The sequence below is a fragment of the Paenibacillus sp. FSL W8-0187 genome (genome assembly GCF_037969755.1).
GTDB lineage: Bacteria > Bacillota > Bacilli > Paenibacillales > Paenibacillaceae > Paenibacillus_AQ.
Window position 1 is genome coordinate 433,358 of the sequence record NZ_CP150206.1, and the last position, 57,671, is coordinate 491,028.

At 48.0% G+C, this 57,671-nt stretch carries 45 protein-coding genes (2 of these 45 running past the window's edge); 36 read left to right on the forward strand and 9 right to left on the reverse strand.

Annotated features, from left to right (window positions below):
• From MKY48_RS01940 to MKY48_RS02050, 23 genes are all read left to right on the forward strand, one after another.
• Positions 1-1,070 carry the 3' end of a DUF4855 domain-containing protein gene (locus MKY48_RS01940; RefSeq protein ID WP_339292155.1) on the forward strand. It extends 1,786 nt beyond the left edge of the window, so only the last 1,070 of its 2,856 coding nucleotides appear in the window; its start codon lies off the left edge, out of view; its stop codon occupies positions 1,068-1,070.
• Positions 1,071-1,552: 482 nt separating this feature from the next.
• Positions 1,553-2,152 (forward strand): TerD family protein, encoded by a 600-nt coding sequence (locus MKY48_RS01945; RefSeq protein ID WP_339292156.1) that lies wholly within the window; start codon positions 1,553-1,555, stop codon positions 2,150-2,152.
• 24 nt (positions 2,153-2,176) lie between these two features.
• Positions 2,177-2,749, forward strand: a complete 573-nt coding sequence (locus tag MKY48_RS01950; RefSeq protein WP_339269626.1) for a TerD family protein — start codon at positions 2,177-2,179, stop codon at positions 2,747-2,749.
• An 82-nt stretch (positions 2,750-2,831) separates the two neighbouring features.
• Entirely contained in the window at positions 2,832-3,410 is a 579-nt protein-coding gene (locus tag MKY48_RS01955) for a TerD family protein (RefSeq protein ID WP_339269628.1), read from the forward strand.
• 26 nt (positions 3,411-3,436) lie between these two features.
• The gene (locus tag MKY48_RS01960) at positions 3,437-4,018 is read left to right on the forward strand and encodes a TerD family protein (protein WP_339269630.1); all 582 of its coding nucleotides are present in this window, start codon (positions 3,437-3,439) and stop codon (positions 4,016-4,018) included.
• Between the two features lie 60 nt (positions 4,019-4,078).
• The gene (locus tag MKY48_RS01965; protein ID WP_339269632.1) at positions 4,079-5,344 is read left to right on the forward strand and encodes a TerD family protein; all 1,266 of its coding nucleotides are present in this window, start codon (positions 4,079-4,081) and stop codon (positions 5,342-5,344) included.
• A 30-nt stretch (positions 5,345-5,374) separates the two neighbouring features.
• Positions 5,375-6,172: a TerC family protein gene (locus tag MKY48_RS01970; protein ID WP_339269634.1), complete on the forward strand. Its 798-nt coding sequence runs from the start codon at positions 5,375-5,377 to the stop codon at positions 6,170-6,172.
• Between the two features lie 275 nt (positions 6,173-6,447).
• Positions 6,448-7,536 (forward strand): HpcH/HpaI aldolase/citrate lyase family protein, encoded by a 1,089-nt coding sequence (locus MKY48_RS01975; protein WP_339273365.1) that lies wholly within the window; start codon positions 6,448-6,450, stop codon positions 7,534-7,536.
• A complete protein-coding gene (locus MKY48_RS01980) occupies positions 7,472-8,905 on the forward strand; it encodes a phosphoribosyltransferase family protein (RefSeq protein ID WP_339269636.1) in 1,434 nt (477 codons plus the stop codon). Before MKY48_RS01975 ends, MKY48_RS01980 begins: the two co-directional genes overlap by 65 nt.
• On the forward strand, positions 8,902-10,041 hold the full coding sequence (locus tag MKY48_RS01985; protein ID WP_339269638.1) for a cysteine protease StiP family protein: 1,140 nt from the start codon (positions 8,902-8,904) through the stop codon (positions 10,039-10,041). The genes MKY48_RS01980 and MKY48_RS01985 overlap by 4 nt, the downstream gene beginning before the upstream one ends.
• On the forward strand, positions 10,038-10,850 hold the full coding sequence (locus MKY48_RS01990) for an HAD family hydrolase (protein ID WP_339269640.1): 813 nt from the start codon (positions 10,038-10,040) through the stop codon (positions 10,848-10,850). The genes MKY48_RS01985 and MKY48_RS01990 overlap by 4 nt, the downstream gene beginning before the upstream one ends.
• A 27-nt stretch (positions 10,851-10,877) precedes the next feature.
• Complete coding sequence (locus MKY48_RS01995; protein WP_339269642.1) at positions 10,878-11,900, forward strand: ATP-grasp domain-containing protein; 1,023 nt, start codon at positions 10,878-10,880, stop codon at positions 11,898-11,900.
• A 237-nt stretch (positions 11,901-12,137) separates the two neighbouring features.
• Positions 12,138-12,809: a hypothetical protein gene (locus tag MKY48_RS02000; RefSeq protein WP_339269644.1), complete on the forward strand. Its 672-nt coding sequence runs from the start codon at positions 12,138-12,140 to the stop codon at positions 12,807-12,809.
• A gap of 49 nt (positions 12,810-12,858) precedes the next feature.
• Positions 12,859-13,965 carry a toxic anion resistance protein gene (locus tag MKY48_RS02005; RefSeq protein ID WP_339269646.1) on the forward strand — a complete coding sequence of 369 codons (1,107 nt, stop codon included), beginning with the start codon at positions 12,859-12,861 and terminating at the stop codon, positions 13,963-13,965.
• Positions 13,966-14,271: 306 nt separating this feature from the next.
• Positions 14,272-14,841 (forward strand): hypothetical protein, encoded by a 570-nt coding sequence (locus tag MKY48_RS02010; protein WP_339269648.1) that lies wholly within the window; start codon positions 14,272-14,274, stop codon positions 14,839-14,841.
• A gap of 252 nt (positions 14,842-15,093) precedes the next feature.
• A complete protein-coding gene (locus MKY48_RS02015) occupies positions 15,094-15,282 on the forward strand; it encodes a hypothetical protein (RefSeq protein ID WP_076322526.1) in 189 nt (62 codons plus the stop codon).
• Between the two features lie 365 nt (positions 15,283-15,647).
• Positions 15,648-16,754 (forward strand): BMP family ABC transporter substrate-binding protein, encoded by a 1,107-nt coding sequence (locus MKY48_RS02020; protein ID WP_339269650.1) that lies wholly within the window; start codon positions 15,648-15,650, stop codon positions 16,752-16,754.
• A 399-nt stretch (positions 16,755-17,153) separates the two neighbouring features.
• Positions 17,154-18,686, forward strand: coding sequence for an ABC transporter ATP-binding protein (locus MKY48_RS02025; RefSeq protein ID WP_339269652.1), 1,533 nt, complete (start codon positions 17,154-17,156; stop codon positions 18,684-18,686).
• The gene (locus MKY48_RS02030) at positions 18,679-19,734 is read left to right on the forward strand and encodes an ABC transporter permease (RefSeq protein ID WP_076322523.1); all 1,056 of its coding nucleotides are present in this window, start codon (positions 18,679-18,681) and stop codon (positions 19,732-19,734) included. Before MKY48_RS02025 ends, MKY48_RS02030 begins: the two co-directional genes overlap by 8 nt.
• Before the next feature lie 6 nt (positions 19,735-19,740).
• A complete protein-coding gene (locus MKY48_RS02035) occupies positions 19,741-20,694 on the forward strand; it encodes an ABC transporter permease (RefSeq protein WP_076322522.1) in 954 nt (317 codons plus the stop codon).
• 227 nt (positions 20,695-20,921) lie between these two features.
• Positions 20,922-27,149, forward strand: coding sequence for a 5'-nucleotidase C-terminal domain-containing protein (locus tag MKY48_RS02040; protein WP_339292157.1), 6,228 nt, complete (start codon positions 20,922-20,924; stop codon positions 27,147-27,149).
• Between the two features lie 545 nt (positions 27,150-27,694).
• Positions 27,695-28,183, forward strand: a complete 489-nt coding sequence (locus MKY48_RS02045) for a sigma-70 family RNA polymerase sigma factor (RefSeq protein WP_339292158.1) — start codon at positions 27,695-27,697, stop codon at positions 28,181-28,183.
• A gap of 68 nt (positions 28,184-28,251) precedes the next feature.
• A complete protein-coding gene (locus tag MKY48_RS02050; RefSeq protein WP_339292159.1) occupies positions 28,252-29,169 on the forward strand; it encodes a hypothetical protein in 918 nt (305 codons plus the stop codon).
• A 129-nt stretch (positions 29,170-29,298) separates the two neighbouring features.
• Here the strand turns inward: MKY48_RS02050 and MKY48_RS02055 are convergent, their stop codons facing one another.
• Positions 29,299-30,156, reverse strand: coding sequence for an AraC family transcriptional regulator (locus MKY48_RS02055; RefSeq protein ID WP_339292160.1), 858 nt, complete (start codon positions 30,154-30,156; stop codon positions 29,299-29,301).
• Between the two features lie 159 nt (positions 30,157-30,315).
• Between MKY48_RS02055 and MKY48_RS02060 the strand changes: the two genes are divergently transcribed.
• A complete protein-coding gene (locus MKY48_RS02060) occupies positions 30,316-31,635 on the forward strand; it encodes a sulfatase-like hydrolase/transferase (protein ID WP_339292161.1) in 1,320 nt (439 codons plus the stop codon).
• A 117-nt stretch (positions 31,636-31,752) separates the two neighbouring features.
• Here MKY48_RS02060 and MKY48_RS02065 read toward each other — a convergent pair whose 3' ends face one another.
• The gene (locus MKY48_RS02065; RefSeq protein ID WP_339292162.1) at positions 31,753-33,669 is read right to left on the reverse strand and encodes a beta-N-acetylhexosaminidase; all 1,917 of its coding nucleotides are present in this window, start codon (positions 33,667-33,669) and stop codon (positions 31,753-31,755) included.
• Positions 33,670-34,190: 521 nt separating this feature from the next.
• On the opposite strand from MKY48_RS02065, the gene MKY48_RS02070 reads away from it, so the two are divergent.
• The 4 genes from MKY48_RS02070 to MKY48_RS02085 all read left to right on the forward strand — a co-directional run bounded on the left by MKY48_RS02070 (position 34,191) and on the right by MKY48_RS02085 (position 43,409).
• Positions 34,191-39,146, forward strand: coding sequence for a pullulanase (locus tag MKY48_RS02070; RefSeq protein WP_339292163.1), 4,956 nt, complete (start codon positions 34,191-34,193; stop codon positions 39,144-39,146).
• 608 nt (positions 39,147-39,754) lie between these two features.
• Complete coding sequence (locus MKY48_RS02075) at positions 39,755-40,498, forward strand: hypothetical protein (protein ID WP_339292164.1); 744 nt, start codon at positions 39,755-39,757, stop codon at positions 40,496-40,498.
• 15 nt (positions 40,499-40,513) lie between these two features.
• Positions 40,514-42,202: a VWA domain-containing protein gene (locus tag MKY48_RS02080; RefSeq protein WP_076322510.1), complete on the forward strand. Its 1,689-nt coding sequence runs from the start codon at positions 40,514-40,516 to the stop codon at positions 42,200-42,202.
• Positions 42,203-42,269: 67 nt separating this feature from the next.
• A complete protein-coding gene (locus tag MKY48_RS02085; RefSeq protein WP_339292165.1) occupies positions 42,270-43,409 on the forward strand; it encodes a toxic anion resistance protein in 1,140 nt (379 codons plus the stop codon).
• A 57-nt stretch (positions 43,410-43,466) separates the two neighbouring features.
• Here MKY48_RS02085 and MKY48_RS02090 read toward each other — a convergent pair whose 3' ends face one another.
• Genes MKY48_RS02090 through MKY48_RS02100 form a run of 3 tightly spaced genes read right to left on the reverse strand, consistent with a single transcriptional unit; the run spans position 43,467 to position 44,523 of the window.
• Positions 43,467-43,823: a helix-turn-helix domain-containing protein gene (locus MKY48_RS02090; RefSeq protein WP_339292166.1), complete on the reverse strand. Its 357-nt coding sequence runs from the start codon at positions 43,821-43,823 to the stop codon at positions 43,467-43,469.
• A gap of 35 nt (positions 43,824-43,858) precedes the next feature.
• On the reverse strand, positions 43,859-44,263 hold the full coding sequence (locus MKY48_RS02095; protein ID WP_339269670.1) for a type II toxin-antitoxin system death-on-curing family toxin: 405 nt from the start codon (positions 44,261-44,263) through the stop codon (positions 43,859-43,861).
• The gene (locus MKY48_RS02100) at positions 44,260-44,523 is read right to left on the reverse strand and encodes an AbrB family transcriptional regulator (RefSeq protein ID WP_127594012.1); all 264 of its coding nucleotides are present in this window, start codon (positions 44,521-44,523) and stop codon (positions 44,260-44,262) included. Before MKY48_RS02100 ends, MKY48_RS02095 begins: the two co-directional genes overlap by 4 nt.
• Before the next feature lie 173 nt (positions 44,524-44,696).
• On the opposite strand from MKY48_RS02100, the gene MKY48_RS02105 reads away from it, so the two are divergent.
• On the forward strand, positions 44,697-45,650 hold the full coding sequence (locus MKY48_RS02105; RefSeq protein ID WP_339292167.1) for a phosphotransferase: 954 nt from the start codon (positions 44,697-44,699) through the stop codon (positions 45,648-45,650).
• A 346-nt stretch (positions 45,651-45,996) separates the two neighbouring features.
• Here the strand turns inward: MKY48_RS02105 and MKY48_RS02110 are convergent, their stop codons facing one another.
• The 3 genes from MKY48_RS02110 to MKY48_RS02120 all read right to left on the reverse strand — a co-directional run bounded on the left by MKY48_RS02110 (position 45,997) and on the right by MKY48_RS02120 (position 48,091).
• Positions 45,997-46,410: a DUF2500 domain-containing protein gene (locus MKY48_RS02110; protein ID WP_339292168.1), complete on the reverse strand. Its 414-nt coding sequence runs from the start codon at positions 46,408-46,410 to the stop codon at positions 45,997-45,999.
• An 86-nt stretch (positions 46,411-46,496) separates the two neighbouring features.
• On the reverse strand, positions 46,497-47,090 hold the full coding sequence (locus MKY48_RS02115) for an NAD(P)H oxidoreductase (RefSeq protein ID WP_339292169.1): 594 nt from the start codon (positions 47,088-47,090) through the stop codon (positions 46,497-46,499).
• On the reverse strand, positions 47,087-48,091 hold the full coding sequence (locus MKY48_RS02120) for a hypothetical protein (protein WP_339292170.1): 1,005 nt from the start codon (positions 48,089-48,091) through the stop codon (positions 47,087-47,089). Before MKY48_RS02120 ends, MKY48_RS02115 begins: the two co-directional genes overlap by 4 nt.
• Before the next feature lie 178 nt (positions 48,092-48,269).
• On the opposite strand from MKY48_RS02120, the gene MKY48_RS02125 reads away from it, so the two are divergent.
• Both MKY48_RS02125 and MKY48_RS02130 read left to right on the forward strand, forming a co-directional pair.
• Positions 48,270-48,608: a helix-turn-helix domain-containing protein gene (locus tag MKY48_RS02125; RefSeq protein WP_339292171.1), complete on the forward strand. Its 339-nt coding sequence runs from the start codon at positions 48,270-48,272 to the stop codon at positions 48,606-48,608.
• A gap of 374 nt (positions 48,609-48,982) precedes the next feature.
• On the forward strand, positions 48,983-50,998 hold the full coding sequence (locus MKY48_RS02130) for an EAL domain-containing protein (RefSeq protein ID WP_339269681.1): 2,016 nt from the start codon (positions 48,983-48,985) through the stop codon (positions 50,996-50,998).
• A 113-nt stretch (positions 50,999-51,111) separates the two neighbouring features.
• Here the strand turns inward: MKY48_RS02130 and splB are convergent, their stop codons facing one another.
• Positions 51,112-52,137 carry a spore photoproduct lyase gene (gene splB, locus MKY48_RS02135; protein WP_339292172.1) on the reverse strand — a complete coding sequence of 342 codons (1,026 nt, stop codon included), beginning with the start codon at positions 52,135-52,137 and terminating at the stop codon, positions 51,112-51,114.
• A gap of 233 nt (positions 52,138-52,370) precedes the next feature.
• Between splB and MKY48_RS02140 the strand changes: the two genes are divergently transcribed.
• From MKY48_RS02140 to MKY48_RS02160, 5 genes are all read left to right on the forward strand, one after another.
• Positions 52,371-53,123, forward strand: a complete 753-nt coding sequence (locus MKY48_RS02140) for a response regulator (protein WP_339292173.1) — start codon at positions 52,371-52,373, stop codon at positions 53,121-53,123.
• Positions 53,092-54,741 carry a histidine kinase gene (locus MKY48_RS02145; protein WP_339292174.1) on the forward strand — a complete coding sequence of 550 codons (1,650 nt, stop codon included), beginning with the start codon at positions 53,092-53,094 and terminating at the stop codon, positions 54,739-54,741. The genes MKY48_RS02140 and MKY48_RS02145 overlap by 32 nt, the downstream gene beginning before the upstream one ends.
• A gap of 194 nt (positions 54,742-54,935) precedes the next feature.
• Complete coding sequence (locus MKY48_RS02150; protein WP_339292175.1) at positions 54,936-56,573, forward strand: ABC transporter substrate-binding protein; 1,638 nt, start codon at positions 54,936-54,938, stop codon at positions 56,571-56,573.
• A 186-nt stretch (positions 56,574-56,759) separates the two neighbouring features.
• Entirely contained in the window at positions 56,760-57,629 is an 870-nt protein-coding gene (locus MKY48_RS02155; protein WP_339293463.1) for an ABC transporter permease subunit, read from the forward strand.
• A gap of 10 nt (positions 57,630-57,639) precedes the next feature.
• Positions 57,640-57,671: the 5' end (the start) of a carbohydrate ABC transporter permease gene (locus tag MKY48_RS02160; RefSeq protein ID WP_339292176.1), read on the forward strand. 856 nt of this gene lie beyond the right edge of the window; the window shows 32 of its 888 coding nt (coding positions 1-32); its start codon is at positions 57,640-57,642; the stop codon falls past the right edge of the window.

The following is a 57,671-nucleotide window of genomic DNA, read 5'->3' on the forward strand; positions in this document are numbered from 1 at the left end:
GTCCGGCACCGGAGACGATGACGGAGGTTGTACAGCGTTATGTCGCATCGAACGAAATCAAGCCGGCTTTTGGCACAGAGTTGTCGTATCGATTGCAAATCATCAAGCGTCTTTTGGACGAAAATAAGCCGAAGGATGCCGTAACGTATATGCAGGATTTTCTCGCGCACATTCACGACCCGGCCGTCCAAGAGCAAGGGTTGATTTCGGTCCCGGCCGCAACGGTGCTTGATTCCTACGCCCAAGTTCTCATTCAAACCTGGTCTGACGGAGGGGGACTCAGCAATCTGGTTCTTGGCAAAAGCTATACAATTTCACAGCAGCCTAACAGCAACTATCCCGATTCCGGGAACGAACTTACGGACGGCCGATTCGGCGGGACGGATTACCGCACCGAGCAGTGGCAGGCCCATGCGGGAAGCGACTACCCTGACGAACGAAGCCGCACCATCACATTTGATTTGGGCGGTAACAAATCGATCGGGGCAATTAGAGCCCATTTTCTTCAGGATAAAGGGCCTGGCATCCAATTTCCTCAGAATGTCACATTTTCTGTTTCATCTGACGGCCAATCCTGGAGCACGCTGGCAACCGTTTCTCCGCCACCGGCACAGGATGCTGCCTCGGCCGAGTTCGTGGGTTGGAGCGGAATAACAGACGGTGTGCCGGGGAAAGCTGGAGCCGATAAAGTGTCTGCCCGCTACGTTAAAGTCGAATTCCCGGTCAATGTTTGGGTCTTCCTGGATGAAATCGAAGTTCTCGGTACGGATGATCAGGCAGGAGGTGAGACGGGTATCGACGGCGCAAGAGCCGTGGTGGATGCCGCTGCGAAGAAATTGACGATCGACGGTTTGGTCAAGAACGGCAGTTCGTCCCAAGTGAATTTGGAAATACTCGATTCGAAAGGGAAAGTTCGGTACGAAGGCCAGACGACAAGTACGGAAACGGGAAGTTTCGAATTCATGATCAAGCTTACCGGCAATTTAAAGGGAACTTGCGACGCCTATCTGTCTATGGAAGGAATGTCGGATCCCGTTAAGATTTCATTCGAGTACAATAAAAAGGACTGATGAGTTATTTCCAGCACGAGCTCAGGTTCCGATGGCATATGTCCTGATTTCCATGATGTGGCTCGTGGCTTTTGCTTTCGAATCGGTCTTGATGACTACATGAGATATATGTGGCGCATCTCGATATGGCAGGGGAAGAAAACCACCAAATTGACACCATAATTTATTGATTAAGTCTTAGTCCCCATGATGGAAGTCATGGGGATTTTTTTGTTTATACGCAAAAACACTTAAAGATTGACAAAAGATAGTTGATAGTAAACACTTAAGATGACTGAATATCCAAATTGAGGAATGTATTTTGGCAAATATTGACGATTATTCGTGATTTTTATTATTTTTTTACCTAATATCTGAATCTTTTAGAAATCTTTAACGTATTAATACCGATAATATAAATAGATGTCTTTAAATTGGGTTTTAAGTTGGATCATACTCTAAAATCTAGTTATAAAGAACTATTTCGAGAGGAGGTGATAACCGTGACAATTTCTCTGGTAAAAGGTCAAAAAGTTGATTTAACCAAAGGCAACGCTGGACTTTCGAACATCATTGTTGGCTTAGGATGGGATCCAGCCGAGACTAAAGGCAAGGGCTTTTTTGCTCGGAAAAATACAACCGCGAACATCGACTGTGATGCTTCTGCATTGCTGCTCAATGCAAATGGTAAATTGTCGAAAGAGAAAAACGTCATTTGTTTTTATAACACCCAAAGTCCATGCGGTTCCGTTCGACATACAGGAGATAACATTACCGGTGATGGTGACGGAGATGATGAGCAAATTATTGTTGATCTTGCTAAAGTTCCGTCGGACATCGAAAAGATATTAATGGTTGTAAACATATATGATTGTGTATCTCGCAGACAAGATTTTGGGATGATTCAATCAGCATTCATTCGTGTTGTTAACCCTTCGAACAATCAAGAAATCGTACGATTCAATTTAACTGATAGTTATGCCGGGATGACAGCTCTTCTCGTTGGTGAAATTTACCGACACAATGGCGAATGGAAGTTCAACGCCTTAGGTGAAGGAGCACACGCTCCCCACATTAATGATTTAGCCCAGCGGTATACTTAATTTATATCAAGAGGAGTTGTATCTATGTCTATTAGCTTGGAAAAAGGCCAAAAGATCGATCTTACGAAAACTAATCCGGGGCTGACTAAAGTAGTTGTCGGTTTGGGATGGGATACAAATAAATATGATGGAGGCCAAGACTTTGATTTGGATGCCTCTGCATTCTGCCTAAACGCTACGGGAAAAGCTGGTAGCGAAAAAGACTTTATTTTTTATAACAATAAGGAAAACATCAATGGGTCTGTACTACATACCGGTGACAACCTGACTGGTGAAGGCGATGGAGATGATGAACAATTAAAGGTAGACCTTTCTGCTGTTCCGGCTGAAGTCGATAAAATCTCCTTTTGCATCACCATTCATGATGCGACTGGACGTAACCAAAACTTTGGACAAGTATCCAACGCCTTCGTTCGCATTGTTAACGAAGATACGAATGTGGAACTCCTTCGTTATGACCTTGGAGAAGACTTTTCCGTAGAAACCGCGATTGTTGTAGGTGAACTGTACCGTAACAATGGTGAGTGGAAATTTAACGCGGTAGGGAGCGGCTACAAGGACGGTTTGTCCGGGCTTGTTCGTGATTTTGGACTTTAACCATTAAAAGCCTTATAAATGGGCCGTCTATCTGACAGGCGGTCCATTTTTATGGGCAAATCACTTTAAGGGGACGATATTTATGGCAGTTAACTTGGCGAAAGGTCAAAAAGTTGACCTGACAAAATCCAATCCGGGCTTGACTAAAGTTATTGTTGGACTGGGGTGGGATACCAATAAATATGATGGAGGGAAAGATTTCGATCTGGATGCAACTGCTTTTTGCCTTAATGAAAATGGTAAGGTAAGCTCAGACGCAGACTTTATGTTCTATAACAACCCATCTAACAGCAATAATTCTATCGTTCTTTCGGGTGATAATAGGACAGGCGAGGGTGCAGGAGACGATGAAACCGTTAAAATCGACCTTGCCAATATACCAGCTGATATAAATAAAATAGCATTTTGTATTACGATTCATGAGGCCCAAGAGAGAAATCAAAACTTTGGACAAGTTGCTAACTCGTATGTGCGTGTTGTAAGTGAAGCTTCTGGAGAAGAACTCATTCGCTATGACCTCGGTGAAGATTACTCTGTGGAAACTGCGGTTGTAGTTGGTGAGCTGTACCGCCATGGTGCCGAATGGAAATTTAGCGCTGTTGGCAGTGGCTTTCAAGATGGATTAGCGGGCCTTTGCCGGGATTTTGGTGTAAGTATCTAATTAACGAGAAAGGAGAAGCGAATAGCATGACGATAAGTTTATCCAAAGGACAACGTATTGATTTAACCAAGACGAACCCAGGTTTGAAAAAAGTACATATTGGCCTTGGTTGGGATATTAATAAGTACAATACTGGTCAAGACTACGATCTGGATGCATCTGCATTTTTGCTTCATGAAGATGGTAGAGCTAAAAGCGCTGATGATTTTGTGTTCTATAACAATCCTAAGACGGCTAATGGTTCTGTTGTTCATACAGGTGATAATCGGACTGGTGAGGGGGAAGGTGATGACGAGCAAATCATTATCGACTTTTCCTTAATTCCGCAACATATTTACCGCATTGGCATCACGGTAACGATACACGATGCAGCATCTCGAAATCAAAATTTTGGTCATGTATCTAATTCCTTTGTTCGTGTACTAGACGCAGAAACGAATAGGGAAATCGCGCGATATGATCTGGGAGAAGACTTTTCTCTGGAAACTGCTGTCGTCATTTGTGAATTATATCGTCATGGTTCCGATTGGAAATTTCAGGCGATCGGGTCGGGGTTCACAGGTGGATTATCTGCGCTTTGCAAAAACTATGGTTTGGATGCCCAGTAACATAACCATTTAGAGCATTTCTGTGTAATCATATTTTCAAATAATGAAAGGTTGATATCCGTGACGGTCTCCCTTGTAAAAGGTCAAAAAGGTGACCTTACTAAAAACAACCCCAACCTGACTAATGTCATCATAGGAATGGGATGGGGTAACAGAAATAGTTCCCTTGATGTTGATTTCTCGGCATTTTTACTAGCACCAAACTCTAAAGTAACTAAAGATGAGGATCTGATATTTTACGGAAATCCGACCAATCATGGTAATTCCATTTCCGTTATATCAAATAGGCAAACCTATTCAGGAATAACGGATCAAGCTCAAGTATCAGTATCACTAAGAAATATTCCATCCCAATACGATCGCATTTCTTTTGCGTTAACCATCTATGATGGCGAAAAAAGAGGGCAGGATTTTTCCCAGGTTGATGATACTTACATTCGTATTATAGATCCTACGAGCGGGAGCGAAATTATTCGCTTTAACATCGGGAAATCTTTTTCTGTAGAAACAGCAATCGTTGTAGGAGAATTGTATAGATACAATGGCGAGTGGAAGTTTAATGCCATAGGTTCTGGTTACTCAGGTGGGTTGGCCGCTTTATGCAGCAGCTACGGCATTGAGGTCAAAGAGCAGCCATCCAACAATTCTACGGACATATCGTCTGAATCGGGCACTCCAGCACCTACACCGGTACCACCTACACCAGTATCACCCACACCCAAACCACCAGTTAACCTTTCAAAGATAGAACTGAAGAAACGCGGAGATGTAATCAACCTTGAAAAGGGCTCCGGTTCTCTAGGTGAAATTCTTGTTAATTTAAATTGGAACCAAAAGAAACAGAAGGGGTTTTTCGGAAATAAGGGGGTAGACCTTGACTTAGGCTGCTTATTCGAGCTTAAGGATGGTAGCAAGAGTGTAATTCAGGCATTAGGGAATCGCTTTGGTTCTCTGAATCGCTCGCCCTACATTTCCCTTGATGGGGACGATCGAACGGGAACGGTTGTCGGAGGTGAGAACCTTAGAATTAACGGCCATCATATTTCCGAAATTAAAAGGGTCCTTGTGTTTGCCTTTATATACGAGGGTGTAACGAACTGGTCAGAAGCCGATGGAGTCGTAACGATAACGCAAAAAGGCGGACCAGATATCGTTGTTCGTATGGACGAGCATAACAACCGAAAGGGTATGTGCGCAATTGCGATGATTCGTAACGTGAAAGACCAAACTTTCAGCATTGAAAGACTTGTGGAGTATTTCTCTGGGCATCAAGAGTTAGATCGGGCATATGGTTGGGGAATGAGATGGACTACAGGGTCTAAATAATTTTAATTTCTATGGGGGAATCTCAAGCACATGTCCGACTTCATTAGTAGTTTTGTTGATAACTTTATGGCCTTTTTTGATTGGAATAACCTCACCAGTCTCCTATCAGATCCAGTCACATGGGGAATTATTGCTTCGCTCGTTCTTCTTGAAGGGCTATTATCAGCAGATAATGCGCTAGTACTTGCGGTACTGGTCAAGCACTTGCCTAAAGAACAACAGAAGAAAGCATTACTTTACGGTATCATTGGTGCCTATGTATTTCGCTTTATAGCTATCGGTGTGGGTACTTTTCTTGTCAAGATTACCTGGGTTAAAGTTGCCGGAGGTTTATATCTCCTGTGGATCGCCTGCAGCAATTTGTTTGATCTGCAGGTGAAGTGGATCCGTGCAGGCAAAATTCCTGTAATCCCCTACATTGGTAAAAAGGTAGATGACGAGGGTGAAATAGAAGGAAAAGGTTTGAGTTTCTGGCGTACGGTTATTACCGTTGAGTTGATGGACATTGCGTTTAGTATCGACTCTGTCATCGCAGCATTTGGTGTAAGCGAACAAGTATGGGTCCTGTTCCTGGGAGGTATCCTCGGGGTTCTCATGATGAGGGGAGTCGCGCAAGTTTTCCTAAAACTTATTGACCGTTTTCCTGAACTTGAGAAGGCAGCATTTATTCTAATTATTATTATCGGAGGAAAAATGCTTGCTGCTGTAGTTGGATTCCATATGAGTCATGTCCTATTCTTTGGACTATTAATTGCAGTTTTTGTTGGGACGATGATTCTCAGTTCTATTCGCAAAAAATCAGAAAAATCGAACGTGGAGTCCATGTAATAACACATGAGAAATGTATTTGGATTTAAGTGCCTTAGCCTAAAAATAAATATCCCTCCTCATATATCAAGGGAGGGATATTTTTTAACCTTCGAAAATTAGCAGATGAATAATTTGCTCAATCATAGATTTATAGGCTTATGAAGGAGGTAAATGTGGTGCGCTATTTCAATTATTTACAGGGTAACGAAGACTTTTTCTTTCAAAGTCCACAGCCATTTACCAACAAGTCTAGTAAAGAAATTATTGCTCATGCTGTAGGCGCAGCACTATACATGCCTGCAACAAGACCGAACATCGCAAACGAACTGGTGTCGGGTAAGATTCAGGGGTTAGTTACGGCTGTTATTGATCTGGAAGATGCAGTGGGCGATAACCAGCTGGAAGTAGCCGAGAAAAACCTATGCGTTCAATTGTACAGGATCTCTACGTTAAAGAAACAGGGGGTGGTCACAGAGGAAGACATCCCTCTTATTTTCGTCAGGGTCCGTACCCCAGAACAAATGAAGAGGATTATAACTGTTTTGGAAGAGACAATTGAAGTCATAACGGGATTTACTCTTCCTAAGTTTTCGTTAGCTAATGGACAGCAATTCTTGAATTTATTACACGAGTATAACCAGAGTAAGAGTGACTGCGCCCCAACTGTATACGCAATGCCAATCTTGGAGACGAGTGATGTCATTTATCGCGAATCTCGAATGCGGACGCTACTGGACATCAAAGACCTGCTGAACTGTTATAAAGAATACGTTTTGAACGTTCGAATTGGGGCTACGGATTTTTCCAGTCTATTTGGACTAAGGCGAAACCCGGACATGACCATATACGATATTGGAGTTATACGTGACTGTATTGCAGACATTATAAACGTTTTCGGAAGATTTGATGATCCGTATGTGATCTCAGGGCCTGTATGGGAGTATTTTAAGAGCGACCGTGTGCTTAAACCCCAGTTAAGACAGACGCCTTTTGAAGAAGCAGCAGGTAAGCAAGGACGCCTTATTCGAATGGATTATATAAATATGTATGTAGATGGACTGATTCGCGAAACTGTTCTGGACAAGGAAAATGGGATCATAGGAAAAACGATTATTCATCCGTCTCATTTGTTACCAGTTCAGTCTATGTACGTGGTTACGCATGAAGAATATATAGACGCTACGAATATCATTGCCAATAACAATGGTTCTTTCGGGGTTTTAAAGAGCCAATATGAGAATAAAATGATCGAAATCAAACCACATTTGAACTGGGCAAAACGGATTATATTACGATCTCAAATTTATGGGGTGTTACATGAAAACCAAAACTATACAACACTACTCATCGAAACTAGAGGTATCGAACAGGTACACGTATAAAGTCCTCGGCGACCTGGAGGTTCATATTGAAGTCTTGGATAATCCCTTCGGATTACCGCTCGAGTCATTATTTCGGATGGCTGCCAGAATCAACAAAAAAAGAAGCTTTTTGTTTGTAAGCAAATTGTTGGGAAAGCATATTCCTGTCATTCCGGAGGTCTCTTTGCTTGGCGGAGCTGCATTGGCACTGCTTTATCAGATGCATGCTAATGGAAAGTTAACGCTCGATATTCATGACATTATGCGTGCCCTTGTAGATCTTAACTCTGCAGGTGAAACATATAAGTATATGAAGTCCAACCTGCTTGAACTATCGGAGCCAACGTTATTTATAGGCTTTGCTGAAACTGCAACAGCCTTAGGGCATAGTATGTATGATGTTTTTAATGGACCAACGAAGTACATTCACACTACAAGGGATGAAATTGTCGGAACCAAGCCGCTTCTTACTTTTGAGGAAGAGCATTCACATGCTACTGCACATCGGTGTTATTCGTCTGATCCGGAGTTTTTTCATGGAGATACACCGGTAGTATTAGTTGATGATGAGATTACAACAGGGAGAACAGCGTTAAACATCATAAGGGACCTACAGCAAAAACATCCAAGAACTCGTTATGTTGTTGCCAGTCTATTGGATTGGCGTTCTAATGAAGATATTAATCGCTTTGCTGCGATGGAAAGGGAGCTGGGTATCTCCATACACTGTTTGTCTCTTCTAAAGGGTCGAATAAAAGTGGAGGGTGCTGCTCCGGAAGTTCACGGGGTAGACAGTTTATCTTTGATTCCGACACACAAGGTACAGGTGCAGCATCACTATATAGGACATGCTTTCAGTGATATTCCAATGTCTTCCATTAACTCATTGAGAGAACAGAATGATAAGCCTTACTTGGAACTAACCGGTAGATTTGGTTTGCGGAGTTCAGACAATAAAGTACTGGATCACATGATTTCTTCAGCGGCTTCATTATTAAAGAACCACAGAGTAGGAAAAAGAACCTTGTGTATGGGTACAGGTGAATTTATGTACATACCGATGAGGATCGCGTCTGAAATGGGACAAGGAATTCTCTATCAGTCGAGCACGAGAAGCCCTATACATCCCAGTAGAGAAGCAACTTATGGAATCCAGAATGCTTATTCTTTTCATTCCCCTGAGGATCGTAATGTAGATTACTACTTCTACAACATAGCTGATGGGCAGTATGATGAAATTTTTGTATTCGTAGAGCGGTCAGACGAATCAAGCCTAGATACTTACTTAAATGCCATAAGACTGACCGAAATTCCTGTTATCCATGTTGTGCATTTTAATGTTAATAACCAGGATGCTGCCCATAATGTTCTTCTGGAGGTTGAAACATGACTGTTATAAACAGGATAATTCCAGCTCCTGCTCCTCTTGGCAGTTATAAGAATGAAGATGTTGTATTTCTATTAAAGGATTTAAGCGATATCCCCCTTGAAAAAGGGAATGAGGACCGTGAGGTGGCGATTCAATCGGGCACTCATTATTCGGAGATGTTACCTGTAGAATATCAGCCGACTGATGAATATATACAGCTGTTTCACTCTACATTAGCTGCGTCAGCCCAAAAAGTAGCTGCAGCAGCAGCTGTCACAGCCGAGCTGATCGTCCGAAAAAGAGGGTTCAATACAATTATCGCTTCATTAGCAAGAGCAGGAACACCAGTTGGAATCCTCATTAAACGATATATTAAGATGGTATATAACCATGATCTTCCGCACTACAGCATATCTATCATTCGAGGTCGAGGAATTGATGAGAATGCGTTGTTGTTCATGCTTCAGAACCATTCCGGTTTAGATATTCAATTTGTAGACGGGTGGACCGGAAAAGGAGCAATCCGAAACGTACTGATTGAAGCTTGCAACTTATTTGAAGACAAGTATGGAATCACACTTAGTGATGATCTGGCTGTCTTGGCAGATCCGGGCTGCTGTTCGACTACCTTTGGCACGCGTGAAGATTTCCTTATTCCCAGCGCGTGTCTGAATTCTACCGTATCCGGATTAATGAGCAGAACGGTGCTTCACAAAGATCTTATAGGTCCGAATGAATTTCATGGAGCAAAATATTATAAAGAATGGTTGCCAAACGACGTATCTAATTTGTTTGTAGACCATATCTCCAATCAATTTAAGAACGTCATCGCACAGGCAAAAGCAGAAGCAGATACCCTGATTAGAAACCCTTCTCATAATATAGCCACCTGGCAAGGTATGAAGGATATCCGAAGAATACAGGAGGAGTTTGGTATTGAGAATGTTGATCTGGTGAAGCCGGGGATTGGTGAAACAACCAGAGTTCTTTTGCGTCGAGTTCCCTGGAAGATTCTTGTGAACCGTTTAGACAATCCTAACCTTAAACATATTCTACTTTTAGCCAAAGAACGCAATGTTCCTGTTGAGATGTATCCTGAACTTACTTATTCTTGCTGCGGAATTATTAAGCCGTTAAAAGGCGGTGAACCAGTATGATATTTGCCAGTGATTTAGACCATACCCTCATTTATTCCAAGAGATCTATGGGGGATGAGCATAGAAATTCAGAGCTTATTCCTGTGGAACTTCACAATAATGAATATAGATCGTTTATGACCCAAAATACCTTATCGCTGCTGCAACAGGTAATGCAAGTTTCAACATTCGTACCGGTCACGACTCGAACCGTAGAACAATATAAACGGGTGTTCCATATTTCTGAAAATTTGAAAACTAAATATGCTGTGACAAGTAACGGCGGTAACATTTTGATAGATGGTATGCCAGATCCAATATGGGCCAAGAGGATAAAGGCAGCATCGGACCGTTGTCTTGATCCTGCTGAAATCAATAAATTGTTTGAAGAAATTTCATCGCCGGAGTGGGTACTTCGGGGGTATCTTGCAGATGGCTTGTTCTTCACCTATATGATCGATCAAACGAAAATTCCAGTTGATATAGTAGAAAATTTCAGGATTAAACTGGCTTGCCTAGGATGGAGTCTTTCAATTCAAGGTCGAAAGCTGTATCTTATCCCAACAGAAATAAACAAAGGGAACGCTGTTAAATATCTTAAAGAAGTGTTATCGTGCTCATTCGTGGCTGCCTCGGGAGACTCTTTACTGGATGAGAGCCTATTAATGGCTGCTGATTTTGCGGTGGCCCCCTCTCATGGTGAATTGTTCAGTACGTATAAAAATAGCGGAGCGTATAACTTCACAAAGGCAGTGGGTATAGTGGCAGCCGAAGAAATTCTGAAATCGGTTTTGGATGCTTTTAAATTACGACAAGTCACGTCAGCTTAAATCATATTCGTGAAAGAGGGAAGATATGTGATCAAGAATATATGGTTTAATCGGACATTCTCAACAGCGAGTCATTATGTTGAAATGATTCGTAACAATCCAGATCGAAATGACTTCAACATTTTCGCTACTCATCCAAAACGTCACTCATTAATGCTTCAAGTTGCTGACTATGCTGAACTTGAGCCGATATTACAACTCGATGAATACCCTGCTTACTGTTTAGATTTCTGTAAAAGGCATAAAATCGATATTTTCATTCCTCATTACGGATTGAATGAGATTGTAAAATTTAGAACACAGTTCGAGGAAATCGGGACAAAAGTAATGCTAGCTGGGGATGAGAATCTATTATCACTTGTTGATGATAAAGGCATGCTGTTTGAAACCTTGAAAAATGTTTCGGGCCTTCATATTCCAGATTATTACGTTGTACAAACATTGAATGAATTTATGGAAGCATACACAAGTTTAGCTGACAAAGGTCACCGGGTCTGTATTAAGCCTGTTTCAGGGGAAGGAGGAGCAGGCTTCAGGATTGTGACGGAGGATCGGAAATCAATTTCCAGCTTATACCGATCTGTAGATTCTTCGATACATCTTGATGAAATCATTAGGTTGCTTGGCAGTGAACCGAGATTTCAAAGATTAATGGTGATGGAGTATATGCAAGGGAACGAGTATAGCGTCGATTGTTTAGGAACCCCTAACGGAATTGCGGCCGCAATTCCACGTAAAAAAGTAGAGGGGCGTATACGGGCCTTGGAATGTAATGACGAGTTAATATCCATGGCTCATTCTATTCATAAGGAATTGCCACTGCAGTATAATTTCAATATACAATTTATCTATCAAGGAAGTACACCGAAACTATTAGAAATTAATCCTCGTACATCCGGAGGGTTATATACAACATGCCTATCGGGAATAAATTTTCCGTATCTTGCCGTTAAACTTATACTTGATCAGGAGATCGAAATACCTGTTCCAAAGTATAATATTTATGCAACTCACATAGAAAAAGAAGTGCTGTTAAGCCGGCAATTTTAATAGTTTCATCTTGTATCTTTATATTGGGACGCTCCATTGAGAGCGTTTTTTCTATAGTTCTCCAAGAATTGACAGGCTGTTGCTTAGGACTTAAGATACATATATTGATAGGCGAAGAAAAGTAAGGAAGTGTAAGGAGTGTTGTGAATGTAAGGGCTCCTTGTCCTGAAAACACTGCTTGTCTACTAACTATGATCTATCCATATGTTAATGCTAACAGATTGGAGGTTTACCCACATGACTCGATATAAAGCTGCTGCAGGGATATCTCTGCTTGGATTCATCGTATCTTTGTTTACATCCAAATTTTTACCGGAGTTAATCAACTTACTAATACCCACATTATTTGCAATGGCAGCAATTGCCCTTTTAAGCCGGTTTTCTACTCCAAAGATAAAGGGCCCTGTTGTTCCTCAGACAGAGTCTATGGAGCAATCTAGGGCTGTTCCTGACCGTTTAGAAGAGAAAGTGCAAGTACAGCCTGATGTTGAGGAGAAAGGTTCCGAGATAAACGATCCTTTTTGGGGACCTGTTATCGAATATATTCAGGTTACCGAAGATATGGTTATATCAGAAGGACAAAAAAATAATCTTGATGATGAGATTGTCGAAAAAACACTAAGTGTACTAGCGAGAGTAAACCGATTAATACCTCAGTTGAAGACATTACAGGATGGTAATATTAATCACAATATTCAAAGACTCATTTTCAAGGATTTAAATGGAGCTATAAACCCATTCTTAAACTTAAGCGGTGAAGCCAAGCGTCAAAACCGCAGATTATTGTTGAACGGCTTGAAGGATATTAACACAAAACTCTCGATGTATGTAGAAACTATTGAACATAAAGATCTTATCGAATTACAGACCAGAGTGGATCTGATTCAACAAAGATATCGTTCTGTTTAATTAAGAAACCGTGAAGAATAACAATATACTATAATGGGAGGACATATTCATGTCTACAATACAAATGGTGCAATTAAAAGAGACGGACATCACCAAAGTAGAGCAAGAAGCACAGCAGCTCATCCAACGTGTTGCGTCTACGGATTCGATGGAACTTGAAACTTTAATGGACAACATCGGACGAATGGGACAAAAGACCATGGAACAGGCGAGCCAATCACTCGGCATGTTACAGCGTCCGGTAAATGAAATGATGTCGGGTAAAAGATCCGAAGTTTCCAATAATATATTAAAACTTAGATCAGAGATCGACTCACTCAGCAAAAGCAAGCAACTCGGTTTTTTTGATAAGCTGTTGAAGAAAACGCCACTAAAAAATTACATATATAAGTACCAATCTGTTAAAACAAATGTCGATGCGATTGTTCAGTCTTTAAGAAATGGTAAAGAAACATTAGAAGAAAATATTGTTTATATGAAAAATCTCAAACGTTCATCTCTGGAATCTGTATATAATTTGCAAATCCGTATTGCAATGGGGCATAAACTAAAAGAGCTATTTGAGCTTGAAATTGCAAAGCCGGATAATGCAAATCGGAAAACCCATTTGGAGCGTGGTTTGCGAAAAGTGGTAACCCGAATACAGTCCTTTGAAGAAATGGTTATGCTCTATCAACAAGCAATCGCTGGAACAGATATTATTAACGATAACAATGATAAGCTTATTGACTCGGTTGAATCGACAATTGATAAGACCCAGCATTTAATTTCCGTATCGGCAATGATAACTATGGCTCTTCAGGATCAGTTAGACACGATCGATGCGGTAAACTCTGCAAATTCGACACTTCAGAATATGTTTGAAGAGAATTCACGCATGCTGAAGGAGACAACCCAGAAAACCAATGACCTGCTAGGAAAACCTGCTATTCAATTGGAATCAATTGATCGAGCAATGACGGATTTATTCACCGCAATTGATCTGTATGAACAATCCAATCGCTCTATCATTCAATCAGCGTCAGAGCATACAAAGCGTTTAAGCGAGATTAACGGCAAGATGCACGATCGTTTGGGTTTAATGCCTGGAAATAAGCCGAATCAACAACTGGAGCCGAAAACAAGCGAAGCAGTGAGCAGCAGTTTTCTGGATTAATTGTTCATGAGAGGTGCCTTTGGGCACTTCTTTTTTGCAAGACTCAGGCTGTAAAAGTATTTATATTAACATAACGGAACAGCCCTCTTCATACACTATTAAAAAAATGAAGAGAGGCTCAAATATGTGGGGACCCATCGTTTGCGGAATATTAATCGTTGTGTTTATCATTGTGGCCAGTTTAAATAAGGCTGAGGGCATAGATGACCACACGAAGTAGTTTAAACAGCAACTGATGACCGGCACTGATCAATTTGGTTAGGAAACAATTATCAGTTAATCCCATAGCCAAGGAGCGCGTTCTAAATGGAGGATTTTAGTTATTCTCAACCAACTGAAACCAGCTATAATATAAAGTTTATGTATGGAGGGGAACCCTTCAATTTCAATCTTTTTCTAAAAAACGGATCTTGGATTCTACATCCGTTTGACGGGATTTTACTTGGTAATCAACAGATGTGCTCTTTAGTAATGAATGAGCTTTTTAAATATAAACCCTTTCAGGTGATGCTTGCCAAACAGCGTATTTCTTTTTCCGAGATCAGGAGCTCTATTGAACTGGAAAGTGTGGACGAGCCGATTTCCATTTTTAGAGATCAGGATCAATTTAAGTCGAATAGTCAGAGAGACGAAATCATGGATTTTGTTGAACAGAATACTGTCGAAGAGGTCATTCAAATAGAGTGCGATTTCATTCGGGAACGAAGAGACTTCCACCAGAAAATTCTGGAACGAATGTTTATGGACAACCTGAGCCCTTCTGATCATGAGTTTGTTATTATTCAGAAGATCGCTAAAATATACAATCAAGCTGAAATGCAAATGTCAGACCTCCTTGGTCCTCCATTTAATTTCGAAGACAAGAGACGGTGGTAATATAGCAGCAAATTCAATTCGTTAGGCAGGGCTTTCTGCCTATTCGTGTTATTTTCTATTAAATAATAATGTTTATGTTTTCGGTATGCTAAGTGATGCTCATCTTGGCTTGTATGGTATCCAAAGTTTTATTTTTACCGTCACTAAAATGTAAACGCATACTTATTCATGGTATAATGTTTCTAATAGATTAAGCGATTTTAGTCATTTGGGATTATAATGCTGCAAATCTGGCCTGGGGGTGTTGCGAGGATGAGAAGGTACAGCGTGTGGCGTCCGATTATGTTGATTGCGGTGGCGCTGCTTACGAACAGCTTGGTTACGAATTTGGCGGGGGTATTTGGTATGACGCCAGAGTCGGCAAGCAGCTTGGGCGTAGTCGCCATGATTATTGCCGGATTAATTACGTATAATCGCATGATGAAGTCCCGCCGCAAATGAATAATCATTCAAAACATTCATTGAAATGAACACCATGTTTGTAAGCACCTTGCCGGGTGCTTTCTTTCATAAGGGGCTATTATTTTTTTCCAAATTGCAGGGTCTGATCACTTGCAAGTTTTCGTAACACACCAATTGTAACCCCCCGTGTTATCTATAAAAACCGTGATATCAACACCGCGTTAACTACGGCTTCCTATCTCTACTAGAATTGGAATAAAACATGTCTTAAACGTTTCACCGCGACACAGATGCAGCTTGACAGATTCACCCAAATTTATGTTGAAAAGGGTCTGTTTTATTAATATATTGTAAATAGCACGAATCTAGTATTCGGGCATATATACCTAGGAGGGTTATCCTTAATGAAAAAAGGGGTCATATCTTTAATCAGTTTGGCGTTATCTGTCACAATGCTGGCAGGTTGCGGCGACAAACCGGCGTCAGAACCAAGCGGCGGCGCAGGCGGCGATGCACCTAAGGCAAACTTCAAGGTAGGGATGGTTACGGACGCGGGAACCATCGATGACAAGTCGTTTAACCAGGGAACGTACGAAGGTATCGAGAAGGCGAATAAGGACTTCAACATGGAGTATAAATACCTGAAGCCGGCCGGAACGACAGAAGCCGACTACTCGAAAGAGATCGGAAACCTGTATGATGCCGGATTTAAGTTCATTGTAACTCCAGGCTTCAAATTTGAAACAGCCGTGTTCAAAGCACAGGACAAGTATAAAGATGCTAAATTCGTTATTATCGATGGAACACCTCATTCCGGCGACAGCAATCCGGTAGTTAAGGAAAATACAGTATCCATCTTCTTCGCTGAGCAAGAGTCCGGTTTCCTGGCTGGCGTAGCGACTGCGCTTCATGTGAAGGATGGACAAGCTGGATTTATCGGCGGAATGGAAATCCCTCCTGTACAGAAGTTCAACTGGGGCTTCCAGCAGGGTGTAGCTTACGCCAACGAGAATCTCGGCACGAAACTGGTAATTAACAAAGAAAACGTTGTTTACCAAGGATCCTTTGATGATGTTGCAGCAGGCAGCCAATTGGCGGCTCAAATGTATGACCGTGGCGTAAACGTGATCTTCGCAGCAGCAGGCGGCGTTGGCGTTGGTGCGATTAACGAAGCGAAGACTCGCGTACAGAACGGATCCGAAGTATGGATCGTTGGCGTAGACGTTGACCAGTATCAAGATGGCGTTTACGAAGGCGACAAATCCGTTGTCCTGACTTCGGCCGTGAAGAAAATCGACCATGCAGCTTACGATATGATCAAAGCTGAAACCGAAGGTAAATTCCCAGGCGGACAGACGCTTACGCTGGATGCGACCAATGATGGTGTCGGCCTTCCTGAGAAGAATCCGAACCTGAGCGATGACGTCCTTAAGCAAGTTGACGAAGTGTTTGGCAAGATCAAAGCCGGCGAAGTTAAAGTAACGGCAGAGCAAGGCGATTTGATTAAGTAATCCAAGACAACCAGGTCATCTTCAGAAGCGTGGATAGACTTACTTGAAAAGCAGTGATACCGCATGAAAAAAGACGGATTCCCTCCGTCTTTTTTTAAGGTATCAGAATTTATAAGTTATTTCAGCGAAGCGTAAGCAATTCTGTAATTGCATTTATATGTTTTGGGGCCCCCCGCAAAGTATTTGGAACAAGCATCGAAGCATAGGCTCCACTTTGTGGGGCTATTTTAGGTATCAGACCGTATCACCAGCGCAAGCGATTGCATCCTGATATTGAATGTAGAATGATCTCTATGAAACTGCGTTCGGGCGGTTTGGAAGTGAGTCGATCCGCGTTTTTTAGCGGTTAATAATGAACAGGAAGATATCCAACAAAAAAGAAGGAGAGGACCCAAAACCATGGACTATGTTGTCGAGATGGTGGGCATCCGCAAGGAATTTCCGGGGATCGTGGCCAATGACGATATCACGATTAGACTGAAGAAGGGCGAGATTCATGCGCTGCTCGGCGAGAACGGCGCGGGCAAGTCGACCCTGATGAGCATCCTGTTTGGCATGTACCAGCCTGACCGTGGCGTGATCAAAGTCAACGGCAAGGACGTGCGGATCTCGAATCCGAACGTCGCGAACAAACTTGGAATCGGGATGGTGCATCAGCATTTTAAATTGGTCGAGCCGTTTACCGTAACCGAGAATATTATTCTGGGCAGCGAGACGCGCAAGTTCTTTTTCGGCTTGGACGTGAGATCGGCTGCCAAACGGGTTGAGGAGCTGTCCAAACGATACGGCCTCAACGTGGACCCTTATGCCAAAATCGAGGATATATCGGTTGGAATGCAGCAGAGAGTGGAAATTCTCAAAATGCTGTATCGCGACGCGGAAGTGCTCATATTCGACGAGCCGACCGCTGTGTTGACCCCTCAGGAAATCGAAGATTTGCAGGGCATTATGAAAAACCTGGTCAATGAAGGCAAATCCATCATTCTGATCACCCACAAATTGAAAGAAATTAAAGCGGTTGCGGACCGATGCACGGTCATTCGCCGCGGCAAGACGATTGGCACCGTAGAAGTGGCAGACACGAGCCGCGAGGCAATGGCCGAAATGATGGTGGGCCGCAGCGTTTCCTTTAAGGTGGACAAGCAGGAGAGTCACCCGGGCAAGACCGTTCTTGAGATTAAATCGCTTACGGTAAAGAACAGCAAGAAAGTTGATGCGCTCAAAGGCTTTAGTCTGGACCTGCATGCCGGGGAGATTGTGGGCATTGCAGGCGTGGATGGTAACGGTCAATCGGAACTGATAGAAGCCATTACCGGACTTCGGCAGGCGGAGAGCGGAACGGTGAGCTTGAATGGAAAAACGCTCAACGGTCTATCTGTCCGTCAACGAAATGAAAGCGGAATCGGCCACATTCCGGAGGACCGCCAAAAGAGGGGCCTCGTACTGGATTATACGATTGAAGAGAATTTGATCCTCGAGGTGTATAACCGCCCACCGTATTCCAAGAACGGGCTGCTGCAGCCAGCAGCGATTCGCAAGCATGCGGAGCATATCATTCAGAGTTTTGATGTGCGTTCCGGAACGGGCGGCCGGTCGATCGTGCGTTCGATGTCCGGCGGTAACCAGCAAAAAGCGATCATCGGCCGCGAGGTAGAGCGCGATCCGGATCTGCTTATTGCCGTCCAGCCGACTCGGGGCCTTGACGTAGGCTCGATTGAATATATTCACCGGCGTCTGATCGAACAGCGCGACAAGGGGAAAGCCGTTCTGCTGGTTTCCCTGGAGCTTGATGAAGTGCTGAACTTGTCGGACCGCATTGCCGTTATCAATAACGGTGAACTGGTAGGTATCGTTAAAACCTCCGAAACGAACGAAAGAGAGCTCGGACTGATGATGGCCGGGTATCAAAAAGAGGAGGCACCACATGAATAACAGCGTAAAATCGTTGCTTGCCGTCCTGTTCGGACTCATTGCGGGGGCACTGCTTATGGCGCTGACCGGACATAATCCGGTAGAAGGGTATAAGTATCTCATCCAGGGTGGACTCAAGAACCCGGAGAGGATCGGAAATACGCTGGCGACGGCGACTCCGCTTATTTTGACCGGTTTGTCCGTGGCCTTTGCCTTCCGTACCGGACTGTTTAATATCGGTGCTGCAGGCCAGATGCTGTTCGGTGGCTTTTGCGCGACGGCTGTCGGCCTCTCGCTGGATCTGCCGCGGGCTCTGCTCCTGTTGGTTATGGTACTGGTCGGGTTTATCGGAGGTGCGCTATGGGCGGTTGTCCCAGGTTTCCTGAAGGCTAAATATAATGTGCACGAGGTCGTATCCACGATCATGATGAACTGGACGGCCTACTGGACCGTTTATTATGTTATTCCGGGTTACTTCAAAGGGGCGAGCCTGGAGACGGAATCGCGCCAGCTTCCGCCGGAAGCGATGCTGCATCAGCAGTGGCTCAGCGATATGTTCCAAGGTTCTTATGTCAATCTGGGCTTTTTTATCGCGGTCATTGCTGTTCTGGTCGTCGCTTTCCTTATTAACAAAACAACGCTCGGGTATGAATTGAAGGCGGTCGGATTCAACCGGCACGCTTCCGAATATGCGGGTATCGCTGTCAAACGCAGTATCGTACTGTCCATGTTCATCTCCGGCGGCCTCGCGGGCCTCGCCGGTGTTGCACAGTATACGGGGAATGCCTCCAGCATGCAGATCGGCATTCTGCCGAGCCAGGGATTTGACGGGATTGCCGTAGCTCTGCTCGGAATCAATGCACCTATCGGTGTATTGGTGTCGGCCTTGTTCTTCGGAATTCTCTATTCGGGCAGAGGGTTTATGAATGCGATGACGGAGATTCCGCCGGAAATCGCCGATTCGATTATCGCCATCATTATCTATTTTGCGGCAACCAGCATCTTGATCGAACGACTATACCGTAAAATGAAGCTGCGTCGCGCGGCTAATAAAAAGCAGGGGGAGTAAGGACATATGTGGACAACGATTGAACAGATTTTTCCGTATGCCATCGCTTACACGATCCCGCTTTTGATTACCGCCTTGGGCGCGCTGTTCAGTGAACGAAGCGGGGTCGTCAATATCGGCCTTGACGGCTTGATGATTGTTGGTTCTTTCATCGGAGCCTTTGTCATATTCAAAATGCAGGCCCAATGGCCCGGCCAATCGTGGGTACTTTGGGTAGGATTATTGGCAGCAGCGGCAGCGAGTGCACTATTCTCGCTATTACATGCCTTTGCCAGTATCAACCTCAGTGCCAACCAGATCATAAGCGGTACGGCGATCAATATGATCGCGGGTGCCCTGACGATTTTCCTTGCCCGTAACATTACGGGGAGCGGTAAGATCAGCATTACGAATGGTTTTGCACCGTTTGATGTGCCTGTGCTGTCTAAGATACCGGTTATTGGGGATTTGTTTTTTACCAAAACCTATGCAACAACCTGGCTTGTTCTATTAGTGTTAGTGCTCAGCGCACTAATATTGTACAGAACGCCGTTCGGTCTGCGACTCCGGTCCTGCGGCGAGCATCCGCACGCAGCGGAAGCAGCAGGTATTAAGGTACAGTCCATGCGGTATGTCGGCGTCATGATCTCGGGTGCTTTTTCCGGACTTGGGGGGGCTGTCATTCTGTTGACGTATTCCGGTGAATTTACGGGGAACGTAGCGGGACTAGGGTTCCTGGCGCTGGCGTCCCTCATCTTCGGACAATGGAAGCCGCTCGGCATCCTGCTGGCCACCTTGTTCTTCGGATTTGCCACGACGGTAGCCAACGTATCGCAGGTGATCCCGTCATTGGCGGTGATCCCGCCGGTCATTCTCAAGATTTTCCCTTATGTTGTCACGCTGATCGCACTCGTGATTTTCTCCAAATCCTCGAATGCGCCGAAAGCCGTAGGGGAGCCGTTCGATTCAGGTAAACGGTAACGGATTGCGCAAGTCGATGTAAGACATCTAGAACCTCTGATATGCCTATGCCCACTTAGGGTTAGGTCTATTGGAGGTTTTTTTACATTTAGCATACTTTAGGTTAGAACTCCCAAAACATCTCTGGTATATATAGTAAATAAGGCTACAGAATTTAATAGAATAGAGGAGTGAAAACCTGAATGCGCATTCGGTTACATAGGTGCCAAAAGCAGCTAAGTATGTTTATGGCTATTGTAATGCTTCTGAGTCTCATCGTTCCTTTCAGTCCCGTGAAGGTGGCGGAGGCTGCTCCCCAACATGATCAGGTTGTAATCAGCCAAGTGTATGGCGGCGGCGGGAATGGCGGGGCAGTGTATACGCATGATTTTATCGAATTGTTCAATCCGACCGGCAGTCCGGTTGACCTTACAGGCTGGAAGGTACGTTATGCAAGCGCAGCAGGCAGTTTTAACGGCACGACCTCTTTAACTGGTATTATAGAGCCTTATTCTTATTATTTAATCCAACAACAGAGTAGTGGCTCGGTAGGTGCTACTTTGCCGACAGCTGATGCTGCAGGAACACTGAACTTAAGCGGCTCTAACGGCAAAGTAGATCTGGTAAACGCCGCGGGCGATCGTATCGACCTCATTGGCTATGGATCGGCTTCGGAATCTGAGACGAGTCCGACCGCAGCTTTATCTAACAGTACGGCTGCGGTCCGCAAGGAATTGACCGTTGGTCAAAATGACCGCGGCCACGACAGGGATAACAATGCAGCGGATTTTGCGGTTACGACACCGGATCCCCGGAACAGCTCGAGCCCCGCTACGCCGGTCACTCCGGGCACGGGCTTGGGAATGGTAACGGCTAATCCGGAGCCTAACGCCTGGCCTGCCGGTACGAAGATTACGCTGAATCCGCCTACGGTAGGGGCTTCAGTCTATGCGGATGTGTATCTGTCCGGCGGAAACGGCTCCGGCTTCCAGCTCGTCAACGGCCCGATCACCATAAACGAGCCTACGAGAGTGGATGCCTATGCAGTCCAGGATGGCCAGCCGGATGGTCCGGTATCCTCTTTCCAATATGATATTTTAACGCAAACGTCTGTCGCTGAAGCCCGCAGCAAGGCAAAAGGCGAGCATGTGTGGACGGAAGGCATCATTACGCATATCGAAGGCAGAGAAACCTACATTCAAGACGACGCGGCAGGTATTGTTCTCTATGACTATCCCCTCAATGCCAGCGTTGGCGATCGGGTGAGCGTGGCCGGCGTGATGGAGATTTACAACAATCTTCAGGAAATCAAACCGCACGCCTTGCTGCCGCATGACGTGACGGGGAACCAAGTCGGAGTGCCGCAGGCTCTCCCAATTACCGGAGCTGATCTATCTGCAGCTGCAGGGGAGAATTATGAGGCAAGACTAGTCTCCCTGAATGATGTCACCATCAAGTCCGAGAATAGACCTGGGGAATACACAGCCGAGCAAGGCGGGCATGAATTCATCATCTATTCCGGCTTGTCCAAGCTGAAGACGGTGAAAACCTTTAGCCGCATCACGGGCGTGGTGAAGCAGTTCGGCAACATCTATGAGCTGATTCCTCTCGGCGAGCATGCCTTAATCGAGGAGATGTTCTCCGTGATTGCCAGTCCGGGTGCGGGACCGATCATCATCGGGGGAACGGTGACGCTGTCCAGCCCTACGCAAGGGGCGAGCATTTATTATACGCTCGATGGGTCAGACCCGACGCAAGCTAGTACACAGTACAGCTCGCCGATTCAAATAGACCGTGACACAACCATCAAAGCGGTTGTTGTCTCGGGTGCAGATGTGAGCAAGGTATACGAATTTGCTTATAAAGCTACTCAGCAGCCGCGCATCGCGGATATTCAAGGCGAGGACCATACTTCGCCGTATACAGGACAGACGGTAACCGATATTGAAGGTGTTGTAACCCAATATGGTTATACGTTCTCTAACGGCAATATCAAGGGATTCTATATCCAGGATTCGAAGCCGGATTCCAATCCGAATACCTCGGATGCGATTTTTGTGTATTCCACAGATCCAATCCGGCCTCAAATCGGAGATCTGGTGAGCGTAACCGGAAAAGTGGCCGAGTTTAACGAGGGAAGCTCCAGCAACTTGACCTCCACCCAAATCGAGCTGCAATCCATCAAGAAGCTTGATCAGGCTCAGCAGCTGCCCGAACCGGTTACCTTAGGTAAAGGCGGGCGCCCGATACCTGCCGCCATTATCGATAATGACAGCATGACAACGTTCGATCCGGGCGAAGATGCCATCGACTTCTACGAATCTCTGGAGGGCATGCTGGTCAGACTTCCGCAGCCAACGATCATTAGTCCGTATTGGACAAGCAGCGGAACCTACAACATTGCGACCCGGGTCGAGAATGATACCGCGGATGTCATTACGCCTGCGGGCGGTCTCGTTCTGAAAGAACAAGGCAATTTCAACCCGCAGCGTCTTATCATTGCTTACGGCAATCCGGGGCAAGAAGTAAGCACCGGCGATACGTTTGCCGATGATGTGATCGGCGTAATCGGTTATAACAGTGGCAATTTCAAGGTGATTCCGGCTAAAGGCGAGTTGCCTGCAATCCACAGCAGCTCTTTTAAGCAAGAGGTATCCACTATCGACGTGAATGATGAACAGCTCAGAGTGGCGACGTATAATATCGAGAATTTCTATCCGGGTGTTAGCTCCGCTAAAATCAACAAGCTGGCGGAGTCGATCGTAAACAACATCAAGTCTCCGGATATTATCGGTCTCGTAGAAGTACAGGATAACAACGGAGAGCAGAACAATGGAACTACCGCGGCAGACCAAAGCTACCAGACCTTGATTAACGCCATCAAGGCAGCGGGAGGACCCACGTACAGCTTTACCGATATTGATCCGGTGAATAATAACGATGGGGGAGCGCCGGGAGCGAACATTCGGGTCGGATTCCTCTATAACGCCGATCGTGTCCAGTTATCGGACAGTGTAAAAGGCAAGAAGGGGTTGCCGACGGAATCGGTTGCGTATGATGCGGCAGAGGATCAGTTAACCCTGAATCCGGGCCGGATTGATCCGCTGAATTCAGCATTCAACGCATCGCGTAAGCCTCTGGCCGCACAGTTCGAATTCCAGGGCGAGAAAGTGATCGTCATCGCGAATCATTTTAACTCGAAATCCGGGGACCAAGGACCATTCGGCAATACCCAGCCGCCGGTTCTCTCCAGCGAAACGCAGCGCCATCAGATTGCAGCGGTCGTGAACGGGTTCGTGAAAGACGTTGTGTCCGCTAATCCTGATGCGAACGTCGTTGTTTTGGGAGATTTGAATGATTTCCAATTTACCGAGACGGCGAACATTTTGAAAGGCAATGAATTAGACAATCTGATCGATAGGCTTCCGCCTGAGGAGCGGTATACCTACACGTATGACGGGAACTCGCAGGTGCTGGATCATATTCTCGTCAGTAAGAATCTGATCCGTTCTACGCAAGCCGATGTCGTGCATCTGAACGCCGACTTCCCGGCTTCCAAGGGCCGCGTATCGGATCATGATCCGGTTGTCGCGCAGATCGACGTGAAGGGAGAAGCCGTGAACGGCTTCCCGCTGACGATTTTGCATACCAATGACACGCATGCCAATCTGGACACCGTAAACTCGCCGGATAACATTGCGCGCCGGGTGACGGCGATCAAGGAAGCCAGAGCAAACACGGTCAATCCTCTGCTCGTGGATGCAGGGGACGTATTCTCCGGCACGCTGTATTTTAATCAATATTTGGGACTGGCCGATCTGGAGTTCATGAACCTGGTTCAATATGATGCCATGACCTTCGGTAACCATGAGTTCGATAAAGGATCTGAGGTGCTGAACGATTTCATTGAGCATGCGGAATTCCCGTTTGTTTCCTCGAACGTGAATTTTTCGGCCGATGCTATATTGACCCAGAAATTCAAGAATGAAGTGACCCGGGATGCCAAGGATGCAACCATCTACCCGGCCATCATCATGGAGGTAGACGGGGAGCAGGTTGGCCTCATTGGACTTACAACCGAAGACACGGCGAACATCGCTTCGCCTGGAGACGTCACCTTCGATGATGCGGTGCAAAAGACAAGAGACACCGTGGCGATGCTGCAGAAGGAAAGCATTAACAAAATCGTCGTGCTGTCGCACCTCGGTTATGACGTGGACGTTAACCTTGCTAAGGAAGTTGAAGGCATCGACATCATCGTGGGCGGTCACAGTCATACCAAGCTGGATCAAGCAGTCGTGGACAGGTCGGACAGTGAACCGAAGCTGATCGTGCAGACAGGGGAAAAAGGACAATTCTTAGGTCGGCTTGAGGTCGTATTTGACGACGAGGGTGTTCTGCAGGAGTGGAACAGTAACCTCATTTCCGTTGACGAGAAAGATAGTGCCGGCCAATACGTGGTACAGCCGGATCCCGAAGCCTTGCAAATTCTGAACACCAAATATAAGCCGGGCGTGGAGGAACTAAAACAAACGGAAGTCGGTTTGACCGAAGTGAAGCTGAACGGCGTTCGTGCCGACGTGCGGACGAAGGAAACGAATCTTGGCAACCTGATTGCCGATGGCATGCTGGATGCGGCGCAAGCGGCCGGCACGAATGCGGTCATCGCCTTGCAGAACGGCGGCGGCATACGCGAATCTATTGAGGCAGGCAAAGTCACAATGGGTGACGTGATGACGGTGCTTCCGTTTAACAATGATCTGGTCACGATTACGTTAACGGGCGCCGAGATTAAAGAAGCCATGGAGAACGGGGTTTCCAAGACGCCGGCACAGGACGGGCGCTTCCCGCATATCGCGGGCATGAAGTTTATCTATGACTCCACCAAGCCGGTTGGATCACGCGTCCTGCGTATCGAGGTCAAAGGCAAGAACGGATACGAGCCGATCGATATGAATAAATCCTACGAGGTAGCGACGAACGCGTTTACCGCTAAAGGCGGCGACTTCTATGCTTCGCTCGAGAAGGCTTATCTGGAAGGACGTGTGAACCTGCTCTATAAGCCTGACTATGAAGTATTCTCGAACTATGTGAAAAAAGTAGGCACCATCACAGCCAAAACCTCCGCCGTCGAAGGACGGATTACGGACTTGAAGGGAGCGCCGCTTCCAGGAGGACCTGATCCGGGCGGACCGGGAGAACCTGGACCGGGGAACCCTGGGAACCCGGGCACCCCTGGAACTCCAGGACCGACGACGCCTCCCGTGAATCCTTCGAATCCTGGCACGACCCCGCCGGTCGAACCAGGCAAGGTAAAGGTTCCGGTTAAGGTGGAGAATGGTGTGGCAACAGGCAGCGTCACTGGGGCTGCCATGAAGGAAGCCCTGAAACAGCCTGTTGGCGGAAAAATTACCGCAGAGGTAACAAGCACGCAGCCAATCACTTCTTCATCCGTTACCATCGAGAATGAAGCGCTCCAGGCCTGGCTTGATCAAACAAGCGCACAGGTGCTGGTGGTAGCGACGCTTTACGGAAGCTATGAGCTTCCGAAGAAGGAGATCAATCTCCAAGCTCTGGCTGCGCAAACCGGCTCGGATATTAGCGGCCTTCACTTGGTCATTCAGCTTGCAGTGGATTCGGATGCTCTTAAATCAGCAGCTTCCAAAGGATATCATGCGCTGCAGGCTGTGAGCTACACCGTGACAGCGAAGTCCAGTAATGGCAAGACCATCACGCTCGGTTCATTCCAATCGTATGTGAAGCGGTCCCTGAATGTCGACAAAGCGCATGCTTTGACCGATATTGCGGTTGTTCGAGTGGGCGGAAACGGCAATGAATATACGCCGGTACCATTCAAGGTGAATGGTCAACGAATCGATATCTATAGCCGTACCAACAGCACGTACCTGGTGCTGCAGAACCCGGTAACGTTCCAGGATATTGCTACGCATTGGTCCAAGGCAGACGTTGAATCGCTTGCGGCCAAAATGATCGTAACCGGACGCACAGAGCAGACCTTTGTTCCGAACGCATCGGTCACTCGAGCCGAGTTCGCAGCGCTTGTCGTCCGGGCATTGGGCCTTTCTGCAGACGCTGCGTCAGGCAGCTTCCAGGACGTGGTGTCATCCGATTGGTATGCCGGAGCTGTCCAGGCAGCGGTCGATTCCGGTATCATTACTGGCTACACGGACGGCACCTTTAAGCCGAACCGGACGATCACGCGCGAAGAGATGGCCGTGATGGCCTACAACGCGCTGGAGTATGCCGGATACAACCAAGCCGACGCGGCAAAAGCCCATTTTGCCGATGCGACCTCGATCGGTGGTTGGTCCAAGACAGCGGTGTATGAATTGGCGGCTCTTGGTATTCTGAACGGAGACCAGAATCAGCGCTTCAACCCTAAATCGAGTGCCACCCGCGGCGAAAGCGCCGCTGTGCTCCATCGTTTGATGCAGGATTTGACGTACGCAAAATGAACATGTTGCATAGCGGCAGGATGTATATTGGATTTGCATCTGCATCTTTGTAGTATACGGGGGGGGCAACAGCAAATCTGCTGAAGATCGCTCCAATTGATCAAAAAGTGGAAAATAGAAATGGCGGTGCTAGGGATGATTCCTAGCACCGCCATTTCTTGCTTCTTGGTACGTTGCCACCGTTCCGTCCCTTTCGTAAATGGGTGGTGGATCGCACATCCATTTTGTGAACATGTGGTTTCTCTTCTTATGTCTAAAGGATGTGCTTGCTCATGGTAGGGGAGAGGACGAAACGATTCCGGACAAGCGGGAGCGGTCGCCTTTGTCCCCGAATTTCTCCTTTGCTTAAAATCATTCCAAGAAATTTGGGGACAACTGCGATGGGAGGAACGATTCGTACACGGAGCGTCTCCTATCAGAAAGAAGGGCACGCCAGATCTAAGATCTTTTGGGACATTCTCTTTTTTATGCCGAAAAAACTATAAACAAAATGTGACCGATTCGCGTCCATAACTGTGTTAAGGGTAAAAGGAGGTCTAAAGGCGATGCAGATCGATTCGCTCCGGCCGGGCGGAGATATTACGGAAACCTACGAATTATATGACGACATGCTTTTCAAAATAGCGATGGTGTACCTTGGAAACAAACAGGATGTAGAAGAAGCTATTCAGGAGACGTTTATGAAGCTGATATATAAATCACCTGAATTCAGCAACCAGGAGCATAAGAAAGCTTGGCTCATTCGGGTGATTACGAACCATTGCAAGAACATGCAAGGAAGCCTGTGGCGCAAGCGGGTAACCAAGATGGAGCATATGAACGATTATTTTGTCGAACCGTCGGAACGGACCCTGATGGATAGCGTCATGAGTTTGCCGTTCAAGTATAAGTCGGTGATCCATCTGTTTTATTACGAGGATTATTCCGTTAAGGAAATCGCCGGGATCTTGCAGATTAACGAGTCTGCGGTCAAGATGCGTCTTCAGCGCGGCAGGAAGCTGCTGCGCATGGACTTGGAAGGAGAGGACGATTGATGAATCGGAATGACTACAAATCATTGATAGATCGAATAGAACCTGACAAGGGATTGGAGGAGCGGATCATGAAAGGAATGAAACAAAATCAGCGTCAAACGACAAGAAGGAATCGATGGGGTATGGTAGGCGTTAGCGCGGCCATCATGCTGGGGCTGGTGGTGGTGGCTTCGCTGGTATTGAATCTTGAGAACGAGCCAGCGGTTAGCGATATCCCGGTTGCTCAACAAGGGACTGGAGAGCATACCCCGCCAACCGCCCAGGCCGGTCATGACCCGGTAACCATCCCGAAAATCGAGCTTCCGGGCGAGAGCAACGTCAAAGCCGACATGATCGGTTTGGTTGTATACCAGGGCAATATTTACACCCAAACCGGTACGCAAATATCGCCGGAAATTGCCAAGCAGCTGCGGGGCGACAAGCTCGGTCGGTCGAAATCAGGGATTACGGAGTGGAGCTCCTCCGATGATTACACGGAGCTTGCTTCAACGATCGGCGAAATGGACATTTTCTCGGTTAAGGGATATGACGCCGATTTTAGAATCATGTCCTACATGGAGCACGACGGAGAAGTCTATGCTGAATTGTATGAGCATCTAAACGGGATTACGGTGGCCAAGGGCGAGGATATCATAGGCAAGCTGAATCTGATGGGGAACATGACGTCTGTCAAATGGCAGGATTTCGACAGCTGGAACATGGGCGAGAATAAGCAACACGAGCTTTCCGGTGATGCGGCGGTGCAAGCTTTCGTCGAGGCGTTATACGAGGCGAAGCCGGTAGCGGCCGAACCTTTGTTTGAGCAAGGGATCTACGAGACCGGGTCGGGCGAGCAGAAGTTTCTATATATTCAGTTGCAGGACGGGACGGAGGTCCAGTTAAGATTGTTTAAAGGCGGCCAATATGTGCGATATGCCAACGCGCCTGTGTTCTTTCAATTGGAGGACGAGGCGTTCACCACGCTGTGGAAGCTGATGGAGGAGTAGGTCGTCCTACCGTTTATACAACGAAAAAAAGGTAATGTAAAAAACTAGAGGCTATCCCTAATCGGATGGCCTCTAATCATTGATGTAGGGTCGCTAATGGCGCCCCCTTTATCGCATGGCGGTCCCTTGCTATTCGCGTTCCGTCGATGATGGGCGGTTCGCTTTCACGAATGCACTCGGCGTCATTCCGAAATACCGGGTAAAGGCGCGGGAAAACGTGAACAAATCCGAATAACCCAGGGATAAAGCGGTCTGCGTGATGCTGATGCCCTCGGCATATAATAGGCGGGTCGCTTTCTCCATGATCAACTGCTGCATGTAGCCGGACGGAGAGATGCCGTATCGGCGGGTAAACGCGCGGGTGAAGTGACTGCGATGCACGCCGGCCCACGTGGCAAGCTCCTCCACGGACAGGTTCTCGGTACAGTGAAGCTGCATATACCTGGGGATGGATCCGAGCCAGTCGGATGCAGCAGAAGAAGGAGATTGGTGCCGGTTCGAATTGATGCTGTGGATCAATTGGAATCCCAATGACATCAGCTGAAGACTGTGGTCTAGCTGGGGCTGCCGGAGCAATCTCTGAATCTCCTTGATGATCGCCAGGGTATCGTCCCCGAAGGCGTTTTGTCGATAGGGCCGCTCCGGACATAAATCGATATGCTTCAATATGGATGGCATCAACTCGCCCATAAAAGCCGTCCAGGTGATCGTGGTAGACGGCTGCTCGCAGTTCTTGACATAGGTATAGACCGAGCCGGGAAAGAGGCAGAACAAGTCGCCTTCCGAGAGAGAGACGCTACTGCCGTCCCATCCGAATTGCACCTTGCCGCTGGCAACGAAATGTATACTATAAAATCCGACGGACCGGGGACCGACTTTTTCGGTGAAACAGGGGTGCGTACCGGACTTGTATATCCACAATCCCATTTTTGTCTCAAATGAAACCGGATTGTTAAAGTATTCTTCTCTGGATAGTCTTGGGTTCACTGTCAAGCCTCCTCCTGCCAGCTGTTCCTGATCATTTTCTTGTTGTTGCTACTATGCAACATATTGTATAACGATTGCAAGGATTGAGCATTCCTTGTGGGCCTGTCAAAGGGTACGATGATGAGGAACAAGTCGAACATAGTAGAGGTGAATTAAGATATGAAACAACCGAATTTTATCGTCGTATATTGCGATGATCTAGGGTATGGGGACCTTGGGTGTTACGGTTCGGAAACCGTGAAAACCCCACACCTGGACGGATTGGCTGATGAAGGCATTCGTTTTACGAATTGGTATTCTAACTCTCCGGTCTGCTCTCCGTCACGAGCCTCTTTATTGACAGGCAAGTATCCGGTCAGAGCGGGAGTCGGTGAAATCCTGGGGGCGAAGCGCGGCTCGCATGGCCTGCCTGCCGCCGAGGTAACATTGGCGAAGGCGCTTAAACCCGCCGGCTACAGAACGGCATTGTATGGAAAATGGCATCTGGGTCTGTCAGAGGAAACCAGTCCGAACGCGCATGGGTTTGATGAGTTTTTCGGATTTAAGGCGGGCTGCGTCGATTTTTACTCGCACATCTTTTATTGGGGCCAAGCCCATGGCGTCAATCCCCTTCATGATCTATGGGAAAACGAAACGGAGGTTTGGGAGAACGGCCGGTATATGACCGAACTGATTACGGAACGATCCGTTGATTTCATTAAGCGGTCTCGGGAGCAGAAAGCTCCGTTCTTCTTGTTTACGTCATACAATGCGCCGCATTATCCGATGCATGCACCACAGGAATACATAAACCGGTTTGCGCATTTGCCTTGGGATCGGCAGGTCATGTCCGCCATGATTGCAGCGGTGGATGACGGCGTCGGGGAGATCGTGAAGGCGCTGAAGGAAGCGGGTTGTTATGAGGATACGGTCATCTTTTTCTCAAGCGATAACGGACCGTCCTCCGAGAGCCGGAACTGGCTGGACGGGACAGAAGACGTTTATTACGGCGGGAGCGCGGGGATCTTTCGCGGGCATAAAGCAAGTCTGTTTGAAGGCGGAATCCGCGAACCTGCCATACTAAGCTGGCCGAACGGATTGGAGGGCGGACAAGTACGCGATGAGGTGGCGGCCATGATGGACATCGTACCGACCTTTCTGGATCTGGCGGGCGTCGATAAGGCGGCGGCACCGCTTCAAGGCGTTGCACTGGATGGAAGCAGCCTGAAGGGGATGCTGCGAATGGGCGAGCCGTCGCCGCATAAGCAATTGTTCTGGGAGTATCAAGGCCAACTGGCTGTCCGGGAAGGGAAATGGAAGCTGTTGCTGAACGGGAAACTCGATTTCGACCGCGTGGTTCCGGATCAGGTTCATCTGTCCGATCTGTCCAAGGATCCCGGGGAGCGCTCCAACCTGGCGGACCATTACCCCGAGATCGTGGAACGGCTTAGCCGGGATGTGCGAGCCTGGTACGAGGAAGTGCAAAGTAACGGATCATAAGCGTGGATTAGAGCGAATCATATAAACCTTAGCGATTATGCAAAAAAAAGCCCCGGCATCGGGGCTTTTTCATATATGTTGGTGACAGGTATCAGCAGATTCCGGTAGCTGGGACCCTTAAAAAGGATTCAGCACATGGTAGAACACGTTCGGCGAAGCCATGCGATAATAATGACTGCACCAGCCGACCCCTTTGTGGTTGTCGCGGTTGGTCGTGCTGAACACCAGCCGTTCCTGCTCAAGCTCTTCAATGCTTGCCGTCTGTCCCTCAACGTATTCCAAAATGCGGAACGATGCGGTGTCCAGGCGAGTAATGACGCCGCCATAGCGGATGTCGATGACTTCCCAGCCGAAGGGCTTAAACATCCGGTGCCACTGCGTGCGGTGGACAATGCGCAGCTCTTGAACGGCTTTGGAAATGGCAGGGAGCACGACCTTGGCCATATGCCTTAAGGTATCGGTGTCCTTGGTGTCATAGGCTTTCTTCAGCAAAATGCCAATCTCGCTTTTGCGTTTGAGGACGGCGCTCAACTTCTCCGGCATATCGAACAGATAGTCCAGCTCGGCTCTGCTATCGCGCTTCGCTCGCAGGTTTTGCTCCAGTTCGGCATAGTGGTTCGAGAGGTCCAGGCCTTCGATCTGTTTGTCGAACATCCCGAGGAGCACGTCCTGATACAGCAAAAATTTCGACGGGTTGCTCTGCTTGGCGTTGTTCGGCTCCTGGCCGGGGATTTCGTCCAGATCCTTAAGCAGGAGGAATGTATCCATATCGATGCCCGTACAGAATTTCACCCGTTCCGCCAACTGAACCGGGGACGGCTTCTGTTCCGAGTAGGCATGCTCGGCATAGAGCTGCAGACCGAGCAGCGCCGCGAACGGATTTCCTTCGTTGCCGTCATCGCCCCACATCGTGGCGTATACCTCGCGGATTCCCTCCTGCTTGCACACTTGAAGCGCAACATCCGAAGCGTTCAGGGACAAACCGTAGTTGACGCCGAAGGTGTTGAAAATCCAGACGGCTCCCGCAAACACGAGGTTGCACCCCAGCGGACGGTGATTGGCGATCAGCTTCTTATAGTCCTCCGGCTCCATGTGGGTATAGTCCCAGTACACCATGTCCACGTCCTTCGGGATGCGGCGGGCCATATCCTCTGGAATCGACGTTTCCTTATCGTAATATGCCGCATCGCCGCCTCCGCCGGCAGCGAGCTTCAGAAACATGTCGCTCCACATCATCGGCTTCAGGCCGCGTTTGCGAACGGCAGCCAGGACTTTGTCCAGATGGGTGATCATGATGTCGAAACGGCTCACATAACCGTTGTGATCCAAATATTTTCCCCGACCAAGCTCCTCCGCTTCGTCCATCCCGATATGAATCTTGCTGCTGCGGAACGGAGCGCTGGCTGCCTCGATCATCCGTTCAATCAGGGAATCTGTCTGCTCGCTGCCGACAAGAAGGGCCCCCTTCGTATCACGGTAATGTTTGATGGGCTCCCACTTCAGAAACTCCTCCAGGTGCGCCAAGGTTTGGATGCTCGGGAAAGCCTCGATGCCGAATTGATCGGCATAATCGTCAATGGCTTTCAGTTCCGCCTGCGTGTAGCGGCCGCGCATATAACCGAAATACGGCTCGCCTTCGATCTGGTAGGTATCCTCCATGTATAACATCACGCTGTTCATCCCCATCAGGGCCATCTTGTTCAGCATGAGCTTGAAGCTGTCCACGGTAAGCACGGCGTTGCGGGACAGGTCGAACATCGGGCCGATCCGGTCAAATTGCTGACGTTCGTGAAGGTGGAACGTATCGCTTTGGCGGCAATGTTGAACCAGCAAGCCGAGTCCCCGGAAAAATTGATGTTTTCGTCCGTAACGAATATAGGCGTGAGTCCGGTCCCTGCCGACCTCCAGATCTCCATCCGACAAGGCTACCTCTACGGGGACTCCGTCCTCCCCAAGCTCTACGCCAAGCTCATCCAGCAGCAGCTGAATGCCGGGCATGACATCCGTAACAGCGCCCTCAAAACGAAATTTCATATGAAATCCCCCTGCATCCATGATTTTGCGAACATTAAACATTATATCATTATAATGTTTAATGTTATGGGAATCGTCGTGGGAAATCAATCATTAGTTTGCGAAAGTATGCTTCCAATTCATTTTACTAGAAACAACAATCAGTAACACCTTAAACGGATGAAACGCGCGTGGAAGGGAATCAGTCATTCCGATGGTTGATTCCCTTTATTTGTTAGAGCTAGATCTGCTGGAGAGAGTCTCACTTGAGCCGCAAAATAGTTCTTGAAAACAGGCCAAAATGTGGTTGACGGCAAGGAACCTCGATACTACAATAAAGAATGCAAACGTTTCCATTGTAATCGCTTTCATCCATCTTTGTTTCATTCTATATTTCGAACCATTTCTCTAACCATTGTCAGTTATTGTCGTGCTTTACTTGATGGAAGCTCAAACCTATTTATGCAAGCGTTTGCGCAATAATTGGCATTAAAATAGCATCAACTGCACCTAATCCAAGAACCGAAGGAGGTTATTTGTTCATGAGAATGACTGTTTTAAGCAAACGAACGTGGTCCATCATCATGATTTTTTCGTTGATTTTCTCCATGCTCGGCATTCTGCCATCAACGGCCGATGCCAATAACGTGCCAAGCCAGGTTACGCTGGTAGGGACTCTGCAATCCGAACTAGGCCATAGCGGAGATTGGGATCCGGCCGCCGCCGCGACAACCATGAAGAATATGGGGAACGGAGAATACAGCTTTACCGGCCACTTGCCCGCGGGATCGTACGAGTACAAGATCGCGATTGACGGTAAGTGGGATGAGAATTACGGTTCCGCCAATTATTCCAATCCAAGCGGAGCGAGCAAGGATGGCAACATTCTAATAACGCTCGCTCAGGACTCTCAGGTTACTTTTTATTACAACCACGGGATCCACCGGATTGCGGATTCTACATACTACGTTCCGATTGAAGCGGATAAGCTTCCAAGAGTGATCGGCAGCTTCCAGTCGGGCATCGGCGAAGCAGCCGACTGGTCGCCTGCGGATGCAAGATTAATTATGCAGGATTCCGATTATGACAATGTATACACGGTGACAGCCGACGTGTACGAAGGGGATCATGAGTATCAAATCGCTTTGGGCAGCGATGCGGCAAGCGCGGTTCACCCCGCTAATCGGGAAGCGCTTCAGCTGCCGCAAGATGTGAAGGTTACATTCAGCTATAATGCGAACGATCATGGTGTTGCCGCTCGTTTCACGGTGCCTGCAGATCCGGGAACGCCGGTTCCCGCTAACCATCTGCGCGTCCATTACAACCGGGCAGACGTGAATTACGGCAGCATTGGTCTGTGGATTTTTGATGACGTTGCAGTTCCGTCAGCCAACTGGCCGACAGGCGCAACGCCATTCCCGAGCGGTCAGCAGGACAGCTACGGCACCTTCGTCGACATTCCGCTCAAGGACGGCGCCCAAAAAGTCGGGATCGTCGTTGTCGACCGCATTAGCGGCAACAAAGACGGCGGCGACAAAAAATTTGCCTTAACCTCGCCGGGCATGAACGAAGTATGGCTCAAGGAAGGCTCCGATACGGTATATAGCTTTGAGCCTGTTGAGCTGCCGGCAGATACCGTGCGTATCCACTATCAAAGACAGGATCAGAACTACGATCCGTACGGTTTGTGGATATGGGGTGATGATGTCGCTGCGCCTTCGAAAGACTGGCCGACAGGAGCCACCATGTTCCCGGCAGATCAAACCGACCGTTACGGCGCTTACGTGGACGTGCCGATGAAGCCGGGGGCCCAGAAGATTAATTTCCTCGTGCTGGATCCGTCCAAGGGAGATGCCGGGAAAGACGGCGGCGACAAGGGTTTTACCCTGATAGACCGATACCAGCATTTGTTTATTAAAGAAGGCGACAATACCGTCTACACATCTCCGCATGGGGAGGTGCCTACGGGGTTAGTCTCGGCAGAGGTATTGGCTCCCGGAAAACTCCAGCTCGGATTTACGATGACCGATGGCTTGGAAGCGGATATGCTGAAGAATGAGCTGCAGATCAAGGATAAGGACGACAACACGGTTACCATTCAAGACGTGAAGATTGTCGGAAAAACCACCATCGAAGTGTCGGCATTATTCCAGTTGGATCAGACTCCGCTTAAGGTAACCTACGCCGGAAAAACCGTATCGGCTTCGACCGGCTGGAGAATGCTGGATGAGATACACGCGTACGACGGCGATGATCTCGGGGCGACTTATCAGTCCGGTGGGGCCGAACTCAAGCTGTGGGCACCGACGGCAACCGAGGTCACCGCGAATGTGTACAGCAAGGATAATGAAACGCAGTTGATCGGCAATGTAACCCTGCAAAAAGGCGATAAAGGGGTATGGTCGGTTCAATTGAAGCCGGGGGACCTAGGGATCCAAGATTTTAGAGGATATTTTTATCAATACGAAGTGACCAACAACGGTGTGACGAAAGCCGTGCTGGATCCATATGCCAAATCCATGGCGCAATTCAGAGTGAACACCAAAGGTGAAGCAGGACCGGACGGTGATACCGTCGGCAAAGCGGCTATCGTCGACTTGAGTCAAACGGATCCTGCCGGCTTCGGTTTTGCGGACATTCCTGGTTATGAGCAGCGGGAAGACGCCATCATCTGGGAGATTCACGTCCGGGATTTTACGTCGGATCCGACGATTGAGAACGATCTGCATAACGCGACTTGGGGATCCTACGACGCATTCAAAGAGAAGCTCGAATACATCAAGTCCCTTGGCGTTACCCATGTTCAGCTGCTGCCCGTGATGGCGTGGTATTACGGGGACGAAGCTGCCATGAAGAACAGGGAGCTGGAATATTCGGCAAAAGACAATGAGTACAACTGGGGATATGATCCGCACAGTTATTTCTCGCCTGATGGTGCTTACTCCGAGGATCCTACGGATCCGGAATTGCGAATCAAGGAACTGAAAGCGATGATTAACGCCATCCACGAGGCGGACATGGGCGTCGTATTGGACGTGGTATACACCCATATGGCCAAGGCAGACTTCCTGAATGATATCGTGCCAAACTATTATGCCTTCCAGGACGCCAACGGCAATTTCATCGGCGGCTTCGGCAACAACCTGGCAACCAACCATAAGATGGCCGAGAAGCTGATGGTAGACTCCGTGAAATACTGGTTCGACGAATACAAAATCGACGGCATGCGCTGGGACATGATGGGCGACGCCACGTATGAGGCTGTACAGAACGCCTATGATGCCGCAGCCTCCATTAACCCGAACGCTCTGTTTATCGGCGAGGGCTGGGTCACCTTCGGCGGACATCTGTCGGATCCTTCCCTGGCAGGCAAGGGGGCAGACCAGAATTGGATGGATAAGACGGACGACGTCGGCGTCTTCTCGGATGAGTTCCGCAACGAGCTGAAATCCGGCTTCGGCAATGAAGGTGAGCCTAGATTCATTACGGGCGGCGCACGCGACATCCAAACGATTTTCAACAATATCAAGGCCCAGCCTAGCAACACGAAGGAAGATGACCCGGGCGACATCGTTCAATACATTGAAGCCCATGACAATCTGCCGCTGTACGACATCATTGCGCAGTCTATCAAGAAGGACCCTTCGATAGCAACGAATGATCTGGAGATTCATAAACGCATTCGTCTGGGCAACCTGATTACTTTGACTTCGCAAGGAACGGCTTTCCTCCATGCAGGACAGGAATACGGACGGACTAAGCAATGGCTGGGTCAGGGTGTGCCCGAGCAAAAATATCACGAATTAGAGGACGAGGCGGGAAACCGTTTCGGTTATTTCATCCACGACTCCTACGACTCCTCTGATGCCATCAACATGTTTGATTGGGAAAAGACAACGGATGAAACCAAGTATCCGGAGAACAACAAGACGAAGGAATATACGACCGGATTGATCGAGTTAAGAAAATCGTCCGACGCCTTCCGCCTGGGCGATCAGTCCATAGTGAATTCGAATGTGACCCTGCTGCAGATTCCCGAGGTGAAAGCGCAGGATCTGGTCATTGCGTATAAAAATAAAGCCACGGACGGAACCGGCACTTATTATGTATTCGTTAATGCCGATAACCAGTCGAGATCGTTGACGCTTAGCGAGGATCTAACCTCCGGCACGGTGGTGGTTGATAACGACGAAGCGGGCACGACCGGCGTTAAGGCGAAGTCCGGATTTACGTTAACCTCCGGCTCGATTACGCTTGAGCCTCTGACGGCCGTTGTAATTAAAATGAAAGCTAAGATCGATGACGGTGGCAACGGCAGCAACCCTGGCAGTGGAAATGGAAATGGAAACGGGGGAGCAGGCGGCAATCCGTCGACCGATCCGGGAACGAAGCCAAATCAGGGTCAGCGGATCGTCAACGAAGAGTCGCTGCGCAGCGGGCAAGAGAAAGTGACGATTCAACTGGGTGCCGAGGATATCGAGGTTCTCTTGCCGCTGACGGCAGGGGACATCATGGGAGAGAAGCCGCTGGAGCTGAAGTGGGACGGCGTGATGGTACAGCTTCCATCCGCGCTGCTCAAAGCGCTGCGCCAGCTCGTACCGGCCGATCAGGCTAAGGATGCGGTTATCTCGTTTAAGCTGGAAGAGGTTGGATCGCAGACGGCTGCCTCTCTTATAGCCAAAGCAGCTGCTTCCGAGAAGGCTAAACTGAAGCAGGGCAGCAAGCTGTATGATTTCCAGCTTTCCGTCCGCACGAAAGACGGCAAGGAATATAAACTGGAGCGTTTCATAGCACCCGTAACGATTGGATTTGCAGTCGACAGCGCCATTCACGGCAAACTGGCCGGTATCTACCATATCTCGGATCAAGGCCAACTGAAATATGCTGGCGGCAAGCTGGTAAACGGGCTGCTGACGGCCGAAGTCAGCCAATTCAGCACATATGCTGCATTGGAATATGATAAATCGTTTGTGGACCTTACCGGCCATTGGGCCGAGCAAGCGGTAAAAGAGCTTTCCGCGAAGCATATTGTAAATGGCACCGGCGATACGAAATTCAGCCCGAATCAGTCGCTGACACGCGCGCAGTTCGCTGCAATGCTCGTTCGTGCCCTGAGTCTTGAAAGTACGCAAGGCACGGCCTTCACCGATGTGGACGGCGAAGCGTGGTATGCTTCGGCGATTGCGGCAGCTTATCAGCATGGACTGGTGAATGGCAGAGGCAAGGACACCTTCTCGCCGAACGCGGCCATCACCCGCGAGGAGCTGGCTGTGATGCTTTATCGTGCATACCGGACCAGGGGGAACGCCTCTTCTTTAGCAGAAGCACCGGACCTGAAGGATAAGCAGCAAATTTCTCCATGGGCACTCCAAGAGGTGAATGAAGCCTTGTCCCTTGGCTTGATGAAGGGGCATGCCAATGGCATGTTTACGCCTCACGCCGAGACTACCCGTGCGGAAAGCGCGCAAGCCATGCTGAATCTGTTGGACCGACTCTGAAGTAGCACCAGATATTCTTAAGCAAGAATATTAAATCAGGAAAAGAGCCCTGGATGATTCAGCGGCTCTTTTTACCGTCATATGACAGTGTTTTCTTTTTTCTACTCATCCGCCTTATAAATAGTAAGTATGCACTCCTTGCCTACCGTCAACTCTAGTACGCAGAGTTATATGAGTGGCCTTGGTTGGTTCGTTCGTCATTTATATTTTAGAAGTCCTTCAGGCAATCCCTGAAGGACTTTTTTTTGTGTCTTTTGTCGCAGAACCATTGGATTATTTATGTAATTTTGATATAGTTACCCTACCTCTATGATCTTGCTTGCCTCGGCTTGGCGCCTCTATTCTTACAACAATTCTCTGCGTTCCACCATGGCTTTCCAGACACGGGACGATCATGCCCGTATCATATTAGCAAGGCGAGTTATCTGATACCAAATGGAATGAATTGTGAATCGGCAGGCCTATCGCGTGAGGAAAATGCATCTAACTTCGAAATGAGACGTAGTATGTGTTATATCCTTCATTTACCTATGTTTTACGGATATTTTAAAAGGCGGTTATAAGTCGAATCAGTCATCGCTCTATAGGAGTAAGGGAGGTGTTAATTCTTGAATGGCTCGAAATCCGTGAAGCTGCTCCTGCTTATGGCGGTTATCGCGATCGTAAATATTGTGCTGGTTTCGCCCGGGTTGCTCGGATTCCACATCGGTAGCGATAGCGCCTTCCAGTCGGCATCGGTCATTACCGTATGGATTGTTAGTGTTCTTGCACTCTTTTATGGCAGTTATGTTTTGTTATTCAAGCCTCCGGCTGTGAAGGCGATCCAAACGATTCAGACCCGTGAGGATTACATAGACGCGCTTCATCATTATCGCAACGTGAAAGTGCTGAAGAATGATATCGCCCTTGCCCTGGACCAATTGGAACGAATCGAGAAAAAGAGAAACGCGCTGCTGGATGTCCTGGGTCAGCGTTTTGAGCAAACGGAGCTCAGTTACAAGAAATTCATTGCGGTCATCGATGAGGTTGAGAAGCTGTTCTATCTCAATATCCGAGGGATTCTGAACAAGCTGGGCGTCTTCGCCGCATCCGATTTCAACCGCATGGCCGATCAGCCCAAAGCATCCCAGCTATCCAGCAAGGTGGCGCAGAAAAAAACAGCCTTATACCAAGAGTATCTGGCTTACGTGACCGGTTATCTGGAAGCGAATGAAGAAATCATGCTCAAGCTCGATAAACTGCTGCTGGAGATTTCCTTGCTTGGCAGTACCGATTACCGGGATGTGGAGGAGATGCCATGCATGAAGGAAATCGATACGTTAATCAAGCAAACCAAACTATATAAGCAATAAGAGAGGGAGATGATTATGCGAAGCAAAGGGAGTGCCTTTGTCGTATTAGTGGCCATTGCAGTGGTCGTGTTTGTTCTGGTGTATGCGGGGATCACGTTAACCTCCAATCTGGGCAAGAGCCAGTCTGAGGTCGATTCGGAAGGCGCGGCTAAGAAAATCAACAAAATCTACAAGGACATTGTGGTCACGACGGCGGATCCCATAAAAGGCCAAGTCGATCTGGACCCGGTTGCCGTAGCCGACTCTCTGCCCGATATATCCAAGTTTCCGATCTCGGTCGAGAATACGACGGACTTGTATGTTGAGATCTTCTCCTCGCCCGAGAAGGCAGGGCCTGGTATTGACGGTTGGTTGAATGAAGTGGCAGCGGAGTTCAACAACTCCAAGCCGGTGGTGAACGGCAAGCCGGTATCGGTTAAAATCCGTAATATCGCGTCGGGAACCGCAACCGATTACATAACATCCGGAAAGTACGTGCCGGACGCTTTTACGCCTTCTAATGAACTGTGGGGGGAGATGGTTAAGGAATATGGCGTCAAGGCCGAGCTTGTATCCAAGCGCCTCACGGGGAACGTGACCGGCGTTGTCACTCGGAAGGCCAAATACGATGAATTGGTGGAGAAGTACGGCTCCTTGAACGTCAAGACGCTGACGGATGCGATATCGAATAACGAATTGGCGATGGGTTACACAGATCCTTTTGCGAGCTCCACGGGTCTAAACTTCCTGATCACGGCCCTTGAAACGTTTGACAGCTCCGATCTGCTTAGTGAAAAAGCGGTACAGGGCTTCGAGAAATTCCAGGCGAACGTCCCTTTCACGGCTTCGACCACGATCCAGATGCGCGATGCGGCGAAGTCCGGCATGCTGGATGCCTTTGTCCTGGAGTATCAGACCTATGTCAACGCGGCGGACATGAAGAGCGGTTACGTCTTTACCCCGTTTGGCGTAAGGCACGACAGTCCCTTGTATGCGCTCGGGAAAGTGCCGAAGGAGAAGCTGGACATCATTAAGAAATTCGCGGCGTTTGTTGAGCAGGACAAATACCAGAAGTTAGCCGACAAAAAAGGGTTCAATGGTCTTAACGATTATCAATCCGAGCTTGAAGTTGTCGACAGCAGTCTGCTGCCTTCTGCGCAGAAGCTGTGGAAAGAGAAAAAAGATGGCAACAAACCGGTTGCGGCTGTGTTTGTAGCGGACGTGTCGGGAAGCATGGACGGCGAGCCGTTAAACCGCCTCAAGGAATCGCTGTTGACCGGGCAGAAATATTTGGGCCGGGACAACAGTATCGGCTTTGTATCGTATTCCACGGATGTCACGATTAATCTTCCGATCGGCAAGTACGACTTGAATCAGCAGTCGATGTTTGTCGGGGCGATCAACAGCCTTGAAGCCAGCGGGAATACCGCCACCTTTGACGGCATTGTGGTGGCAATGAAGATGCTTCAGGACGAGATGGCGGCGAATCCGGACGTGAAACCTCTGATTTTTGTGCTGAGTGACGGGGAGACGAACGTTGGGCACTCCCTGGATGACATCCGGGAACTGATCAAAGCGTATAAAATCCCAGTATACACGATCGGCTATAATGCCAACATTCAGGCGCTCCAGAGCATATCTAGCATCAATGAAGCAGCCAGCATCAACGCGGATACCGACGATGTCGTATACAAAATCGGCCAGCTGCTGAATGTGCAGATGTAGCAGCATTACAAGCGTTTTTCACATATAACGAAATGGTTCACACAAAAAACTTGTAGGAGGGGTTATATTGTCATTTACGATGGAAGTCATTAGTCCCGAAGAGATTAAGACGGCGATTGAAGAGCAGGTGAAGCCTGAGCCGGAAGAAGTCACGCAGCTGAAGGAGCTGGCGGCTAACAATGTGCAGGCCATCATGGAGCTGGATATCGAATCGCTCGAGAAGCGAAGACAAGTGCTGCAATCCATCGAGAGCTTTGGCATCAGCTCGATGAGATCCTCCTCGGAGAAGAATGCGCTTCTGCAGGTTCAGGTGGGAAGATTATCGAAAACCGGGGATGAAGGCGGTCAAGTGGCCAAAGGGTTAACGGAGCTGCAGCTGCAGCTGAAGGATTTGGACCCGAGCGTTGTGGATTTTGCGAAGAGCGGGCTGCTGGGCATGGTGTTTAACCCGCTGCGCCGATATTTTGCCAAGTTTCAAAAGGCGGATGCCGTCATTTCAGATATCATCATTTCTCTTGATAAAGGCAAAACCGTATTAAAGAACGACAACACCACGCTGGAGATTGAACAGCAAACCCTCCGTGAGCTCACCAAAAAGCTGCAAAAGGAAATTCAGCTGGGGATGCTTATGGACGCAGAGATCGAATCCCAGGTCGAGGCGGCCAAAATACGGCAGGAGTCGGAGGATAAAATCCGGTTTATTACCGAAGAAGTGCTGTTCCCGCTGCGCCAGCGCGTGATGGACCTGCAGCAGATGCTGGTCGTGAACCAGCAGGGGATTATGGCGATTGAAGTGGTCATTCGGAACAACAAAGAATTAATTCGCGGCGTAGATCGGGCGAGAAACGTGACGGTAACGGCGCTGAAAATCTCGGTCACGGTGGCTAGTGCCCTGTACAACCAGAAGATTGTCCTGAAGAAAATCGAGCTGCTGAACGAAACCACGAACAATCTGATCAGCGCTACCTCCAAAATGCTGAAGGATCAAGGTGTGGCAATCCACAAGCAGTCGCTGGAAACGAGTATCTCCGTCGATACCTTGAAGCAAGCGTTCACGGATGTGCTGTCGGCGCTCGATTCCATCAGCACTTACAAGCAGGAGGCGCTCCCGCGGATGCGTGAGACGATCCATCAATTCAGTGAGCTGGCGGTAACAGGCGAGCAGCAGATCCAGCGCTTGGAGCGGGGGCAGAAGCTGGGACTGTAGGACAGGACGGGACATATTTTAAAAAAGAGTGTGTAGGTACGAGACTGCGCACTCTTTTTATTTGGCCAAAGCCTTAGGCCCGCAAATAATTGAGCAGGATCTGCTTGAGGATGCCAGCTGTTTCTCGGGCGCGAGGTCCGGCTCGACCACCAGGATTTTTTTGGGGGAGGGACAGCTTTCTGGCGAAAATGCCGAACGTAGCCGTTCCGCGATGGAACGGAAGGTTTCGAGAACGGTTTCCAGCTTTTTCGTAGCGATGGCAACGACGAGTTTTTCCTTACGCGGAAAAAACCGAAAAATGGTGGCAATGCCCATTTTGGCCTCGGTGGCGACATCCTGCATGGTGGCTGTTTCAATGCCTTTATGGGTAAATACGCACTCTGCCACTTTTGACCACAACAACAGCGTATACATTGGCGGAAACAGCGGCCCGCAAAAGGACCGCTGTTTTATGGCGTTATTTCAATGGAATATTCCTTAATGAGGGACGTAAGTTCTTGGAAGGTGAATTTATGATTTACCATATCGACCGTAAAATCCTCTGCTTGTTTTTGTTCCATGATAAATCGATAACCGTTATAACGTAGAAACAGGAGAAGAGCCGTGAAGGCTGTTCTTTTGTTGGCATTTTGAAATGGGTGATTTTGTCCCAGTGATTCAAATAATGCAGCTGACTTTTCCCAGATGGATAAATAAGCGTCTTCTCCAAAAGCTGATGATTGAGGCCGATGGAGGGCGGACTCCAGTAAATGTGAATTTTTCACGCCGATATGCTCGCCAATACTATATTTCTGTATCATCGCAACGTTTATGGCGATAACCTCTTGAGAGGTTAGATAACGTATAGGGCTCATCGATCTTTTAACCCTTTTAAGGTCTGGTCGTATTCACTCATGATCTCAGACAAAGTATCTAAGAAATCAGGGCTGAGGCCATCAGGAAGGGAGACCTTATTAGCTTTTTTAATGATGATCTCTCCATTTGTTTGATTAACATCAATTTGTACCGTATCGCCTAGTTCTAGACCAATCTGTTTGAGGGCATCAGTCATTGTAATTCCCAGGCTGTTGCCGAACTTAGTGACTTTCCGTTCCATTTCGTTCACCCTGCTCATATAAAGTTTGCCTCCTTTATTATATTATTCAACTGTTATAACAATTATACATTGATTGAGAAATAAGATAAATCTCGATTCTTATAGTAGTGGTTAAATGCAGGAGCCGGCTATCCATATGCAGAAATCAATGCTCAGTGAATGCTTGATCATCCGGATGGTGAAGGGAGGCGATGCAATTGGAACGAAGAAGGGAACTTATGGCCGCCGCTGTAAGCAGGTTCGGACTCTTGGAGAGGGATAGACTCCAGACGCATTTTTCCGAACACAGCCTTGTCTGTTCTTATCGGCTTGGTGCCAGGACCGTTTATGTGCGCATAACGGATGAGTCCCACAAACCGTATGTGAAAATTGAGGGCGAGGTGCAGTGGGCCGAGTTTCTTGGAAGTAAGGGAGTGTGCGTTTCGAGACCGCTTTATTCAGTGGAAGGGAATCTGGTGGAACGTATCCGGATGGAGGACCGTGAATATACGGCGGTGTGTTACGAGGAGGCCAAGGGGCGTCCGGTCGGAGAGAACGATGCCAATGAGCGATTATACAAGCGAATGGGCCAATTCATGGGCTCCATGCACCGTATCACCAAAGGGTACACCCATCTGGATCCCGTTACAAGACGCCCTGATTGGTCGGATGAGGCGGAAAAGGTTCGGTATATCGATTTACCGCTAACCGAGAAAGGCGTCACCCGTCGTTACGAGGTTTTGCTCCATTATATTTCGGAGCTTCCGATTGCTGCGGACGCTTATGGACTGATCCATGCGGATTTTCATTACGGCAATTTTTTTGTAAATGGGGATACGTTGTGTCTGATTGATTTTGATGCAAGCCGGTATTCATGGTTCATTGATGATATTGCGGTCGCCGCGTTTTTCTCGAGTTTAACCGAAGGGGCAGATGCGGAGCCGGATCAGTTTCTGACCCCGTTTCTAGAAGGATACCGTCTGGAGCATCATCTGGAGGATAAGTGGTTTCGAGAAATTCCGTATTTCATGAAGCTGCGAGAAATGGGGCGTTATATCAAGCTATTCCATGCTTGTAGCGGGAAGCTTGATAAACTCCATCCGTGGGGGCAATGGTATATGAGGGGACGTAAGGAAAAGATTTTGCGAAGTTTTCCGGCCATTTAATAAACGCAGCCTTGGTTTGAAAGACGGAGCCAAGGCTTTTTTATTTTGTAAAAACCCGCCGCGGTTGATTCCAACGTGAAGGCGAATGTAAGAAGGAACTATGTGCATGCATGATCGGCAATACGCTGAAGAGTGAGGCCGTTGTTGAACTGATCGAAGTGAATGAACCCATCGAAACGAGCAGCAATGCGTAATGGGCACGCTTTTATGTTAACCTTTCAAGCCAATCCAACAACAGCCTTAGTCCAGGATTCATCGCGGACTAAGGCTGTTCTTAAGGGACCATACAATGCAATATTATGAGTACGTGCTGCATCTATTTTCGCCGTATGCTTATAACGTTTAGTTACGACTGCGGCTGCACATCCCGCTCAAAAGCGACGATCCACTCGCCCTGAATGGCGGCATAGCCGGTGTCTCCCTCCACAACAAGACCGTACAGATTCTTGACATCGAGATATTCCTTCCGCTCCCCATTATCAAATTCGAGGGTGATGTAGTAATATGTTCGGGATGAATTGCTGGAATGGATCATGCTGTTATCCCCGTTGTGATGATTGGTGTGGTGACGGACGTCCATACGTTTGGAGACAACCCGGGCAAACTCGGACGTGCGAGGTGACTTGGCGTTCTTAACATAACGGGCGCCATTAGAGATGAAGCCCACAATCACAATCACGAATACAATTCCAATCAGAATGGGAACCAGCGTAAACATAAAATCAAATCCTCCGCCAAAAGATGTTCCTTGCGGCATCATCGACTGCACTCCTCTCTGTCCGTTATTTTTTCATTGTATATATGTACGGTAAAATGGATTGAAATGTTTCAATCTTAAAGAATCAGTCATTTCACGCTTACTCCAGAGTCAGCATAATGCAATCCCAGCTGATAAGCACGCTCGAGCAAACTCTCCATATGCTCCGGTCTACCCTCCAACGTATCATAGAAGAATTCCACACAGGAATTCTTGATTCCGGAGTAGTCGGCCATTCCAATATTGAGGGAAAGGGATAACATCTGATCATAGCCCCGCTTGGCAAAATGATCTTCCGAAGCTCCCGCGAGCGCCAGCCATAATACCTGTTGGTGATGAAGCTTTGAGCCGCCGCCGTAAGCGAAGCCATGATTCCAGACACGGTCGATATACCCTTTCAGCATGGCCGGGATTCCGTACCACCACACCGGGAAGATATAGGCCAGCGCGTCGTGTTCCTTCATTCGTGCAATTTCGGCTTCTACTTCAGGAGAATAGATCTTGGTAGGATTAGACCAATCAGGTTCGTCTGCCTCCCACAGGACCGGATCGAAACCGTTGCGGTGGAGGTCCAGAATCTCCGCTTCATGCCCGGAGTCCCGAAGCCCTTGTACAAACTTCTCGGTAATTGCAAATGTAAAGGAATTTTCGCGTGGATGCGTAACAACCGTTAATACCTTCATGAGGGTTCACCGTCTCTTTCTTCTCTTCGAATTTGAATGCCAAATTGTTCAATACGTGTCATTGCAGTTACAAGAGGAACCAGCGTTTCAGGTAGATAGAAGCCTCCGGGAGCAGAAGGTGAGCCATCCCAGCCCAGAATACGCTCAATGGAAAGGAGGATGCCGAGGGCCGTAAAATGCGCCTGTCCCTTCGGATCGGTCAACGTGATTCTCCGTTTCGCGGAACGGCCGTCAAGAAGAACACCTTCAAGATCAATGTAGAGGTCTTGAGAGGCCGTGCCTCCAGCCCGTGTCCCTATAGAGTCATGAATGGCGAAATCGAATCGAATATTAGGCGCTCCCGTAACTGCAGCGAGGCTTGGAACATCCAATAAACTCATGGGATGGCCCTCTACCCGGGAACCGTTTGAAAGACTTATGCTTCTCGGATACTTCGTAGCCTCAACCCATTTCCATATCCCGTTTTCCCGGATGAGGGCACGGTTGATAAATCCCTCGGTTTCCTCAAGCGTCATAGGCCCCATTGGATCGCGTTCATCATAGTGACCCGCCAAGCCGATCGATTGGATGCTTCGGAAAGACTTCGCCTCCTGATACGCGACCAAGGTCAGGATTCCCGCTTGCGAATGTCCCAGAGGTACAATCGGTGCTTGAGGAGGATGGCTTTGCATGGCGAATAGAATAGGTGTCAATTCGTCGGCAAGCTTGGTGATCCCGATATGCGCAATTCCTTTTGCAAGGGCCTCTTGCATGAGGAGGTCGGCCGGATCCTGGATGGTAGAAACGATAAGGTCGGCTTGATCCAGCTCTGTTGGAGACAGACCCTGGCGGATATCTAAAAAAGCGGTACGGGCGTTTCCTAGCTCTTGTACTAGAAAGCTCCCCTTCTCGGGATGCCTTCCGGCGAGTATAATCTCGGCATCTTGATTGATCGTTCGGATATGCCGGGCAACGGCACTCCCGATTACGCCATAACCTCCGGCAATGTATATACGCTGCATGCCATTTCACCTCCAATTTTTATGCTTAAGCACTGGTATAAGGGGATTATGTATCATATAATGGCTGGAAGGAAGTACGCACTTAATTGTTCTATAGGTACCTAAAAGTATCATTAGTACCCCAAGGTGCCTGTTATCCGTCCTATGCGACTTACGTTCGAAAAGGAGAGAAGACCTTATGAATGGGGAGCGACAATACAATATTCCGTCTGAGGCGACCATGGATGTAATCGGCGGCAAGTGGAAGGTCATTGTGCTGTGCCACTTAAGTTATGGCCCCAAGCGAACGAGTGAAATTAAGAAGCAGATGCCGGATATTACGCAGAAAATGTTAACCCAGACGCTGCGGGAGCTGGAGGAGGATGGGATTATCACGCGAACGGTCTTTAATCAAGTGCCGCCTAAGGTCGTGTACGAGCTGAGTGAAGTGGGCGTTTCGCTACAACCGATCCTTGATCAAATCTGTGAATGGGGCGAGAAGTACTTGAATGGGAAATCGAAGGTAATTACACCTTGAGGACAGACAAAATAAAAGCTGCTGACCTAATAAGGGTCCGTAGCTTTTTTATTTTTAAACATAGAGTGTTGTGACTCATCATTTCCATAGGGTAGAGGAAAACCCCAGATATCCGCAGAATATTAGTTCTTTAGACTCATTAAAATCCGGGTGATTTGAGCAATTTCTATGTTTGTCGAGAAATTGAATAGTTACTATAGATATAATAATGGATAGGGTGTAGGGCTGGGGAGGCCGTGAATATAAGGATTATCAATTTCTGATATGCAGCGGGACGAGTCACCCATGAATTAATAGAAACGTTTGTCCATTAGGAAACGTATGATCTTCATAGGACCTAAGGATTACTCACAAAAGGAGTGTGTACAGCTCAGATGGAAGGCAATTATAACTTATATATTGTTGGGCTTTCAATTGCGATTGCTATACTTGCTTCATACTCGGCTTTGAATATTACCTCTAAAATTTCGGATGCGAACGGCAAATCCAAGTTTTTTTGGCTTTGCGGTGGCGCCATGGTCATGGGAAGCGGCATTTGGTCCATGCATTTTGTCGGCATGCTGGCCATGCACATGAATATGAATGTGAGGTACGATGTCTTTCTGACCATCATGTCGATGCTCGTCAGCGTGGTTTCCTCCTTCATTGCGTTTTATATCACGATGCCCAAAAACATTAACTGGTCCAAAATCGCCATTGGCGGTTTCATTATGGGAAGCGGCATCGTCACCATGCATTACATGGGAATGGAAGCCATGGTCATCCATGCCGAAATTAGTTATGATCCCGGCATTTGGGTTCTGTCCGCCATCATTGCATTGGTTGCTTCCTATGCGGCTTTATTATTGTTTCTCCGTTTTCGGAATCATCCCAAGTCCAGCTTTCTTAAGTGGGGCTCGGCGGTTGTCATGGGATTTGCCGTATGCGGGATGCATTATACAGGCATGAAAGCTGCACGGTTTGAGGCGCATGCCGGTATGATCACACAGCCGCCGCAGTCTGTCGATTTTCTTCTTCTGTATGGTGTGACGGTCACGATTTTTGCTATCCTACTGGTTTCTTGGGGGGCGATGTTCTTTGATCGGCATGTGCTGGAAAAGCTGGCCTATCAGGATACGATCACGGGATTGCCTAACCGCAATGAAATGAACCGATTCTTTGAGACGAATGCCGAGACAGAGAAGATTACGATCCTGTTTCTGGATTTGGACCAATTCAAGGCTATCAACGATACGCTGGGCCATAATGTCGGGGATTTGCTGGTCCAGGAAGTGGGTAAGCGACTGCGTCAATTCATTCGAGGCGGCCAGCAGGTATTCCGGATCGGCGGGGACGAATTTCTGGTTATTTTGAAGCAAAGCGACCCGAATTATGCCCAGCGCTTAGCCGACGATATACTTCAACAAATAAAAAACGTGTACCATATCGACGGCAACGAATTGTACGTGACGGCAAGCATCGGAATCAGCATCGGTTCCGTCCATAGCTCTGACCGTACGACGCTGCTGAAGAATGCGGATACCGCAATGTATAAAGCGAAGGGACTGGGCAAGAACCAGCAATGCCTCTATGACGAGGAGATGGGTCTTCAAGAGGTTCGCAAAATGGAATTGGAGAAGGACCTGCAACGAGCGTTTGAGCTGAAGGAGTTCTTCATTGTATATCAGCCGAAATGGAATGTGCAAAGTGATCGCTTGGTCGGATTCGAGGCGCTGCTTCGCTGGAAGCATCCCAGATTAGGCGTGATATCGCCACTTGAATTCATTCCGATTGCCGAAGAGACGGGGCTGATTATACCAATGACCCGATGGACGCTTGAGGAAGCATGCAAACAGTGCAGAATTTGGCAGGAGAGAGGAATTGTCCAGCCGGTTTCGGTAAATTTATCGATTCGTTTATTTCATGGTGACAATCTGCTTGAGCTTATTCAAAACGTTCTGGATCAGGCGAATTTGGAGCCTCGCTTGTTAGAACTGGAAATAGCAGAGTCCATGGTGCTGCATGATGTGAATGATATTATTCGCCAGCTTGGGAATATCAGGTCCTTGGGGGTTAAGGTCTCCATGGATGATTTCGGAACCGGTTATTCCTCGATTGGTCTATTGGACCGGATTCCGATTGATGCTTTAAAGCTGGACCGCCAGTTCACCAATGATTTGGACACGCCCAGCAAACGCGCCATTGTCAACGCCATCGTTCTTATGGCAGAGAATTTGAATCTGGATGTAATCGCGGAAGGTGTCGAGAACAAGGAGCATATCGACTTTTTGACCGGACTTGGCTGCCACGTCATGCAAGGTTATTATTACGGAAAGCCGATGGATATCGATGAGATTAAGGTCTGGATGTACGAACATAATCACAAAACAGAAGAGATCGAGATCCTCTGATGAAAAGTAAATGGAATAGATACAGAGCATACGAATAACGGGCACCGTGAGGTGTCCGTTATGCTGTTAGTGGAGACATATAATAACCGCCTGGGCCCCTCAAGTCTCTGCAATTAAACAAAATAGGCAATTTTCGCGCGAGGGAAATATTCTTGGATCCCCTTCTCGAACAACTGCTGGAACTCCTCGACGGTTTCAGCCTTATAGACATATTTAAACTTTCCGTACCTTCCCCATTTTAACTGCCGATCTTCCTCGTCCATATTCAGTTTGGTTTTGGGGTAACGCTTTAAAATGGTGCTTTTGGCCGTTTTGGTAAAACGGTGTTGAATGAGCTCGAACGTCAGATCCTTTACTTCCACATGGCTCAATCGCTCATGAAGCTTCTCTAACAAATGCCAGTATCCCTCTTGCCATCCGTCATATTTGACGATCGGGGCAATGATGAAACCTAACGGATATCCGGCTTCGGCAATTTTGCCCGCGGCTTCAATCCGTTCTTCGAAGGAAGAGGTGCCCGGCTCGAAATAACGGATGACATAATCGGAATTGATGGAGAAGCGGACCCTGGTATGGCCGCCGTGATCGATATTCAGAAGGGAATCGATGTTGGCGAATTTCGTCACGAATCGCAGTCGGCCATATTCCTGCTTGGCCATAAATTCAATGTAATAGGCAAGTGCTCCGGTCAAATGCTCAAGCGATACGGGATCCCCCGTGCAAGCAGCTTCGAAACGCGTAATTTCCGGGGCCCGATCCGCGATATAGGCCTTTGCTTTATCCAGGATTTGATCCAGGTTCACGTAAATCCGCACATAAGGTTTCGAACTCATCGTCGTTTGCAGGTAGCAGTAATGACAATGTCCCGCACATCCGGTAGTTAGCGGGATGGCATATTCCGCTGACGGCTTGGAGGTATCGAAGTCCAATGTTTTCCTGATCCCGACAACCAGGGTTCTCTTGGCGTTGCGGTATTTTTCAGTTTCCGATTCTCCTGGAATACCGGTCACCCTATTATGAGATGTTGTCATTTTAATGGGGGTACCTAATTCTTCAAACCATGCTTGCAGCTTCTTTCCAAGCGGATACTCCAACGCGTCCGGCTCAAAAAAGACCAGTTCCGGGTCAAAACGCTCCAAATAATCTCCCTCCCCGCTAAATAAAGAATATGATGTATAGGATTGGCAACAGTCGTGATGATCATGCATAGTTCAAGTTATCAAAAGGGGAAACGGATAAGCAGGTTTAAGTATGATTATGAAAGCCCTTTCGGAAATCTATGATATACTACGACATAACAGGCATACCATTTATAACAACCTATATTTTCCTATATTAGCCTCATACTTTCACAAGCAAAGGAGATTTCATGATGTTTAATGTTCTTGTTGTTGACGATGAGTCCGTTCAAAGAGAAGGCATTAAGGATTTGATCTCTCAGTACCGCTTTCCCTTTCAAGTACTGGAAGCCGAGAACGGAATGAGCGCGGAGCGGATTCTGGTTCAGAACGCGATTGATATCCTCATCACCGATGTCAGAATGCCTCTGATGGACGGACTTGCGCTAAGCAAACAAGCCCGAAAGATGCAGCAGGATCTAAAGATTGTCATCTGCAGCGGTTATGACGAATTTGAATATGCCCGCAGCGCCATCCGGCTGGGCGTGGTAAATTATCTGCTGAAGCCGCTGGTCAGGGAGGAGTTTCTGGAGGTGATGGAGGATATTACCCAGATCAGTCCTTATGGTGGGGATCTTGAGCAGGAGACGGTGGAATCCAAGGTCATCCTTCAGGTCAAGGATTATGTGAAGGATCATTACCAGCGGGACATTTCGTTGTCGGATGCAGCCCACGATGTATACCTGTCCCCGGGGTATTTGAGTATTTTGTTCAAGAAAGAGACCGGCGAGAACTTCTCGAAGTATTTAACCGATTACCGCTTGCGACGGGCAAGCCATCTGCTCCTGAACTCCAATATGAAGGTAAATGATATCGCCGGAGCGGTTGGCATCGATAACCATTCCTACTTTGCCAAGCTGTTCAAAAGCAAGTTCGGCGTGAGTCCGATACAGTATAGAGAGTGCGGGGTGCTCCATGATCGGGTGGATCAAGAACAAGTTCAATGATATCAGGTTCCGCAACAAGCTGCTGCTGTCCCACTTGGTGATTGCACTCATTCCCATTCTTCTGCTCGGGCTGCTCTCCTTCATTCAGTCCTACCGCATTCAGATGAAGGAACTGCGGAGCGAGGCCGAAGCCAGCCTGGAGCAGGTGGCGAACATTATGGATTACAAGATTAACCGGTACAATACGCTGAGCGAGTTCATGGTGCTGAATCGGAATTTATCCCAAATTTTCACTAAGGATTACGAAGAGAACTATTTTAACATGTACCTGGATTTCCGTGACATACTGGAGCCGTTGATCTCGAACATCCGGCTGATGGACGAGAACATTGAGGCCATTACCTTTTATACCTCCGGTGAGCTGCTGGGGATTCGCGACAATATTTTGCCGATCGGGGATCTTAAGAGCAAGTCTTGGTATGATGGATTTCGGGGCAGACGCTGGATTGTGGACGGGGAGAAGCTTTATCTCGTTCAGGAGCTGATCAGCAATCCGAAGGACAGCAATTTCATGGTCATTTCCATTCAGCATGACAGCATCTTTGCAGACCTGGACAAGCTGTCGGAGCATGTGGCGGTTCATATCGAGGATGCTGAGCAGCGGGTGATATTCAAGGAAAGCAAGGCGCGGGATGCATCTGCCGGTTTGGAGGATGGGGAGCCAAGCGGGCTAAGCCTAAGCCGATCACTCGCTAACAATGGCTGGACGGTTCACTATCATTTGCTGAACACGAATGCGTACGCCAATGCGCTCGGTATTTTTCAAATTACGTTGTTTGTCATTATCCTCAGCTTGATCATTACCTTCCTGCTCATTTATGTGATCTCCAACAATTTCACGCGCAGAATTATCCATATCAAGAACAAGGTAGACAAGGTGGAGCAGAACAATCTGGATGTCATTATCCAAAGCTCGTCCAGGGATGAATTCGGCGAGCTGACCAACGGCATCGGCAAAATGCTGAAACGGATTAACAGCCTTATCTCCCAGGTGTATCAAGCGGAAATCGCCAAGAGGGAAAGCGAATATAACAAGCTGATCAATCAGATTAATCCGCACTTTCTATACAACACCCTCTCCTTTATCCGGTGGAGGGCCGAGAAGAAGGCGGATATCGAAACGAGTTATATGGTATCGGCATTGGCCCGGTTCTATAGAACGACGCTGAATCAGGGGAGGCATATGGCAACAATCAAGGATGAGGTGCAGCACATCAAGGCTTACCTGGATTTGCAGCTTATTATGAATGATGGCCGGTTTGATGTGGATTACCATATTGATGAGAGAGTGTTACATACCGAGGTCATCCATTTTATTCTGCAGCCGATTGTGGAAAATGCCATCAAACACGGATTTGTGGAGGCAGGAGGGGCAGATTACCAGATCCACATTGGGGTCAGCCAGGTCGAAGGGGGAATTAAACTAATCGTCAGCGATAACGGGGTGGGCATGACTCCCGTGCAGGCGGCGAGGCTGCTGGCCGGAGAGAGCGGGGGCTGCGGCGTTCGGAACGTGAATGACCGGATCAAGCTGTATTACGGACAGGATTACGGACTCGATATTCATAGTGAGTCAGGCAGCGGAACGGAAGTATCGATGGTCATTCCAGCCTCCTGAACAGCGTATGTTATTCGGTCCATAGCATTGGTAATGAAAGCGGTGCTGCAGCGGCCGCTTTTTTTGTGTTTGAGGTCGGAAAAGAAGGTCATGAAAAAAGTGATACATATCCGAAAAATGTTGCATATACGCCAATTTTGAAACCGCATACAATTTGATTATCAACCAAAACGAGAAAAAAAGGGGATGACAGGATGAACAAACGCAGAAAGATGGCTTCTCTGTTGCTCAGCTGTATGATGCTGGTCGTATTCAGCGGCTGCGGCGGGGGCAAGAGTGATAACGCGCAGCCGGAAATTTCAGAGCAGGATTATGAGCCTTACGGAAAATATGAGACGCCGGTGGAATTTACGATCGGCCGGAATACCAATCATGTGAACAACCTGCCACCAGGCGATACGATTGAGGACAATTTGGCTACCCGATACGTGGAGGACCGGGTGAATGTGAAAGCCAAGGTGGCTTGGGAGACGGATGATATGGATCAGAAGCTCTCGCTATCGATGACAACGGGCGATCTGCCGGACGTTATGCTGGTCAGCCGCGATATTTTCAACCAACTGGTGGATAATGACCTGATTGCCGATATGACGGAGGTGTACGAGAAGACCGCATCCGACGGGGTCAAGAATATCTACGCTTCCTATGGCGACTTGCTGCTGAACCAGGTGAAGGTCGACGGTAAAATCATGGGCCTTCCGATGACGAATATCGGCAACCAGCACCAGCTGCTGTGGGTTCGGAAGGACTGGGTGGATAAGGTCGGCGCGAAGATGCCGGAATCCGTCGAGGATGTATGGAACCTCGCCAGAACATTCGTGGAGCAGGACGCCTCGGGAACAGGCAAGACGGTCGGAATGGTGATGGATTCCAATGCCATGAACTTTACGCCGGTTTTCGCTGCGCATGGCGCCTTTCCGATGAACTGGATCGAGAAGGACGGCCAAGTTGTATATGGTTCGGTCCAGCCCGAGATGAAGCAAGCGCTGACGGAGCTGAGCGCCATGTACAAGGAAGGTTTGATTGATAAACAGTTCGCCGTCCGGTCGAATGAAGAGAAGGAAGCGCTTGTGATCAACGGTCAGGTAGGCATGCTGTTTAATCCATGGTGGATCGGCTACACCAACTACAAGGACTCGATCAAGCAAGATCCCGATGCTGTCTGGGTTGCCGTATCGGCACCGGTAGACGAGAACGGCAAATTCAAAACGATCCGTCAGGATCCGGTGGGCGGCGGTATCGTCGTGGTGAAGAAGGATTTTGACCATCCCGAAGCGATCATGAAGTCGGTCAATCTGACTACGGATTTCCTGTACTCCTTAACGGATGATGCAATCAACTACAAGAAAGAGCATCCGGACCAGATGCTGACCGATGCCAGCCGTTGGAACAATGATCCGACGCAAATTCCGATGCAAGTGGATTATGACGACGTGTTGAAGCGTTATTACGACGATCTGATGAAGGCGGATCAATCCGGGGATGCTTCGGCCGTTCAGGAGGACAGGGTAGTATCCTTCAAGGCATATCAGGAGTTTAAGGAGAAAGGCAATGCCGTCGATGTGAACACCTATGGCGAATACCTCTCCCGTATCGAGGGTCAACGCGAAGCGAACAATCCGAATCTGGAAGTGATTCCTGCAGGCTTCTACGGAACCACCGAGACGATGAAGCTGAAGTGGGCCAACCTCCAAAAGCTCGAAGAAGAGACGATATTGAAAATCATCATGGGCCAAGCCCCCGTTGATGAATTCGATAAGTTTGTGGACACCTGGAAGCGTACCGGCGGCGATGAGATTACGGAAGAGGTCAACCAGATGAGCAGCAGATAAAGAAAGCATGAGCCTTGGCGCGGAGGGCTATTGGTGGTCATCCGCGGGGGCTTTTCATTCGATAAGGCCTGTCCTGACAGGGACATGATGGAGGTGGAGCGGACGATGGCGCAAGTGGAAACAACCGTCAATTCAGAGCGGGAAGTACGATACCGGAGGAAAAAGAAACGAAGAACCTTTGACGAAATGACCTATCATGCGATGCTGCTGCCCGGCATGGTCATGCTGTTCATTTTCTCGATTGTGCCGATGTTCGGGGTGGTCATGGCTTTTCAAAAGTTCATCCCCGCGAAAGGGATATTCGGCTCCGCATGGGCAGGACTCGACAATTTCACGTATATGTTTCAACTGCCGGATGCCAAACAGATTTTTGTGAATACGCTGGTCATCGCGGTCGGGAAGATTGTTCTCGGATTGATTGTACCGATCGTGTTCGCCCTGCTGCTTAATGAGGTGCGTCTGAAGCTCTTCAAAAGCACGGTTCAAACCATCGTGTATTTGCCGCATTTTATGTCATGGGTGGTCTTGGGTACGATGCTGACCATGATCTTTTCCTTTGACGGCATGATTAACAATTTCCTTGAGTTTCTGGGGCTGGAGCGGATCATGTTTCTGGCAAGCAACGACTGGTTCAGGCCGCTGCTCATCGTGACGGATACCTGGAAGGAATTCGGCTACGGGACGATTGTGTATTTGGCTGCGTTGACGGCGATTAACCCGGCTTTGTATGAATCGGCCGCAATGGACGGCGCAAGCCGCTGGAAACAGACGCTGAATATCACACTGCCGGGCATGTTTCCGACGATCATCCTGCTGGGCACGCTGAGTCTCGGCAATGTGTTGAATGCAGGATTTGACCAGGTGTTCAACCTGTATAATCCGCTGGTATATGAGACAGGTGATATTATCGATACGTTTGTGTACCGCATGGGTCTGATCAATATGCAGTATTCGTTCGCAACGGCGATCGGACTGATGAAATCGGTCATCAGCTTTATTCTGATCGTTATATCCTACAGGCTGGCCTCGAGGTATGCGGGGTACAGGATTTTCTAGGAGGGTTAGCATGATTCAATCCAAAACGCTGGGCTCAAGGCT

What these genes read in the sequence shown, in the direction of transcription:
- MKY48_RS02090 (WP_339292166.1), bottom strand. Translation starts at nt 43,823, where the DNA reads ATGTATACGCTGTTGTTGTGGTCAAAAGTGGCAGAGTGCGTATTTACC.
- MKY48_RS02005 (WP_339269646.1), top strand. Translation starts at nt 12,859, where the DNA reads ATGTCTACAATACAAATGGTGCAATTAAAAGAGACGGACATCACCAAA.
- MKY48_RS02070 (WP_339292163.1), top strand. Translation starts at nt 34,191, where the DNA reads ATGAGAATGACTGTTTTAAGCAAACGAACGTGGTCCATCATCATGATT.
- MKY48_RS01990 (WP_339269640.1), top strand. Translation starts at nt 10,038, where the DNA reads ATGATATTTGCCAGTGATTTAGACCATACCCTCATTTATTCCAAGAGA.
- MKY48_RS02020 (WP_339269650.1), top strand. Translation starts at nt 15,648, where the DNA reads ATGAAAAAAGGGGTCATATCTTTAATCAGTTTGGCGTTATCTGTCACA.
- MKY48_RS02145 (WP_339292174.1), top strand. Translation starts at nt 53,092, where the DNA reads ATGATCGGGTGGATCAAGAACAAGTTCAATGATATCAGGTTCCGCAAC.
- MKY48_RS02155 (WP_339293463.1), top strand. Translation starts at nt 56,760, where the DNA reads ATGACCTATCATGCGATGCTGCTGCCCGGCATGGTCATGCTGTTCATT.
- MKY48_RS01985 (WP_339269638.1), top strand. Translation starts at nt 8,902, where the DNA reads ATGACTGTTATAAACAGGATAATTCCAGCTCCTGCTCCTCTTGGCAGT.
- MKY48_RS01960 (WP_339269630.1), top strand. Translation starts at nt 3,437, where the DNA reads ATGACGATAAGTTTATCCAAAGGACAACGTATTGATTTAACCAAGACG.
- MKY48_RS01955 (WP_339269628.1), top strand. Translation starts at nt 2,832, where the DNA reads ATGGCAGTTAACTTGGCGAAAGGTCAAAAAGTTGACCTGACAAAATCC.
- MKY48_RS01975 (WP_339273365.1), top strand. Translation starts at nt 6,448, where the DNA reads ATGCCTGCAACAAGACCGAACATCGCAAACGAACTGGTGTCGGGTAAG.
- MKY48_RS02065 (WP_339292162.1), bottom strand. Translation starts at nt 33,669, where the DNA reads ATGAAATTTCGTTTTGAGGGCGCTGTTACGGATGTCATGCCCGGCATT.
- MKY48_RS02080 (WP_076322510.1), top strand. Translation starts at nt 40,514, where the DNA reads ATGCGAAGCAAAGGGAGTGCCTTTGTCGTATTAGTGGCCATTGCAGTG.
- MKY48_RS02105 (WP_339292167.1), top strand. Translation starts at nt 44,697, where the DNA reads ATGCAATTGGAACGAAGAAGGGAACTTATGGCCGCCGCTGTAAGCAGG.
- MKY48_RS02110 (WP_339292168.1), bottom strand. Translation starts at nt 46,410, where the DNA reads ATGATGCCGCAAGGAACATCTTTTGGCGGAGGATTTGATTTTATGTTT.
- MKY48_RS02035 (WP_076322522.1), top strand. Translation starts at nt 19,741, where the DNA reads ATGTGGACAACGATTGAACAGATTTTTCCGTATGCCATCGCTTACACG.
- MKY48_RS02040 (WP_339292157.1), top strand. Translation starts at nt 20,922, where the DNA reads ATGGCTATTGTAATGCTTCTGAGTCTCATCGTTCCTTTCAGTCCCGTG.
- MKY48_RS02115 (WP_339292169.1), bottom strand. Translation starts at nt 47,090, where the DNA reads ATGAAGGTATTAACGGTTGTTACGCATCCACGCGAAAATTCCTTTACA.
- MKY48_RS02015 (WP_076322526.1), top strand. Translation starts at nt 15,094, where the DNA reads ATGAGAAGGTACAGCGTGTGGCGTCCGATTATGTTGATTGCGGTGGCG.
- MKY48_RS02010 (WP_339269648.1), top strand. Translation starts at nt 14,272, where the DNA reads ATGGAGGATTTTAGTTATTCTCAACCAACTGAAACCAGCTATAATATA.
- MKY48_RS02060 (WP_339292161.1), top strand. Translation starts at nt 30,316, where the DNA reads ATGAAACAACCGAATTTTATCGTCGTATATTGCGATGATCTAGGGTAT.
- MKY48_RS01970 (WP_339269634.1), top strand. Translation starts at nt 5,375, where the DNA reads ATGTCCGACTTCATTAGTAGTTTTGTTGATAACTTTATGGCCTTTTTT.
- MKY48_RS02095 (WP_339269670.1), bottom strand. Translation starts at nt 44,263, where the DNA reads ATGAGCCCTATACGTTATCTAACCTCTCAAGAGGTTATCGCCATAAAC.
- MKY48_RS02100 (WP_127594012.1), bottom strand. Translation starts at nt 44,523, where the DNA reads ATGAGCAGGGTGAACGAAATGGAACGGAAAGTCACTAAGTTCGGCAAC.
- MKY48_RS02050 (WP_339292159.1), top strand. Translation starts at nt 28,252, where the DNA reads ATGAAAGGAATGAAACAAAATCAGCGTCAAACGACAAGAAGGAATCGA.
- MKY48_RS02030 (WP_076322523.1), top strand. Translation starts at nt 18,679, where the DNA reads ATGAATAACAGCGTAAAATCGTTGCTTGCCGTCCTGTTCGGACTCATT.
- MKY48_RS02120 (WP_339292170.1), bottom strand. Translation starts at nt 48,091, where the DNA reads ATGCAGCGTATATACATTGCCGGAGGTTATGGCGTAATCGGGAGTGCC.
- MKY48_RS02125 (WP_339292171.1), top strand. Translation starts at nt 48,270, where the DNA reads ATGAATGGGGAGCGACAATACAATATTCCGTCTGAGGCGACCATGGAT.
- MKY48_RS02130 (WP_339269681.1), top strand. Translation starts at nt 48,983, where the DNA reads ATGGAAGGCAATTATAACTTATATATTGTTGGGCTTTCAATTGCGATT.
- MKY48_RS02045 (WP_339292158.1), top strand. Translation starts at nt 27,695, where the DNA reads ATGCAGATCGATTCGCTCCGGCCGGGCGGAGATATTACGGAAACCTAC.
- MKY48_RS02000 (WP_339269644.1), top strand. Translation starts at nt 12,138, where the DNA reads ATGACTCGATATAAAGCTGCTGCAGGGATATCTCTGCTTGGATTCATC.
- MKY48_RS02140 (WP_339292173.1), top strand. Translation starts at nt 52,371, where the DNA reads ATGTTTAATGTTCTTGTTGTTGACGATGAGTCCGTTCAAAGAGAAGGC.
- MKY48_RS02025 (WP_339269652.1), top strand. Translation starts at nt 17,154, where the DNA reads ATGGACTATGTTGTCGAGATGGTGGGCATCCGCAAGGAATTTCCGGGG.
- MKY48_RS02150 (WP_339292175.1), top strand. Translation starts at nt 54,936, where the DNA reads ATGAACAAACGCAGAAAGATGGCTTCTCTGTTGCTCAGCTGTATGATG.
- MKY48_RS01950 (WP_339269626.1), top strand. Translation starts at nt 2,177, where the DNA reads ATGTCTATTAGCTTGGAAAAAGGCCAAAAGATCGATCTTACGAAAACT.
- MKY48_RS01980 (WP_339269636.1), top strand. Translation starts at nt 7,472, where the DNA reads ATGAAAACCAAAACTATACAACACTACTCATCGAAACTAGAGGTATCG.